Here is a 56350-nt window from a genome sequence, read left to right on the forward strand (position 1 = left end):
GAAACCTATCAGTTCAACTTAAAAAACACTATCATCATGGAAACTGGTGGTATGAAAGGGAGACGAAAAGAACTCATCCGAACCGAACTCCATAATAGATTAAAAAAAGGTTTTGGAGTAGATTATATTCATAGTGAATATGGCATGACCGAACTTTTAAGTCAAGCGTATTCCAAAGGAAACGGTGTATTCAATTGTCCACCTTGGATGCAAATTTTAATACGTGATACTGAGGATGCACTTACTATACAAACTTCAGGAAAAGCTGGTGGTTTAAATATTATAGATTTAGCCAATATAAACTCTTGCGCTTTTATAGCAACTCAGGATTTAGGTCGTCTAAATAGCAATGGTTCCTTTGAAGTCATTGGAAGGTTTGACAATTCAGATATTCGTGGTTGTAATCTTATGGTACTATAAATTGTAAGGTCTTCTTCATTTTTAGACTTATTGTAAAATATCTCTTTTTATGAAGCAACTTCTTATTTTATTACTCATTATTACACACTCAGTATCTGCTCAAACCATAGATTACAATTTAAAAAAAGGATACGTAGCTAACGGCTTTGATGTGGTTGCTTATTTTAACAATGAAGCCATTGAAGGCGATAAAAAATTCACAACTTCATTTGATGGTGTTAAATACAAATTTTCATCATCAGAAAATCTAGAAGTATTCAATAAAAATCCTGAAAAATACATCCCTCAATACGGTGGTTATTGTGCTTACGCTATTGCTCTTAAAAGTGACAAAGTATCCATAAACCCACAAACATTTCAAATTAAAGACGAGAAACTATACTTATTTTATAATGCTTGGGGCACAAATACTTTGAAGTTATGGAAAAAGGAAAATGAAATTGTGTTAAGAGAAAAAGCAGATAAAAATTGGATGAATATCAAGTTTAAAAAATAACCTCAACTTAAAGTAAGTTTTTAAAAAAGAATACGTCTAAAATAGGGCTAAGAAAAAGAAAAATTAGTTTTTAGTGATTGGTTAATGTTAAAGCCTGAGTGAGAACTCAGGCTTTTTTATTTTTATACTATTTGTAATACAAAGTAATTCTTTTTTCCCCTTTGTAATAACACAAACTTATTGTTTATTAAATCTTTTGAGGTAATACTGTAATCATCTTTTACCTTCTCTTTATTTACTGAAATAGAGTTTTCTTTAAGTGCTCTTCTAGCCTCTCCGTTAGATTTTAAAAAGCCTCCTTTTTCAGCTAAGGCTGCAATAATATCTAATCCATTATCCATTTCAGATTGTTCAATTTGAGTTTGCGGAACACCATCAAAAACATCTAAAAAAGTTTTTTCATCTAAAGCTTTTAAATCTTCACTTGTAGATTTTCCAAATAATATATTACTTGCTTTAATAGCATTGTCTAAATCATCTTGAGAATGGACCATTACAGTAATTTCCTCAGCTAAACGTTTTTGCAATACTCTTAAATGTGGTGCTTCTTTATGTTCAGATATCAAACCATTAATTTCATCTTCATTTAAAAAGGTAAATATCTTAATATACTTTTCTGCATCTTCATCACTTGAATTCAACCAATATTGGTAAAATTTATAAGGTGATGTTCTATTGGCGTCTAACCAAACATTTCCGCCTTCAGATTTACCAAATTTTGAACCATCCGATTTTGTGATTAATGGGCACGTAATAGCAAAACCTTTTCCGCTTGCTATTCTTCTAATAAGTTCTGTTCCTGTTGTAATATTACCCCATTGATCACTTCCTCCCATTTGAATAGAGCAATTATTCGCTTTATAAAGGTGAAGAAAATCGTAACCTTGCACTAATTGATACGTAAACTCTGTAAAACTCATCCCTTCCGATGATTCGGATGAAATTCTATTCTTTACAGAATCTTTAGCCATCATATAGTTTACTGTAATATGCTTACCAACATCACGAATAAATTCAAGAAATGAAAAGTCTTTCATCCAATCATAATTATTAACAAGTTCAGCAGCATTAGCCTCATTACTTTCAAAATCTAAAAAATGAGCCAACTGTGATTTTATAGCCTCTTGATTATGACGAAGTGTTTTTTCATCTAACAAATTACGCTCATTAGATTTCCCTGAAGGATCTCCAATCATACCTGTAGCACCACCAACCAAAGCTACTGGTTTATGCCCGCAACGTTGATAATGCGCCAAAAGCATAATAGGCACTAAGTTTCCAATATGTAAAGAATCAGCTGTAGGATCAAAACCCACATAAGCACTTCGCATGCTTTCCATCAAATGTTCTTCAGCTCCTGGCATAACAGTATGTATCATGCCTCTCCAAGTTAATTCTTCAACAAAATTCTTTATCATCTTTTTTTAATTTGTACAAAACTATGCAAAGATAAAAATACAGCCATAATTACTTATGTATTATGAATAATTCTTTAATTTCGTTACATGATTTTAGTAACAGGAGGAACTGGATTAGTTGGAGCACATTTGCTTTACAAACTTATTTCTAATAATGAAAAAGTAAAGGCGATATACAGAACTGAGCGTAAACTTGAAAATACTCAAAATGTATTTTCTTATTATACCGAAGACTACAATTCCTTATTCAACAAAATAGAATGGATAAAAGCCGACCTTCTTGATGTTCCTGCTCTTTCTGAGGCTTTTGTTGGAGTTACTCATGTATATCATTGCGCAGCATTTGTTTCATTTGAACCAGATAAGTATCAACTTTTACGAAAAACAAATATTGAAGGTACCGCTAATATTGTAAATCTTGGAATCTCTAACAGCATTGAAAAAATGTGTTATGTAAGTTCTATTGCAGCTTTAGGAAACACTTTAAACAACACACCAATTTCTGAAGATACTAATTGGAATCCTGAGGAAGACAATAGCGTTTATGCCATTACAAAATATGGAGCTGAAATGGAAGTTTGGAGAGGTACTCAAGAAGGGCTTGATGCTGTTGTTGTAAATCCAGGTGTTATTTTAGGCGCAGGTATATGGCATTATGGCTCTGGGAGTTTGTTTAAAAAAGCAAAAAAAAGTTTAAAGTATTACACCTCGGGAACTGTTGGGTTAGTTGCAGTTGATGACGTTATTTCTATTATGATTGCTTTAATGGAAAGCGAAATAAAAAACGATCGCTTTGTTTTAGTTGCTGAAAATTGGACATACAAAAATTTTCTTCAAGCTTTAGCCAAAGCTGTAAATTCTAAAATACCGAAAAAGCAAGCAAGTAAAAAACTTTTAAACATTGTATGGAGATTAGATTGGTTAAAACATAAACTAACAGGAAAGCGAAGGCAGTTAACCAAACATATTGCTAAATCTTTAACAACAGAAACGCATTATAGTAGCGATAAAATAAAAACAGCTTTAAATTATAAATTCAAAGCTATTGATGACACTATTGTTTCTATTGGGGCTAATTATCCGAAATAGGCTCAACTAATCCTTCTATCTCTTTAATGCTATCCTCCAAAAGTTCGTCGTCAATTTGTACTGAGTCTTTTATCATAGGAATTCCTAAAGCATCTTTTTTACCAGCTTTCAAACGTTCTTTTTCCTTTAGAACGTTCTCTATAGAGTCTGCTTCTCGTTTAGTTTGTTCTTTCCACTCTAAGGCTTCTTGCTTTTTTAAGCGCTTCTTTAATTTATCTAAACTATCAGCAAGCCTAGTATAAATTTCTTCATAGTCTTCAATATGAAATGCATAATAATTATTACTCAAAGCAAATTGCAAACTATCTATTTTGTGTTTTTCATAGATATAAGTCTTCATATTAAGACTACTATCTCTCATAATAATTTTGTTTTTGGAACTTGCAGATGTAATTAGTTTAGCATCAATCAAAATATCAACCATTTTATCCTTAGAAATCAAATTCTTTGGCTTATCTGGCCCTTTCAATTTACTGCACGCTGTGGCAATGAAAATAACACTAACCAATAATACAAGTCGTTTTAAAATCATCTGTTAAAAGTTAATCGTTTTGCAGATTTCACATCACTAAACTTAGCATTATGATAGACTAAGTTACCATTTAAAAATGTATGTGTAATTCTAGATTTAAAAGTAGATCCCTCAAAAGGAGACCATCCACATTTATATAAAATATTCTCTTTTGTAACCGTCCATGGGTTATTTAAATCCACCAATACTAAATCAGCATAATACCCTTCTTTTATATAACCACGTCTTGCCACTTGAAATAAAATGGCTGGATTGTGGCACATTTTCTCAACTATTTTTTCTAAAGAAATTTTTTCTTTGTGATACATTTCTAACATAGCAGGTAAAGCGTGTTGCACCAAAGGACCTCCTGATGGCGCACTTGTATAAACGTTTTCCTTTTCCTCTTTAGTGTGTGGCGCATGGTCTGTAGCAATCACGTCAATTCGATCATCCAATAAAGCTTCCCATAATTGATCTCTATCGGTTTTAGTTTTAACTGCTGGATTCCATTTTATATGAGTACCTTTTTCATCATAGTCTTCATCAGAAAACCATAAATGGTGCACACAAACTTCAGCGGTAATTTTCTTTTCTTTTAAAGGGATTTTATTTGTAAATAAATTAGTCTCCTTTCCTGTTGAAAGATGAAAAACATGCAATCTAGCTCCAGTTTTTTTAGCTAATTCTATGGCTTGAGATGATGATAAATAACATGCCTCCTCACTCCTAATGATTGGATGGTATTTAATAGGAATATCATCTCCAAATTCCTCTATATGCTTTTTTAAATTTTTCTTTACAGTGCCTTCATCTTCACAATGCACAGAAATAACCATATTAGTGCTTTTGAAAATCTTTTCTAAAACCTTCGGATCGTCAACCAACATATTTCCTGTTGAAGACCCTAAAAACAGTTTTAAACCGGCAACTTGATTTACATCTAGCTTTAAAATTTCATCTAAATTATCATTAGTTCCGCCAAACATAAACGAATAATTTGCAGATGATGTTTTAGCTGCTATTTCAAATTTTTCTTCTAATTTTTCAATAGTTGTAGTTTGCGGGTTTGTGTTTGGCATTTCAACAAAAGAGGTTATGCCTCCAGCAATAGCTGCTTTAGATTCTGTTGCAATATCAGCTTTGTGCGTTAAACCTGGTTCTCTAAAATGTACTTGATCATCAATAGCTCCAGGTAAAACATGTTTTCCTTCAGCATCAATAACCAAAACATCTGCAGATTTTGCACTAATAGATTCTGCTATCTCTTTAATACGTTCGCCTTCAATTAATATATCGCCACTAAAAATGGTGCCTTCATTAACTATTTTAGCATTTTTTATAAGTGTAATTTTCTTTTGCATGCACTTTACTTTTTAAATAAACTTTTCAACTTCATAGACATAACTCCAAAAATAGCTTCAGAAATAATTCCAGAGCTTAATTTAGATTCACCTCTTGTTCTATCAGTAAAAATAACTGGAACTTCAACAATTTTAAATTTTTTTAAATAGGCTTTAAACTTCATTTCTATTTGAAATGCATAGCCTATAAACTTAACAGCTTCTAAATCAATAGCTTCTAAAACATGTCTTTTATAACATACAAATCCAGCTGTGGTATCATGAATTTTCATACCTGTTATTAATCGCACATATTTTGATGCTAAATAAGACATTAAGACTCTAGCCATTGGCCAATTAACCACGTTAACACCTGTTACATATCTTGATCCTATAGACATATCTGCCCCTTCTTTAGAGCAAGCATCATATAACCTCAGAATGTCTTTTGGATTATGCGAAAAATCAGCATCCATTTCAAAAATATAGTCATAGCCTTTTGCTAAACTCCATTTAAATCCATGTATGTATGCTGTACCCAACCCAGATTTCTCTTTTCTAAGCTCTAAAAAAAGCTTTTTAGGAAATTCTTTTTGGAGTTCTTTAACTTTTAAAGCTGTTAAATCTGGAGAATTATCATCAACAATAAGTATGTTAATAGCATCTGATTGAGAAAATACTGCCCTTATTATAGGTTCAATGTTTTCAATTTCATTATATGTTGGTATAATTACAACCGTATCAGACATATTTCTATTAATATTGAAATCCTTTTTTTGTTTTAGCAAATGTACATTAATCAGCGTTTATTTAATTTAAATATTTCTTAATAATACATCCTATTCTTAAAAATTATAATAATTTTAGGGCATGCTTCGTCATATAATTTCAAACGAAATATTTACCATCTTATTAATTATAGGCTTAATTGTTGTTGCTATAGCAAAATTAATATCTCCAAAACGGTTTGACGATTTTATTTTAGTATTAGGAAATGACAAGTACCTTAAGATTTATTCAAGAGATCAGAAATTTTTTGACAAGTTTGATGCCTTGTTATTTGCCAACTTAGTATTATCAGTTTCTGTTTTTTGTTTTATTATTTATAGAGAACTTATAGAGACCCAAAATATTTCTGGAAACACTATGTTTAAATTAAGCTTTAGTATTGGTGTTTTTATTTTAATAAAAGTGCTTATTGAACGTTTAATTGGCAGTCTTTTTGAAATTGACAAACTCATAGACCAATATATTTTTCAAAAAACAAGTTTTAAAAATTATGTTGGTCTTTTATTATTACCAATAAACGCATTATTACTATATAGTTTCCAGCCAACATTGCCCATTATTTATGGTGTTATTGCCTTATTAATACTTGTTAATATTTTAGGCTTAATTAGTTCATTTAAAACACATCAAACTCTAATAAAAAACAACATATTCTATTTTATTTTGTATCTTTGCGCTCTCGAAATTGCACCCTATATCATTTTATATAAGGTGTTTATTGAAAATTAAAAGAAAAACGACTTGCGCTTATGAAAGTGAAAACCATTTTAGTATCTCAACCAGAACCTAAAATAGAGAACTCGCCCTACTTCGATTTACAAGAGAAGCAACGCGTTAAAATTGATTTCAGACCGTTTATTCATGTTGAAGGCGTGTCAGCTAAAGAAATCAGACATCAAAAAATTGATTTAAATGATTACACTGCAATTGTACTAACTAGTAGAAATGCTGTGGATCATTTTTTTAGAATTGCAGAAGAGATGCGATTTAAAGTTCCAGATTCAATGAAATATTTTTGTCAGTCTGAAGCTGTTGCATATTATCTTCAAAAATATGTGGTGTATAGAAAACGTAAAATTTATGTAGGTAAACGTACGTTCGCAGAATTATCACCTTTAATTAAGAAGTATAAAGATGAAAAATTCTTATTACCAAATACTGATAAAGTAAAACCTGCTGTACCTCAAATTCTTAATGATTTAGGAGTAGATTGGAAACAGGCAACGTTTTACAAAACAGTAGTAAGTGATTTATCTGATTTAGCTAATGTATACTATGATGTTTTAGTGTTTTTTAGCCCATCAGGAATTGAATCTTTATTTCAAAACTTTCCTGATTTCAAACAAAATGATACACGTATAGCTGTATTTGGAAATACAACTATTAAAGCTGTTGAAGAAAAAGGATTGCGTGTAGATATTGCTGCACCAACTCCTGAAACGCCATCAATGACTATGGCTTTACAGAAGTATATTGAAAAAGCTAATAAAGGAAAATAGAATTTATTTTATAATATATAAAAAGGGATGATTTTTTAAATCATCCCTTTTTTGTTTTTAAAATGCATATCGTTGAGGGCCTCCACGTCTGATTTCCTCAGTACAATGTTCCTCAAACTTTTTAAAGTTTTCCCTAAACGCATTAGTTAATTTAAAAGCCATTTTATAGTAAGCTTCATCATCATTCCAAGTTGCTCTCGGGCTTAAAACACTTGTTGGTACACCAGGGCAAGTTCTAGGTTGTGCTACTCCAAATACAGAGTGAATATGATAATCATCATAATTATACAATCCTAAATGTCCATCTAGAACAGCATTAATCATGGCACGAGTATACTTTAATTTCATTCGTGTTCCTACACCATAAGGACCACCTGTCCAACCTGTATTGACTAACCATACATTTACACCGGCATCAATCATTTTTTTACTTAACATTTCTGCATATTTAGCAGGATGTAATGGCATAAAAGGCGCACCAAAACATGCCGAAAAAGAAGGCACAGGCTCTTTTACACCAGCTTCAGTTCCAGCTACTTTAGCTGTATAGCCAGATATAAAATGATACGCTGCTTGACTTGGGGTTAATTTTGAAATTGGAGGAATAACCCCAAATGCATCAGCAGTTAAAAAGAATATATTTTTTGGATTTTTTCCAATAGATGGCTCTTGTATATTTTCAATATGATGGATAGGGTAACTAACTCTTGTATTTTGTGTAATGGATGTGTTTTCAAAATCAACATCTCCATTATCATTTAAAATCACATTTTCAAGAATAGCTCCTTTTTTAATAGCATCATAAATTTCAGGTTCATTATCTCTTGATAAGTTTATCACTTTAGCATAACAACCACCTTCAAAATTAAATACCGCATTTTCATTAGTCCAACCATGCTCATCATCACCAATTAAACTCCTGTTTGGATCTGTAGAAAGCGTTGTTTTTCCAGTTCCTGACAGCCCAAAAAAGATTGCTGTATCACCATCTTTACCAACATTGGCACTACAATGCATGGGCATTGTATTCTTAAACACTGGAAGGATAAAATTTAAAGCAGAAAAAATACCTTTTTTAATTTCTCCTGTATATCCTGTTCCACCAATTAATGCAATTTTTTTAGTGAAATTTAATATGGCAAAATTATGTTGACGTGTTCCATCTATTGCAGCATTAGCCATAAAACTAGGCGCATTAATGATAATCCACTCAGGATCAAAATTTTCTAATTCATCTTCTGTAGGACGCAAAAACATATTATATGCGAACTGATTACTCCAAGGATATTCATTAATTACTCGAATGTTTAGCTTATAATTTTCATCTGCACAAGCATAGCTATCTCTTACAAAAAGTTCCTTTTCAGATAGGTAATCAACTACCTTATTATATAATTTATCGAAGTTTTCAGGTCCGAAAGGAATATTAATATCACCCCACCAAACACGGTCTTTAGTAATATCATCTTTAACAATAAATCTATCTTTTGGAGAACGTCCCGTAAACTCACCTGTATTAACTGCCAATGCACCAGAAGAGGCCTCCACTCCAAGGCCTTTTTCTATTGAAATAGCATGAAGCTCATCAGGAGATAATTGATACTTTACTTTTGCATTTTTTATGCCATATTGCTCTAACGAAATCGTTTTCGTAACCTGACCGTAATTTTCCATAAATTGATGTAAAATTGTTTATCTGGCAAAATTAAAACAATTATTTTAAGTAATTAATAATTATACCACCTTTTTAGATGAAATCTTTAAGAAATCGACAAGAATAAAAACCCATGTTAAAATTAACAACAAACCACCAATTGGTGTTATAAAACCAATGGATTTAAAATTGAAAGACGTTAAGTCATTTGTAGCTAAGCCATAAATAGAACCTGAAAAAAACAAAAGTCCAATTACTACTAAATAGTAGGTTATTTTTTTTGTTTTATTTTTTACCAAAGACGTACTTCCAACAAATAACAATAAAAGTGCATGATACATTTGATAACGCACACCTGTTTCAAAAGTTTGTTGAGATTCAAAAGGGATGAGTTCTTTTAAGGCATGAGCACCAAAAGCACCTAAAATAATACTCAATACTCCTAATCCGATTGCAGTAACTAATATCGTTTTATTCATTTTTTATAAATTATTCGCAATAAATACATTTAATATTTATTAATTTCGTAAAATTGAAAGCTTTTTAAGCAATTCGTTAATTAAAAACAAAATTACTTAACAAAACTCAATATGCGAAAGGTTTTAGTTATTGGTTCTGGAAAATCAACATCATATTTATTAAAATATTTGTTAGATAAATCGTCTGAAGAACAATTATTCATAACAGTTGGAGATTTACATATTGAAAACGCAAAAAAACTAATTGGCAATCATGACAATGCTAAAGCCATTAAATTAGATGTTTTTGACGAAACATCAAGAACTCATGCTGTTAAAGAAGCAGATATAGTTGTTAGCATGCTACCTGCACGTTTCCATATAGAAGTTGCCAAAGATTGCATTATATATAAAAAACATATGGTTACCGCATCTTATGTGAGTAAAGAAATGCAAGCCTTAGATGATGATGCCAAAGCAAATAACCTCGTACTAATGAATGAAATTGGTGTAGATCCAGGAATAGATCACATGAGCGCAATGCAGGTTTTAGATAATATAAGAGACAAAGGCGGAAAAATTATTTTATTTGAATCCTTTACTGGCGGATTAGTAGCTCCTGAAAACGATGATAACCTTTGGAATTACAAGTTCACATGGAACCCCAGAAATGTGGTAACTGCAGGACAAGGAGGTGCTGCAAAATTTCTTCAAGAAGGCACTTATAAATACATTCCATATAACCGATTATTTAGACGTACAGAGTTTTTAGAAATTGATAATTTTGGACGTTTCGAGGTCTATGCTAACAGAGATTCTTTAAAATATCAAAACGTTTACGGATTAAGCAATATAAAAACACTTTATAGAGGTACCATGAGGCGCGTAGGTTTTAGTCGCGCATGGAATATTTTTGTTATGCTTGGTATGACAGACGATAGCTACACTATAGATGATAGCGAAAATATGAGTTATCGCGATTTTACTAATTCATTTCTACCCTACAGTCCAACAGATTCTGTAGAATTAAAACTTAGACATGAACTAAAAATCGATCAAGACGATGTGGTTTGGGATAAGCTCGTAGAAATAGATATTTTCAACCCAAACAAACCAGTAGAACTCAAAAAAGCAACGCCAGCACAAATTCTACAAAAGATTTTAATGGATAGCTGGACGCTTTCAAAAAACGACAAAGACATGATTGTTATGTATCATAAATTTGGGTACGAACTTCATGGAAAAAAACATCAAATAGATGCTAATATGGTGGTTCTTGGCGAAGATCAAACCTATACCGCTATGGCTAAAACCGTTGGCCTTCCTGTAGCCATCGCAACTTTAGCTATTTTAAATGGTAAAATCACAACACCTGGTGTTCAAATCCCTATCACTAAAGAAGTATACCAACCCATTTTAAAAGAGCTCGAAGCATTCGGTATCAAATTTCAAGAAAAAGAAGTGCCTTATCTAGGTTACAATCCTTTAAATAATTAATTTTTGGGCGTTACCACAAGGGTCGGGCTTTCCACTATATCTTTTGTTTTTTGTCATTCCTACAAAGGCAGAAATCCACAATCTAGTTATAGACAATCATAAAAAGCAGTTTATGCTTTCATAAAAAAAAACAAAAGGATGCCGTTTCAATCCCTAACGCAATTTATAGTTTCAATTTAAAATCAAATACTTACTTTTATGTTTTAGTTTGAAATTAAATGAAGCGTTTACTAGATATTATCTTATTAACTATTTTTTCAATTCATTTTTTAGGCAATGTTTTAATTAACATTATTGGTGTTCCTCTTGCCGCTTATCACTCTTATGAAGCATGGCAAGAAGCTGAAATAATCAACGATTCATTAAAAGGACAGAAAAAAATCACTAAAACAGAAAGAAAATCTGAACATAAAAAAGCAGACACAATACAAAGCATTAAAAACACTCATGAAACAAAAAAACAAAACCATAATCATTGATGGTATCGATAAAAAAATTCTTCGCGCTCTAACCACTGATGCCAGAACACCTATACTAGAAATTGCAAGAAACGTTGGTATTTCAGGAGCAGCAATCCATCAACGCCTACGTAAGCTAGAAAAATCTAAGCTTATCTCAGGCTCAAAATTTATCATCAATCCTGAAGTTTTAGGCTTTACAACCTTAGCCTTTGTTGGCATTTATCTTGACAAAGCTGCCAATACAGATGATGTAGTTAGAGCCTTAAAACGTATTCCTGAAGTTTTAGAGTGCCATTATACTACAGGTAATTATAGTCTATTTATAAAGCTACTAAGTAAAGATAATGCACATTTAATGCGATTACTTCACGAAAAAATTCAAACCATTACAGGAGTACAACGTACAGAATCACTTATTTCTTTAGACCAACAAATTGATAGACAAGTACATATATAATTTAGCGACATTTTTATTCAAAAAAGCAAATCAATTTTATACTCTCGGTATAATTATTGATTAATATTGCTTCAAACTATAAAAAAATAAAAAACTATGAAAAAATCTTACCTAGTATTACTTGCTACTGTATTATTTTCAATGTCTATGTTTTCTCAAGGAAATACAGATAGTAAAAACACTTCCTCTGAAAATTTTAATGAATTAAAGTTAAACGGTTTATACTTAGTGCTTGGAGCCTTTGATGTAACCTATGAACGTACTATTAACCAAGAATCTGCATTTGGTGTAAATGTGTTTTTACCTTTTGATGATGATATAAATGATGACATCAACTATTATATATCTCCATATTACCGTTTCTATTTTGGAAAAAAATATGCAGCTGGTTTTTTTGTAGAGGGGTTTGGGATGTTAAACTCCACAAATGATTATAGATTTTCTGGAGACTTTGATACCTCTATTAGGGAGGAAACTGTTACCGATTTTGCATTGGGTATAGGTCTTGGAGGAAAATGGATTACCGAAAGTGGCTTTATTGGTGAGCTAAATTTTGGTGTTGGTAGAAACCTTTTTGAAAATGATAGATATGATTACGAAATTGTAGCAAAAATAGGTATTACACTAGGATACAGATTTTAAAAAATTTTACAATAAAACAAAAAACCCAAGCTATGTGCTTGGGTTTTTTTATTAAATAAGATTCCTGTTTTTCGCAGAATTTTGTTATTTCATCTTCATTAACCAATTACGCACATCAACTTCTTTTTTGATAATCATGCGTAAATCTTCAATTTTAACACGCTGTTGTTCCATTGAATCTCTATGACGAATAGTAACCGTATTATCTTCTTTAGTATCATGATCTACAGTAATACAAAACGGTGTTCCATTAGCATCTTGCCTTCTATAACGTCTTCCAACCGCATCCTTTTCATCATAAATTACATTAAAATCCCATTTTAACGACTCAACTATTTCTTTTGCTATTTCTGGCAAACCATCTTTTTTAACTAATGGCAAAATTGCTGCTTTGGTAGGTGCTAAAACACTTGGTAATTTTAAAACAGTACGTGATTTTCCATCTCCTAAATCTTCTTCTTGTAAAGCGTTAGAGAAAACCGCAAGAAACATTCTATCTAAACCTATAGAGGTTTCCAAAACATAAGGCGTATAACTCGCATTATCCTCATGGTCAAAATATTGTAATTTCTTTCCAGAATACTCTTCATGCGCTTTTAAATCAAAATCTGTTCTAGAATGGATACCTTCTAATTCTTTAAATCCAAATGGAAATTTAAATTCAATATCAGCAGCAGCATCAGCATAGTGTGCTAATTTCTCATGGTCATGAAAACGGTAATTTTCAGCACCCATTCCTAGAGATAAATGCCACTTCATACGTGTTTCTTTCCAATACTCATACCATTCACCTTGAGTTCCTGGTTTTATAAAAAACTGCATTTCCATTTGTTCAAACTCACGCATTCTAAATATAAACTGTCTTGCAACAATTTCATTTCTAAACGCTTTACCAGTTTGTGCAATCCCAAAAGGAATTTTTTGCCTGCTTGTTTTCTGAACATTTAAAAAGTTTACAAAAATACCTTGAGCCGTTTCTGGGCGCAAATACAAATCCATTGCCGTATCAGCTGAAGCACCAAGTTTGGTTCCAAACATCAAATTAAATTGCTTAACATCTGTCCAGTTCTTACTTCCTGTTAAAGGATCTGCAATTTCTAACTCTTCAATCAATGCCTTTACATCAGCTAAATCTTCATTTTCTAAAGATTTTGCCATACGAGACAGCGTAGTATTTATTTTTTCTTGATAGCCTAAAACACGCCCGTTTGTAGATACAAATTCTTCTTTATTAAAAGAATCTCCAAAACGTTTCTCAGCTTTTTTTACTTCTTTATCTATTTTAGCTTCAATTTTAGCACAGTAGTCTTCAATTAAAACATCCGCTCTATAGCGTTTTTTTGAATCTTTATTATCAATTAATGGATCGTTAAATGCATCAACATGTCCTGAAGCTTTCCAAGTTGTTGGGTGCATAAAAATTGCCGCATCAATCCCTACTATATTTTCATTCATTTGAACCATGGCTTTCCACCAATAGTCACGAATATTTTTCTTTAATTCTGCTCCGTTTTGTGCATAGTCATAAACTGCACTTAAACCGTCATAAATTTCGCTACTTTGAAACACATATCCGTATTCCTTCGCATGCGAAATTACCTTCTTAAATTTATCATCTTGATTTGCCATAGGTGCAAAAATAAAAAACCGCTTAAAACAAACGTCTTTTTGTGAAAAATAATTAAGTTTACATGACTACATTTCTATACAATGCTTAAATCTATCGTTAATTTGTTCTTCCCTAAAGTATGTAATGCTTGTCATAACCAATTAAATGATAACGAAGACACCATTTGTTTAGATTGCAGACACGATTTACCTGTAACAAATTTTCATTTTGATGATAGTGATAATATAAAAAAAGTACTCTACGGTCGTGCAAAAATTGAACACGGAACCGCACTTTTTAGATTCGAAAAAAAAGGGAATGTGCAACGGCTAATTCATAACCTTAAATACAAAGGACATGAAAACATTGGTTTTATTTTGGGGAATTGGCTGGGTGGCGAATTAAAAACAATTGAAGCCTACCAAAATATTGATGCTATTATTCCTGTTCCGCTTCATGAAAACAAACTTAAAAAGCGAGGTTATAACCAAGTAGCTAAATTTGGTCAACAAATTGCTGAAGCCTTAAACGCTGAATATTTGGATGATGTTTTGATTAAAATTTCAAACACTAAATCTCAAACTAATAAAAAAAGATTTGCCAGATGGAGCAGTAGTGATGAACTTTTTGCACTAAAAAACATTACAAAAATTGAGAATAAGCACATTTTAGTTGTAGATGATATTATTACAACTGGCGCAACACTTGAAGCATGTATTTCTGTTTTAAGTGTTGCTGAAAATTCAAAAATAAGTATTGCCACTATGGCAATAGCTTAAGTTAAGAACCGTTATATTTTTTAGCAGAATTCATGTACTTTTGCTAAAATTTAAAATTGTTGATGAACAAGACCCTTTCAAATTTTATTTTTGCTTTTATTATTGGCTTCGTTTTTATAAACTGTGCAAATCGTGGTACCCCAGATGGTGGACCTAAAGATGAAACCCCTCCTACTATCATTAAATCTGATCCTGAAAATTATTCTACTAATTTTAAAGGAAACGAAATTAGAGTCTATTTTGATGAGTATATTAAAATAAAAGACTTACAAAAACAGCTTATCATTTCGCCACCAATGAAAACGCAACCAGATGTTATGCCTTTGGGTGGTGCAAGTAAGTATATTACAATAAAAATTTACGATACACTACAACCAAATACAACTTACGCTTTTAATTTTGGTAATAGTATAACGGATAACAATGAAGGAAATCCTTATCCTTATTATCGTTATGTACTTTCTACAGGTGATTATATTGACTCTCTTTCCGTAAATGGAAATATTGTTGATGCCTTAAAAAAAGAACCTGCAACATTTGTGAATGTAGCTTTATATGAAGTAGATTCTACATTTACAGATTCCATAATATATAAAGAAACGCCAAAATACATTACCAATACTTTAGATAGCGTTACCACATTTTCAATTGAAAACTTAAAACCTGGTAAGTACATGTTAATGGCTTTAAAAGATGGCAATGGAGATAATAAATTTCAACAAAAAACGGATCAAATAGGCGTCAATAAAAGTTTCATAGAAGTACCAACAGATTCATCATACACGCTTAGGTTATTTAAAGAAGATGTTGATTTTAAAGCTACACGACCACGATTACTCTCTGGCGAAAAAATTGCCTTTGGATATGAAGGTAACTACAAAGACATGAACATAGAAATTCTATCTGAAACACCTCCTGAATTTGAATATAGAGTTACCAAAGATCCAAAAACGGATACTTTAAACTATTGGTATAAACCTAGATTAAAAGAAGTTGACTCTTTAATATTTAAGGTTTCTAAAAAGGAATTTGAAAAAGAATTTACAGCTAGAATTAGTGAGCAAAAGCGAGATACTTTGATTATTAGTTCTGAACCCTCTGGAACTATTGCCTATAGTGAAGATTTTAAAATCTCTTCCACAACACCATTATTGAATTTTGACAATTCAAAAATAACCATGATGGATAAAGATTCAACTGCTGTTGATTTTACTACAGATTTTGACACCATATTAAATACTTATGCTATAAAATTTGATAAAGTTGAAGATAATAATTATCGTATTGAAATTCTACCTGAAGCTTTTGAAGATTTCTTCGGTGATAAAAACAAAGACACCTTAAATTACAGTTTAAGAACCCGTAAAGCATCTGATTTTGGTTATGCTCGATTTACTCTTATAAATGCTACTTATCCATTGATAGTTCAACTTACTGACAAAAAAGGTGATGTAAAAGTTGAGCAATTTGTTGATAAATCTGAACCTATTGACTTCCTTAATTTAGATGCTGGCATGTATTCCATAAGGATTATTCATGATACCAATGGGAATAAAAAGTTTGATACGGGAAACTATTTAAAAAAGATTCAGCCTGAAAAAGTAAGTCACTTCCAAGAAATTGAAATTAGGGCAGACTGGGGGATTGAAGAAACACTCACTTTTAGGTAATACTAAAAGTATCTCTATCATCTAAAAACTTTAGCTTATTTCTATACGCTTGAATATGTCGCTTCTCTAAGGTTATGATTTGAATATCTTCTTCATTGGGCTTGAAATTACTTATACGTTCTCCTAAAACATCGTAGACCGCTGAATGCCCTGAGTATTCACTTTTCAGACCATCAACTCCTACTCTATTTACACCAATGCAATAACTCATGTTTTCTATGGCTCGTGCTTTTAGCAAAGCATCCCAAGCTGAAACTCTGGGTTTTGGCCAATTGGCAACGTATAATAAAACATCATAATCTTCGGTATTTCTTGCCCAAACTGGAAAGCGTAAGTCGTAGCAAATTAAAGGTCTAATTTTCCAGCCTTTGTAATGCAAAACCACTTTTTCTTTTCCAGCTGTATAGGTTTTATCCTCTCCTACTAAAGTAAAAGTATGTCGCTTATCATAAGATGTTACATAACCTGAAGGTTCAACAAAAAGTAATCGGTTATAGAAGTTATTCTTTTCAGAAATTACAATACTACCAACAATAGCAGCATTAGCTTTTGATGCCAAATCTTTCATCCAAGAAACGGTTTTACCATCCATGGTTTCAGCAACAAACTTTGCGTTCATGGTAAATCCAGTTGTAAACATTTCTGGAAGCACAATAACATCTGCTTTGTCAAAAATATTTTCAATCTTTTTAGTAAAATTATCACGATTTTTGGTTGGGTTTTCCCAAACCAAATCAGATTGTATTAAAGCTATTTTAAGTTCATCTTGCATTTTTTATAAGCTATTTTATGCTGAACCTTAAAATAATGCTTTTATTGGTAAAAAAGTAAAAATTTATTTTAATTTTTTCTTCGCTTTAGCAGAAGCCTCTTTGTATTTGTTAATCTTTTCTAGCCATTTTTCCTCATCTTGAGGTGATAGTTTACCTTTCTTTTTGAGCTTCTCGTATTTTTTAATAGCGTCTTTATGCTTCTTGGTAGATTTATCAAAATTAGATTGTGCTTTCTCTTTTTTCTTTAATGCTTTTTCTGCCTTTTTTTGCTTCTTTTCGGCTCTTTTTTGGTCTTTTTCAGCCTTTTCTTGCTCTTTTTCGGCTTTTTCTATACGTTTTTTAGTTTCTTCAGATGCAGCAATTTGAGTCATTTTTTTATCAAAAGCTGCACGTATTTCGGCTTTTTCATCAACTGAAAGTACATCAGTAACATCAACACTATCTTTAAAAATTCTATCCTTTTTTATTTCATAAGTTACACCATTAAAACTCACGTCTTGCGCGTTAAGTAAAAAACCTAAGCTCATGAATAGTACTACTAATAATATTCTCATAATATTTTTTTTAAAATTTGACATCTCATATTGTTAGACACATTAATTTTAAAAAAGTAACTTAAATTTGGTTTAAAATTTCAGCAGCACGTTTTAAAGTATCATCCTTTTTTGCAAAACAAAAACGCAAGACCTTATTGTCTAAGTTATTTTCATTAAAAACCGACAAGGGAATAGATGCTAAACCAAAATCTATGGTTAGTCTTCTAGCAAAATCAACATCATATTCTTGTGTAATATTGGAATAATCTAACACTTGAAAATACGTCCCTTTTGAGGGAGTGAAATTAAATCTAGAATTTTTAATTAAACTTAAAAACAGATCCCGTTTCTTTTGATAAAATGCAGATAACTCCAAATAATGCTTTGGTTCTTGCATATAATCTGCAATCCCTTTTTGTGTTGGATGATGTACACAAAACACACTAAATTGGTGTACTTGAATAAATAACTCCATAAGCGCTTTTGGCGCACAACAATATCCAATGCGCCAACCTGTATTATGGAAGGTTTTACAAAACGATGCAACAACAAAAGTTCTAGATTTTAAATCCGGAAACAAACAGGCACTTTGGTGCTTCTCATCATCATAAATCATATGTTCATAAACCTCATCACTTAAAACAATAATATTGGTGTCTTTAGTAACCCTTTCCAAAGCCAGCATGTCATCTTTTGAAAATACAGTTCCTGAAGGGTTATGTGGTGTATTTATAATAATCATTTTTGTATGACTATTAATCTTAGATTTTACAAGGCCCCAATCCACACTAAAAGTTGGCGCCTGAAGTTGAATAGAAACCACTCTACCTCCATTTAATTTTACTCCTGGTTCATAACTGTCATAAGCAGGTTTAAAAACGATAACCTCATCATCCTGTCTTATAAAAGTTGATAATATTGTAGAAATAGCCTGGGTTGCTCCTGAGGTAATTGTAATTTCATTTTCAGGATGATAAGTAGAATTATATAAAACATCCATTTTTTTAGCAATAGCTTTGCGTAACTCTAGATTACCTGCCATTGGTGCATATTGGTTATGTCCAGAATTCATAGCATTACTAACCAAATCTATTAACTTTTGATCACTACCAAAATCTGGAAATCCTTGAGATAAATTTATAGCATTATGGGTTTTTGCTAATCCACTCATTATTGAAAAAATGGTAGTACCTACATTCGGAAGTTTAGAATTATGTTGCATGAAAGTAAAGATACTTACTTCTTTTAAAAGTTTAAACTCCTAATTTGTTCAATAAATCTTGCTTGTAGGTTCTACCAATTGGAATTTTGTTATCCTTGATAAAAATGGTATTTCCAGATATTTTATTTACAAAACTACTATTAATAATAAAAGATTTATGAACTTGTATAAATTGATTTTCTGGAAGTTTAGCATTCCAATTCTTTAGAGAATCTATATAAGATAATCTTTGATTTTTAGTAACAACGGTAATATAATTTCGTTCAGATTCAATAAATAGAATATCGTTTAATACAATTTTATGAAGCGTTTTATCAACGTTTAAAAAAATAGTTTCCTCGCTCTCATCATTTATAGCCTCAGGAATCTCTATCCTTTCTTTTGCTTTATTTATTGCTTTTAAAAATCTATCAAAAGAAAATGGTTTAACTAAATAATCTACAATAGTATCTAACTCAAAACTATTAACAGCGTATTCAGAGTAAGCTGTTGTCATTATTACAGCTGGTGGGTTTTTAATAGTTTTTATAAAATCAAGCCCAGACATATCTGGCAAATTAATATCCAGAAAAACAACATCCACAGATTCTTTATTTAAAAACGAATTGGCTTCAATAGCCGCTTGAAACGTTTCGACCAATTCCAAACTCGGGATTTTAGAGATAAAATTATTTAAAATCTTTTGCGCAGGAATTTCGTCTTCTATAATTACACACTTCATATTTTATGTTTTCAAATATGTCAGGTCGAGCGCAGTCAAGATCTATTTGTTTTTTGCAACCTCTCGACTGCGCTCGAGGAGACACAAAACTATTTTAAATTCAGTTTTAAGGTTACTTTAAAATCTCTATTCTTATCAATATTAAACTCATAATCATCTTTATAAATAAGCTCTAAACGTTTTTCAAGATTTTGCAATCCTATTTTCAAATCAGTAGTTGTTACTTTTTGGTCATCAAAATCATTTTCACAAGTAAAATTCAAGACACCTTCTTCTACATTAATTTTCACTTTTATCTCACTATTCAAAGTACTATGTTTAAAAGCATTTTCAATGATTGTAATTAGAAGCAAAGGCGCAATTTGATGACTTAAAGAATCAATAGTTTTACTATAATTAATCTGTTTAACACCTTCTGTTCTTATTTTTTGAAATTTGATATAATTATCTATAAAATGAACCTCTTTTTCTAATGAAATGGTCTTTTCATTACTTTCATATAACACATGTTTCAAATTATCTGAAAGCATCAAAATAAGTTCTGGTGTGTCTTCTGGTTTTTCAATAGAATATGAATAAATTGTATTCAAATTATTAAACAAAACATGTGGATTTATTTGAGATTTAAGGAATTTTAATTCCATTTCTGCATGCTCTTTTTTCACTGCTTCAACTTCTTCTTGCTTATCTATAAATCGATACAAAACCCAAACAAAAGAAAAGAAAATAAGAGGCACCAAAGTTTGCCATAAATAGTCACTTAAACATTTTGGTAAACTACATCCGCATTGCGCAAAAGCATAACAATACAATTGAGTAGCAAAAAAAGAAATAGCAGCAAAAACGAAAACATATAACACATACAGTTTCTTCTTAACAAAAAAAGGAAGTAACAAAAAGTTATTTATGTAAACGATAACCACTAAAAGTGATACATATTGTAAAAACGGGTTTTCTCTCCAATAATAATCAGAGAATAGAAACAAAGACACAAACACAAAGAGCATCCAAAATAATATATGGACTAAAACTTGAGAAGTATGTTTATTGATGAATGTCATTTTTTAAAAGTAATCAGAAAAGCCAAAACCATCAAACATTATGTACGAAAGTCAATTTTGTTATTGCAAACAACCAAAAATGACGTTTGTTAATTCAAGTCTGTTGTTTGTAAAAATTATTCGCTTCACTTATAAAGCTAGTTTAAATTTGGTTTATAAACAATCAAAAACATGAAACGAACAGCAATCTTACTCATTACTTTACTTAGCCTACAATTTGGTTTTTCTCAAACCCTAAATCATATAGAACTAGACCAAAAAGGAAACGAAGTTTTACTTGGAAAAATAAACAAAATCGGTTTAACACAAAATACATTTAACTCTTGGTTTTCTAAAAACCATGAAGATTATTTAGTAAATAAAGCTGTAGCAAAAAAGCTAAAAGACTCTTTAAAACAATATGAAATTAAAGTATTTTTAGGTACTTGGTGTGGCGATAGCAAAAAAGAAGTTCCTAGATTTTATAAGGTTATAGAAGCCGCAAAATTCCCCGAAAGCCAATTGCAAGTAATTGCTGTTAACCGAACTAAAGAGGCTTATAAACAAAGTCCTAACCATGAAGAAAAAGGATTAAATATTCATCGTGTCCCAACTTTTATTATCTATAAAGACGGAAAAGAAGTTAATAGAATTGTTGAACACCCCAAAGAAACTTTTGAGCGCGATTTGCTAAGTATAGTTACCGATAATAAATACAAATCAAATTATTTGATTGCCAATTACATGGATTATTTGCTTCAAAACAAATCTTTAGATAGTCTTAAAATAGACCAACCCAATTTAGTTTCTAGGTTTTCAGAATTTGTAAAAGGTAGTAGAGAATTAAACACATATGGCTATTCACTTTTACGCTCAAATCAAATAGAAAATGCTTTGTATATTTTTGATTTTAATTCAAAAATCTTCCCTTACAGAAGTAGTGTTTACGATAGTTTAGGAGAAGCCCAATTGGAAGCGGGAAACCTCAATGAAGCTTTAAAAAGCTATTATAAAGTATTAAGTTTAAAACCTGAAGATAAAAATGCTCTGGAAATGGTTGAGAAAATTAAATTGAATACTGCAAATAATGACAAAAAATAGTTTTCGAATCTTTATGATAGTAACCATCCTATCTTTTGGATGCCAAACTTCTAAAGAACTACAACAACATTACGAAAATCAAATTGGAGATACTCCTTTTGATGAAGCTATTGACAATCCTAATTTCAAATTCTGTGATTCAACCAAAGTGCTTCATAAACGCGCTTATATTCAATATACTGGCGGAGAAAAAGCGCTGGAAGAAGAACTAATAAAAAATTATACATTTCAATCGGCATTAAACAATTTTACCGGCTATTTTATAATACGTTTTGCTGTTAATTGTAATAATGAAACGGGGCGATTTAGAATTGAAGTTCTTGATTCTAACTTCAAAAAAGGGCATTGTTCAAAAGCATTAGAGAATCATATATTATCCATAGCTAAATCTTTAAAACAATGGAATCATGCCAATTACAGAGGGAAAGATTATGATGGGTATAGATTTATAAATATAAAAATGAAAAACGGCAACATCATAAAATCATGAAGAAATTAATTTTTATCGTTTTATTTTTAGTCCTAACCATTAAAAGTTACAGTCAAGTTAACTGCTATATTTTTCCAGAAGGAAGTCCTGAAAGACAAGCCTGCGAACTTTGTGATGAAGCCATAAAACACCCACAAGGCAGCAGAGAATCTCAATTATTATTTGATGAAGCTATAGCTGTAGGTCCAAAATTTGCTTGGGCTTATTATGAAAAATCTGTACCTTATTTTAAACGAGGCTATCTACTGGAAGGATTAGATATTTTAAATGAAGCTATAAAATTAAAACCTTTAGAATACTTGTGTTATAGAGCATATTGGTATTGGCAATACCGAAATTACACATTATGTATTCAAGACCTAGAAGCTTATTATGCATTACCAAAATCTTTCATTCAATTTACACCAGGTGGCGAAAAAGATATGCGCATTATTTTAGGACTTGCTTATGCTAGAACTGGTAATTATGCTAAAGGCATAAAAACTATAAAGGAATGTTTAAAAACTTATGATTCTGAAGACGACTATGGATTTGCAGACTACCATTCATTAGGCATGTTATATGTAAAAAGCAAACAGTTTGACCAAGCTATTGAAACATTGAAAAAACAATTAACAATCAATGAAGATATTGCCGATACTTACTATTATTTAGGTTTAGCTTATAAAGCAAAACAGAATACATCTGAAGCTAAAAATCAATTTGAAAAAGCGATTAATAAATTAAATGATGTAGGCAGATACCGTAACACTAATGCTGGTTATAATGTTTATTTATCTGATATTGAGGATGCATTGAAGACTTTATAGGTTATTTAACTAAACAATCTCCATTTTCTTCAATAAAAACGATGCATTCATATTTTGACAAATTCCTACCTTCAATTTATAATCAAAATGAAGTTCATCATTGATAATTTCAGCATCAAAATAATAATTTTTCACATCGTTAAGTTCTTTCGCAATATCACATAAACTTAAATCATGGGTTGCTATTATCCCTGTGGCATTTGAAGCCACCAGTTTTTCAACAAACTTTTTAGATCCAATAGCTTTATCAGTACTATTCGTTCCTTTTAAAATTTCATCTAAAACAATAAAATAAGGTTCTTTCTGAATAGCATCAACAATAAATTTGAGACGTGTTAATTCTGAAAAGAAATACGAACTATCATCAGTTAAAGAATCTGAAGTTCGCATGCTTGTAATTAATTTTACTGGCGAATACTCGCTCGATTTAGCACAAACTGGCAATCCGATATTAGCCATAACAATATGCAAAGAAACGGTTCTTAAAAACGTACTCTTTCCTGCCATATTAGCACCTGTAACTATAAAAAATTGCTCGTTATCAATAGTTAAATCACTATCAATACGCTTTTCTTTGTTTAATAATGGATGCCCTAAGTTTTCTGCTTTAATAACAGCCTTATCTTCTAAAATATTTGGATATATAAAGTCTGGATGGTTATATGCATAATTACCTAAAGAGTTATAAGCATCGAAAAACGAAACCACTTCAAACCAATCAGACACTTTATCTCTGTATTTAGAAATCCATTGGTCAATATTATAACTATTCTTAATATCTGTTAGAAAATAGCCATTCCCAAAAATAGCACCTATAATATTATTTCGATTATCTAAAGCATCCAAAGCCCTTGAGAAGGCTTTAAAAATATCTGAAGCTTTTTTATCTCCCGATTGAATTTGTTTTTGCTTTTCTTGCAATAACTGTGATGAAAAAGATTCATTTTCAATAAAATCTAGCAACAATGCATACTGCCTAAATGTATCTCTAACCTTATCTGTGTTGGAAGAAAGGCTGTTTATTTTTTTAAGATACTTTCCTGTAATAGCAAAACCTACAAATATCCAATACCCTATTAAAGCTTGATTTGTAATTATACCAAGAACCGTTAGAATTAAAATAGTTATTGTACTCAAGCCAAAAACCAATGGTAACCACGACATATATTTAGGCAAAAATGGTTTATGATTTTGTAACCAACTAATAATACTTTTCGCTGGCGTTTCAATTTCAACTAAATTAGAAGTAGCGGAGTAATATTGTCGCCATTTTGGTTTTACACTTAACTCTTTAATCGCTTCTTGACGCAATTTAATATTACTTACATCATTAGCTTTTAATGCATTGACCAATTGTTGTGTTCCTTCAAAAACGGTTGTTCTATTAATAAACTGAAAGAAAGAACCGCGTCCAAATAAATCAATATCTAAACTATAACAATGATTTGGGTCTTGGAATTCTGAACCATCATTTCTATCGTGAAAATCACCAGAAAAAACTTTAATTTCTTCTTCATTAATCTTTACCAAAGCTCTGTTAAAGTCGCGTTCACGTTTTATATCAGTATATCTTGAAAGCAAATAGATAAACACAATAATACCTAAAACAGCAATAGGAACTGCTATTTGCCATTGATTAAAAAAGAAATAAACACCAACACCAGTGACTGTGAATACCAATAAACGAAGCGTGCTTAAACCCGTCATTTGTTTGTACAAACTTTTAACCTCGGCTTGATATTTCTTTAGATGTTTTTTATAGTATTTTAATGGGGTTTTCATGATGCTTAAATCTGATATAAAGAAACAAAAAAGCCTCGAAATAAAATCGAGGCTTTACTTTTATTTTTTAATACTATTAATCTCTTCCAAAAACTTGAAGCGCCCAATACAACAGGTTTGCTAAAGCGCCAATGGCAGCAACTAAATATGTTCTAGCTGCCCATTTAAGTGCATCTTCAGATCCTTTATATTCTTCTGGAGTTACCATGTTTTTATTTTTTAACCAAGCTAAAGCTCTGTTACTTGCGTCGTATTCAACAGGTAAAGTAATAAAGCTAAATAAAGTAGCAGCTCCCATAAAAACTACACCTAAAACGGCAACCCACCAGCCTAAACCAAGTCCAGCTGCACCACCTAATACTAAACCTCCAATAATTAGCCATTGAGACATCCCAGAAGTCACACTAACCATAGGCACTAATGTTGAACGCATTTGCAACCAACTATATGCTTGCGCATGCTGTACGGCATGTCCGCATTCATGAGCAGCAACTGCCGCTGCAGCTGCATTACGCTGATTGTATACCGCTTCACTTAAATTAACCGTTTTATTTTTTGGGTTATAGTGGTCTGTTAAACGTCCTGGTGTTGAGATAACCTCAACATCACTTATTCCATGATCTGCTAACATTTTTTCAGCAATCTCAGCACCACTCATACCATTTCTTAGTTGTGTTTTAGAGTACTTAGCAAACTTTCGCTTTAAAGTATTACTAACTAACCAACTTACTAAAGCAACAGCTCCTATTAATATATAATATCCAAACATTTTTTTAGTTTTTAAATTCTAATTAAATATAGCAAAAATAACGCCAATATTATAAACTGAATATTTGTCATATATAATAGTAAAATAAAAAACGCCTAACTCTCAACAACAAGAATTAGACGTTTCTCTAACTAAACTACTAAATTAAACTCTTAAGCCATTTGCATATCAAATGCTTCGGCAATTTCTTTATATACTATTTTTCCTTTCACAATATTTAATCCTTTGGCTAAAGATGCATTGTTATCGCATGCTTTTTCCCAGCCATCATTTGCTAATTTAATAACATAAGGTAAGGTTACATTTGTTAATCCTACAGTAGATGTATAAGGTACAGCTCCAGGCATATTAGCTACAGAATAATGTACTACATCATCTATAATATACGTTGGTTCCTCATGTGTTGTAGGCTTAGTTGTTTCAAAACAACCACCTTGATCTACAGCAACATCAACAATTACAGTTCCAGGACGCATATCTTTAAGCATATCTTTTGTGATTAATTTAGGAGCTTTTGCTCCTTTAATTAATACACCTCCAATAATCAAATCTGTTTTTGGCAAATGTCTTCTGATATTATATTCACTAGAAAATTCTGTATTAACGTTGGCAGGCATAATATCTGCTATGTAACGTAATTGCTTCATGTTAATATCCATAATAGTAACATTAGCACCTAAACCAGCAGCCATTTTAGCAGCTTGAATACCTACTACGCCTCCACCTAAAACCATAACATGAGCTGGTGGTACACCAGGAATACCTCCTAGAAGAATACCGCGCCCTTTAATTGGTTTTTCCAAATATTTTGCACCTTGTTGCACAGACATTCTACCAGCAACTTCAGACATCGGAATTAATAAAGGGAGTGCGCCATCTTTATCTTCAACAGTTTCATAAGCAATACAAATGGCTTTACTATCAATCATTGCATTAGTTAACACCTCACTTGATGCAAAATGAAAATAAGTAAACACCACCTGATTTGGTTTAATCAACTTATATTCTGGCTCAATTGGTTCTTTAACCTTAACAATCATTTCAGCAGCATCATAAACCGCTTCAATAGAATCAACAATGGTTGCACCAGCACCAACATAATCTTCATCAAGAAAACCACTATTAAAACCAGCGTTTTTTTGTACGTAAACCGTATGGTTTCTTTTCGTTAACTCAAAAACTCCAGAGGGTGTCATGCCCACTCTGTTTTCATTGTTTTTAATCTCAATAGGAACTCCAATTTTCATAAATAAGATATTTTAAAGTGAAAACTGGCGCAAAATTATAACAATAATTTCAATATTATAATAAAAACCATGATTTAATTATGTTTTTTTCATCAAAAAACACGTTTAACTAATTAAACTATAATTTACATCAATTTAATAGGAATTCATTTATAGGCGAAGAAAAACCTATTTTTTAGTATACTTTACTTTAAAGTACATCAATAAAAACGAAGAAATAACAGTAATACTATTCGCAAAAATCATCGATGGGCTATTCTTTAAAATACCATACCACAACCACATTACAATACCAATAAAAAAAATCACTAACATGGGCAGCGACAAACTAGAAACATCCTTAGTACGCCACGTTTTATAAACCTGTGGAAGAAACGCAGCCGTAGTCAAAATAGCAGCTGCAAAACCAATAATTTCAGTATTATCCATAGGTTTTTTTTAAAAGTTTAATAATTTGGGCGTTACCACAAGGGTCGGGCTATCCGTTACAAGTCCTCGCACTTCTCCCGATAGCTATCGGGATCAGGCTGTGGGCTTTCCACTGCTATCCCTAACGCAACAAAACATTACCCAACAATATTCACAATCTTCCCAGGAACCACAATTACCTTTTTAGGCGTTCGTCCTGCTAATTGTTCTTGTGTTTTTTCGTTTGCTAAAACGGCTTCTTCAATAGCGTCTTTACTCATATCCAAAGGTAATTCCATAGTAAAACGCATTTTACCATTAAATGAGATTGGGTAATTCTTGCTACTTTCCACTAAATGACTGGCATCAAATTCTGGGAAAGACGCAGTAGAAATAGAGGCATTATTACCCAACTGGCTCCATAATTCCTCAGCAATATGTGGCGCATAAGGTGAAATTAAAACCAACAGAGGTTCTAAAATATCCTTGCTAGTACATTTTTGAGCGGTTAACTCATTAGCAGCAATCATAAAGGTAGAAACGGATGTATTAAACGAAAAGTTCTCAATATCTTCTTGAACTTTTTTAATGGTTTTATGTAGCGTTTTTAAATTGTCTTTAGTTGGTGTTGCGTCTGTAACTTTCAATCCGTTATCATCAGCATATAATTTCCAAAGCTTTTTCAAGAACGAATGTACACCTGTAATACCAGCGGTATTCCATGGCTTGTATTGTTCTAAAGGGCCTAAAAACATTTCGTATAAACGTAAACTGTCTGCTCCATAATCTTCAACAATGTTGTCTGGGTTAACCACATTGTATTTTGATTTAGACATTTTTTCAACTTCACGTTTACACACATATTTGTTATCCTTGTTTGTTATAAACTCAGCATTCTTGTATTGTTTATCTTCTAATTTCAGTCTTTCCCAATCTAACTCATTTTTAGTATTAACATAATCTACCGAAACATGAGTCTTAAAATAATTCATCATCATAGTGTTCACCATAACTTTGCCCTCCAAATTAAATTTAGATATATCTTCAAGAATTGGATTTAAAAGATGAGAAATTAAATTTTCTCTTAGTTGCATGTGTTCTAATTCTTCGTCATTTTCAGGCTTATTAAATGTTTTTCTAAGATAAGTTGTTACATCATTACTGAAATACATGTCTTTTATTATGGTATATTTATCTCTTAAATATGTGATGTTTTTCACATCTTCTTTAGAGATATCATTTTTGGAATCAACTACTTTTCCAAAGTTAAAACCGACCCTGTGAACGAAAGCAGATTCACCCAAAATCATCCCTTGATTAATCAGCTTTTTAGCATATTCATCCTTAGGCACAACACCTTTATCAAACAAGAATTTTTGCCAAAAACGAGAGTATAATAAATGTCCTGTAGCATGCTCGCTTCCACCTATATACAAATCAACATCTTGCCAATAGTCCATCGCTTCTTTTGAAGCTATTTCATTTTGGTTATCTGGATCCATATAACGCATAAAATAGAATGAGCTTCCTGCCCACCCTGGCATGGTATTCAATTCTAAAGGATGTATCGTTTCGTTATCAATCAAATCATTTGAAACCACTTCATTCTTCTCGGTATCCCAAGCCCAAACACTGGCATTCCCTAGTGGTGGTTCGCCTGTTTCGGTTGGCAAATACTTTTCAACTTCTGGAAGTTTAATGGGTAAATGCGCTACATCAATCATTTGTGGTAAACCATTAACATAATACACCGGAAATGGCTCTCCCCAATAACGCTGACGACTAAACACCGCATCACGCAAACGGTAATTGGTTTTACCTTCGCCTTGTCCTATTTGCTCCAACTCGTAAATAGCGCGTTTGGTGGCTTTTTTATAATTCATCCCGTTTAGGAAATCACTATTACCAATAACGGTTTTTGCTTTATCTGAAAACGCTTCTTCTGAAATATCAACCCCTTCAAAAATATTAGGAATCGGAATATTAAAATGTTTTGCAAACGCATAATCACGCTCATCGCCACATGGTACAGACATGACTGCTCCTGTACCGTAACCAGCCAAAACATAATCACCAATCCAAATCGGGATTAATTTTTCTGTAAATGGATGAATCGCGTAGGCCCCTGTAAATACTCCTGAAATGGTTTTTACATCGGCCATTCTATCGCGCTCGCTACGTTTTGCTGTAGCTTCAATATAGGCATCAACAGCTTCTTTTTGCTCAGGTGTTGTTATTTGTTGAACCAAATCGTGTTCTGGAGCCAAAGTCATAAAACTTACTCCAAAAATAGTATCAGGTCTTGTGGTAAACACTTCAATTTCATCAGCTTCTTTTACTTCATTTGAAACCACTTTAAACTTCACTTGTGCTCCAACTGATTTTCCTATCCAGTTACGCTGGCTTTCCTTTAAAGAATCTGTCCAATCAATAGTTTCAAGACCTTGTAGCAAACGTTCTGCATAAGCAGAAATACGCATGCTCCACTGGGTCATCTTTTTACGAACCACAGGATGCCCTCCACGTTCAGAAACACCATTTACAATTTCATCGTTCGCTAAAACCGTTCCTAAAGCAGGACACCAATTCACTTCAGTTTCTGCTAAATACGTTAATCTGTATTGTAATAATATTTTTTGTTGTTCTTCAACAGTAAATCCATTCCATTCTTCAGCAGTAAATGTCTCTGATTCATTTTCGCAAACCGCATTTATATTTGCATTTCCTGATTCTTCAAAAACATTAACCAAATCTTTAATAGCAAAAGCTTTTTCATGGTCTTTACAATACCACGATTCAAATAATTGAATAAAAATCCATTGCGTCCATTTATAATAATTCGGATCTGAAGTACGAACCTCACGAGACCAATCAAATGAAAATCCAATTTGGTCCAATTGACGACGATACGTTTTAATATTCTCAGCAGTTGTAACCGCAGGATGTTGCCCCGTTTGAATCGCATACTGTTCCGCAGGCAATCCAAAAGAATCATACCCTTGAGGGTGCAACACGTTAAACCCTTGATGCCTCTTGTAGCGTGCATAAATATCTGAAGCAATATATCCTAAAGGATGACCAACATGTAAACCCGCACCACTTGGGTAAGGAAACATATCCAAAACATAATATTTTGGTTTATTACTCTTATTCTCAGCTTTAAATGTTTGATTCTCCGCCCAATATTTTTGCCATTTGGCTTCTATCTCGTTGAAATTGTATGTCATTGTAATGAATTCCGCTTAATAAGGCGCAAATTTAAACTTATTATAACAATGTTGAAAGTTTAAACGTTGTAAAGAACAGCGAATTAGAATACTTTATTATTTTTACAGCATTAATCCAATTCCTTATATGAGTTCATCTTTTGAAAAGCACCAAAAACGCAGGCTTATCTCTTCATATTTCTCTGTAGTGTTAAGTATTGCTTTAGTATTGTTTTTGCTAGGACTTTTAGGAATGTTGATACTAAACGCTAAAAAAGTCTCAGACCACTTTAAAGAGCAAGTGGTTGTTACCATTTATTTAAAAGATTCTGCAAAAGAAGTTGAAACCAAACAACTTGAAAAAAGTTTGGCTATGGCAGATTATGTAAAATCTACCGAATATGTTTCAAAAGAACAGGCTGCCGAATTTATGAAAGCTGAAAACGGCGAGGATTTTATGGATTTTGTTGGCTACAATCCGCTTCAAAACTCTATCGACGTGCATTTAAAAGCAGATTTTGTAACCTCAGAACATCTTGAGAAAATTTCCGCTGAAGCAACAAGCAAAAACTTTGTTGAAGAAGTCACTTATGATAACGACCTCGTTAACCTCATGAATGACAACGTTAAGAAAATCAGTTTCTGGGTTCTTATTATTAGTGGCATTTTCACTTTAATAGCGGTTTTATTGATTAATAGTTCCATAAGATTAGCTGTGTATTCTAAACGATTTACTATAAAAACCATGCAAATGGTTGGTGCAACAAAACGTTTCATTAGACGTCCGTTTGTTTGGAAAAGTGTACGCTTAGGAATGATTGGTGCTGTTTTAGCATTAATTGGAATGGCAATAGTTTTATACTATTTAAATAAAACCTTCATTGAATTAGAACTATTAAGCAACCCTATTTTAGTAGGACTACTATTTGTTTTTATTTTCGCTTTAGGTATTATTATTACTTGGATAAGTACACATTTTGCAACACAACGTTTCTTGAATTTAAAGACGGATGAGTTGTATTATTAATTATTGATGCTATAAATTACAAAACCATTAACAACTTAGTTTTAAATAAATCGTTTAATTTGCAGTAAATTATTCTACGTAAAATAATCATGGGAGAAAAAAAACGTAAAGAAGCCTCTAAACCAACTTTTGTATTTGGTAAGAAAAACTACAAATTCATGTTTATTGGATTAGCTATTATTGCACTTGGCTTTATTTTAATGGCTGGTGGCGGTAGTGACGACCCAAATGTTTTTAATCCTGAAATTTTTCATTGGAGACGTATCCGACTTGCTCCAACTTTAATTCTTATAGGTTTTGGTATTCAGATTTATGCGATTTTATTAAATCCCTACAAGAAATAAAAATTCAAATTTAAACCTCGCTTTACTTTTTAATTACTCTATTTTAATACTTTTGCGCTATGGAGATTATAGATGCGATTATTTTAGGTATTATTCAAGGACTTACAGAGTTTCTTCCTGTATCATCTAGTGGACATTTAGAATTAGGGAAAGCTCTTCTTGGAGACAACTCTTTACCAGAAGAAAGTTTGTTGTTTACTGTAGTGCTTCATTTTGCTACAGCACTTAGTACTATTGTTGTTTTTAGAAAAGATATTTTAGACCTTATAAAAGGTGCATTAAAATTTAAATGGAATGAAGATTTACAATTTATTTCTAAAATTGCACTCTCCATGATTCCTGCAGCTTTTATAGGTTATACGTTTGAGTCTGAGTTTGCTGAATTATTCGGGAATAATATCAAACTAGTTGGTTTTATGCTAATTATTACAGCGCTTCTTCTTTACTTAGCTGATAAAGCAAAAAGTACTGAAAAAAAAGTGTCTTTTTCTAACGCATTAGTTATAGGCTTTGCACAAGCCATAGCTATGTTACCAGGAATTTCACGTTCTGGAGCTACCATTTCTACATCGGTTTTATTAGGTAATGACAAAACAAAAGCAGCACGTTTTTCTTTCTTAATGGTAGTGCCTTTAATTTTTGGAAAAATAGCTAAAGATGTTTTGAGTGGTGATTTATCCTATGACTCTGGAAACTTCACGGCATTATCTATTGGTTTTATTGCAGCATTTGTTTCTGGGATTTTTGCATGTACTTGGATGATTGCCCTTGTTAAGAAAAGCAAGCTTACCTATTTTGCCATTTATTGCGCTATTGTTGGTGTTATTGCCATAGTATTTTCATTATTAAACTAAAAAATGAAAACTGCCGAATATTATCAATCTGGACAGGTTTTACTAATAGACAAACCCCTTAATTGGACGTCATTTCAAGTGGTAAATAAATTGCGTTGGGAAATTCGTCAAGCCTTTAATATAAAAAAAATAAAAGTTGGTCATGCTGGCACATTAGACCCTTTAGCAACAGGTTTGTTAGTGATTTGTACTGGGAAAATGACCAAACAAATTGATACTTTTCAAGGACAAATAAAAGAATACACTGGCACTTTAGTTCTTGGAAGCACAACGCCATCTTTTGATTTAGAAACAGAAATTAATGAAACCTTCCCAACTGAACATATTTCTGAAGATTTAATTTATAAAGCCACAGCACAATTTATTGGTGAAATTCAACAATATCCGCCAGTATTTTCAGCACTAAAAAAAGACGGTAAACGATTATATGAATTTGCTAGAGCTGGCGAGACGGTAGAAATAAAACCGAGAACGGTAAGTATTTCAGAGTTTGAAATCACCAAAATAGTTGGACTTCATATCGATTTCAGAGTGGTTTGTAGCAAAGGTACTTATATACGTTCTTTAGCAAATGATTTTGGAAAAGCATTAAACTCTGGTGCGCATTTATCTGCTTTGAGGCGTACTAAAATTGGAGATTTTGATGTAAAAGACGCTTTATCGTTAGAAAGCTTTATAGAAAACTTGACTTCGGAATAATTGTTGATACTCTACTTGCTTCAAAACCTAACTGATAATGAAGCAAATTTGTCTTAGTATTTTTTTTATCTTTTGTACTACTAAAATTGTATTTTCTCAAACTGAGAAAGAAAAAATTAATGGTCTTTTTTATAAAGCATCCTTAGCTACTTCACTAAGAATTAATGAAGAATATCAAGCTTTTGATGATAGTGATGAGACTTTAATCAATCCGAGTGCACTTTACGTAAATAATACATTAGGGTATCAATTTGATATGCGTACCTCTATTGGGTTAAACTTAGGATATCAATGGCATTCTCAACAAGGTTTGCATTTTGCGCCAGTTTATTTAAGTATGCGTCATAATGTTATTGTAGATGATAGTAACATATTTGTTCGTGGTGGATATGGAACCCTTTTAGGTGTGAGTAAAGATTTTAAAAAAGGTAATATGTACACCTTGGGCTTGGGTACTCAAATCTATGGAGACAACTACCATAATTCTGTACTTATAGGAATCGATTTTACTAGAAAACGATTCGGTTATAGGACATTAGAAGGTCTATCAAGTGTCTCAATTTTCTTAGAATTAATGCTTTTTTAAACTTTTTAACGTATTTTGCCGTATATATTAATACGATTTGACATTTAAAAGAAACCGTATTGAGCCTCAATAATCAACATAAAGCCCTACTTATTACACTTCTAATTACTGGAACTGTAGTACTCTCTGTTTTTAACTTAAGCCTAAAAAAACAGAGCGATTTTGCGTCTGAAAGTTATTACGAAATTGAGCCGGAAAAAGAACTCACTGAAGAAGAAGTAAAAATTCTTGAAGCTTTAGAAAAACTTAATAATGCAAAAGCTGAAACTAACGATGCTTTTAATGAGAATCAACAAACCAAGCATTTTGCTCAAGCCTATAAAACGATAGCGCCTCCAGAAGATTATGTTCCAAAATCCTCTAATACTTCAGAAAACCAAATAGCAAGAAAGGCTTATGAAATACCTGAAGATTCAAAATTGAATCAAGAAGAACTTTCTAAGTTTAGTAAGGTTAATGATTTGTTGAAAAAACAACAATCTGAAGGCAATAATTCTAAAAGCTCAATCCGATTTTCATTAGCAAATAGAACAAAGGTTTTTATTCCAATTCCTGTCTACTTATGTGAAATTGATGGTAAAATTGTAGTGAATATTACTGTAAATTCTAACGGAAATGTAATTGATGCTTACGTAAACACCTCTTCAACTTCAAATAACGAATGTTTAATTGAACACGCTTTAGATTACGCTAAACAGTCTCAATTTAATCCGGATGCTTCAAAAGATAACCAGGTAGGTTCTATTACATTCTTTTTTATTGGCAAATAGGTTCTAATTCGCAAAGCATTTCAATAACATCTTCAATTATATTTTGTCCTTTATTTTTATTGTACCAATGCTGCAAATCTTCTTTAAATTCAGGTGTTAGTTTTCCATGTTTTGCTTTATATCTATTAACATAACTTGTAGCTTCACTTGGTCTTGGTCCATAGGTATTTAAAACCTCTCCCGTTTCATCATCAATCATTATAACTTTAGCAATAGCCCTTCCGCCATTAGTTAAAAACATATCCATTAATTCAGGATTTTCATCACGAAGCACCACTTTAATATCAATATTAGCATTCAAATCTGCTATTTTATTGAGAGCAGGCATAACATGTGCAGCATCACCACACCAACTTTCGGTTATAATCAACCAGGTCATTTTTCTATTAAATTCAACTATTTTTTGTTGAGCATATTCTGAAATTTTTATGGTTTTACCCCAACGCTTCATTCTTCTATCGTTTAACTTAGTATAATTCGCTAAAGCTTCCGTTTTTTCCAATCCTGAATTAGAGTTTTCTTCTGCTAATTGTTTTACTAAAGCTATATACTCTTGATAAGTGAAACTTTTTTCAATACTTTGTTTTATAATAGAATTCATAATAACCTTTTTTTGGAACAAATCTTCTGGCAAAAATAATATTCGGAGATTTTAATTAAGATGATATTTGTCATACTTTTACTTTAAACCTTACAAATGCTTATTTTGGACTTTTAAATAATTTAGTTAGAACATGAAAAAACACAGATGTGGTTGGTGTGAAGGCGATGATTTATATGAAAGTTATCATGATAATGAATGGGGAATACCTGTTTACGATGATGAAACTCTTTTTGAATTTTTAATTTTAGAAACCTTTCAAGCTGGTTTAAGTTGGATTACTGTTTTACGCAAACGTGAAAACTTCAGAAAAGCTTTTGATGATTTCGATTATAAAAAAATAGCCAATTACCAACAAGATAAAATTGATAACCTATTACTTGATGCTGGTATTATTAGAAATAAACTAAAAATAAATGCAACGGTTAGTAACGCCCAAGCTTTTATGAAAGTACAGGAAGAGTTTGGTAGTTTTAGTAAATACATTTGGGATTTTGTTGATGGAAAACCTATTAAAAATAGTTTAAAAAACTACAAAGATGCTCCAGCAAACACGCCACTTAGCGATACTATTAGTAAAGATTTAAAAAAAAGAGGGTTTAAGTTTGTAGGCTCAACAGTTGTTTATGCTCATATGCAGGCAACTGGAATGGTTAACGATCATGAGATTGGGTGTTTTAGATATAATGAGGTTTAAGGAGTTTGTTTTTCATTATAAATATTTCAAAAACTCATCCCTAGGTATTTCTTCTGCACCTAAGCTTTCCAAATGATTAGTATACACTTGGCAATCAATAAGCTTATAATTTGTGTTTTGAATAAATGATATAAAGCCAACCTTACTAGCATTACTTTCTTTAGTAAACATACTTTCACCACAAAATACACCATTACCTAAATCAACTCCATATAACCCTGCAACTAGATTATTCCCATTCCAAACCTCAACAGATTTAGCATAACCTAATTCGTAAAGGTTAATATAAGCTTCAATCATACTATTAGTAATCCATGTACTTTCTTGTCCATTCCTTTTTTTAAAGGCACATTCTGAAATAACTGCTCTAAAATCTTTATTTATTGTAACCTTATAATCTTTATTTCTTAAAACCTGCTTCATACTTTTCGATACTTTAAGTTTATTAGGAAATAAAACAAAACGTGGATCTGGAGACCACCATAAAATAGGCTCATCAATTTCAAACCAAGGAAAAATTCCTGTTTTATAGGCTAGCAACAAACGTTCAATAGATAAATCCCCTCCAACTGCTAATAACCCCTCAGGAGTAGCTCTATTTACATCAGGAAACCAAATATCTTCGTTTAAATACTGCATACTTTATAAATATAAAAAACCTCAATGTTTTAAAAACAAAGAGGTTAGAATTATAAGATTCCCGCTTCCGCGGGAATGACAAATCGTTTAATTAAAAAGGTAAATCGTCGTGATCTTCTTCTTTTAAATCTCCTGCTGGTTCAAAGGCATCTGCTGGAGGTACAGGCGGCACATTCCCTTCTGTAGCTTCATTTTGTAATGCTTCAATTCTCCATCCTTGAATAGAGTTGAAATATTTAGTTTCACCTTGAGGGTTTACCCACTCTCTACCACGTAAGTTAATATTTATTTTAACTTGCTGTCCCGCTTGGTAATTGTTTAATAAATCCGTTTTATCTTGAACAAACTCCACCATTATGTGCTGTGGGTATTGCTCTTCTGTTGTTACTACAATTTCTCTTTTTCTAAACCCATTACTTCCAAAAGTTTGAGTTTCTCCAATCATTTTAATTCTTCCTTGAACTTCCATTTTTATATATAATTATTAAATATTCGTCTAATTTATAATTGTTACGATAACAATATTTTCCAAGCACTTTCTACATCTCCAAAACTAAGATAGTTTTGTGCTAGTTTATGTTTTTCTCTGTGTGTTGCTGTTTTAATATTCGGATAACGCTCTCCAACTTCTTCCACAAAAGCATTAACACTTTCAGTAGATGGTAGCTCTTCAATATTACCTAGCACACCTAAATTATTCCCAGTTAAAATCATGCTGTTTTTAACGTGGTCTGGGAAACTATCTACACCAATACCTAATGTTGAAAGTGGTTTTGGTATTTCAAAAAATCCATCTTTAGCACGACTATAATAGCTTCCTCCAGCTCTAGCTACTAAATCTATTTTCTTTTGGTCTATAGCTTCATTTTCATCCAAAACATCTTCGTCAATATGCAATTTTACAACTTCACATATAATCAAATTTCCTGCACCACCTTCAGTTCCTAACTTAATAATATCGTTTACCTTACACTCAAATTGCACAGGAGCTTCTCCAACTCTAAATGGCTTTACAACATCAGATTTTAGCATCGTTAAGCCTGCTTTTTCAAACTCATTAACATCCTTAGGATATTCTGAACTACTTAATGACATTTGATGTACCATATCATAATTCACGACATTAATCACTACTTCTTTTGTTGCTTCAGCATTCTCCAAAGTATGTTTTGTAGTGTTATTTCTAACACGTCTAGCTGGAGAAAAAATCATGATTGGAGGGTTAGCACTAAACACATTAAAAAAACTAAATGGCGATAAATTTGGATTCCCATCAACATCAACAGTACTAGCAAAAGCTATTGGTCTTGGTGCCACAGCACTTAACAAATAACCATGTAATTTACTGGTTGGTAAGCTTTTTGGGTCAATTGACAGCATTTATTTTTTTAATTTCAACAAAACTAATCAAAAAAAAGCTTAAAACTTAAACTAGTTTTCAACATTAGTTTACCACTATCAACAATTTAATAATATTGACTATCAGAGGAGATGTAACTAATATGATGTTCAACTAAAAATGATTTACTAACAACTTGAGCAATAATATTAACAGATTTGCATTATATTACATGTTAATTAATTTTTTCAATGATTTTTACAAAACATAGCAATGCATTCCGTTGGATAATTATCATAGTATCGTTTGCTATAGTCTCTTTGATTTTATGGAAAACCTATGAGTTTTTTCAACATTTTAAAGTCGAAGAGCGTACCAAAATGGAAAATTGGTCTTTTGCTCAAACAGATTTGTTAAAAAACGATGATCTTACTGGTAATATTGGAGAACTACCGTTAAAAGTAATTACTAGTAACAGAACTACACCAATGATTAAGGTAAATACTGATGGTAGTTATGATTACAATAATATTAATGAAGAAAAAATTAAGGACTCTTTATATGTTCAGAAGTTAATTTTGCAATTTAAAAAAGAAAACACTCCAATAGAAGTTAAATTTAATGGAAAACTTTACTCAACTATATACTATGGCAACTCCCCTTTATTAAACAAATTAAAATATTATCCACTAGCACTAATACTCATAGTTGTGCTTTTTGGTGCCGTAATTTTCTTCTTCTATAGTAGTAACAAAAATGCGACTCAGAATAAATTATGGTCTGGTATGGCAAAAGAAACTGCGCATCAAATTGGTACGCCTTTGTCATCTTTAATTGGTTGGACAGAATTATTAAAAACCGAAAATGTAAACCCTGACTATATTTCTGAAATAGAAAAAGATGTTAACCGTTTAAACACCATTGCAGAACGTTTTAGTAAAATAGGATCTTTACCAACTCTTGAAAAAGCTGATATTATAAAGGAAACTATCAATTCTTATGATTACTTAAAAACCAGATCTTCAAAACTTATTGATTTTGATATTATAATCCCTAAAGGTGAAATTCCCGTAAATCTAAATAAGCAGTTGTATAGTTGGACTATTGAAAATTTAGTAAAAAATGCTATAGATGCCATGAAAGGGAGAGGTAAACTTACCGTTGAAATATCTCAACTTGAAAATGATGTTAAAGTTAATGTAACAGATACAGGAAAAGGAATTTCTAAAAAGAATTTCAATAAAATTTTCGAGCCTGGTTTCACAACAAAGAAACGAGGTTGGGGTTTAGGTTTATCTCTAACAAAACGTATAATTGAAGATTTTCATAACGGAAAAATTAAAGTTTTACAATCTGAAAAAGAAAAAGGTAGTACTATACAAATTAGTTTAAAACGCGCTAACTAAATATTAAAATTTATGGCTGAAAAATTAATTGATATTAAAGAGGTTACTCTAAATAACAATTGCCCTGAATGTTATAGTAAAGAAGGTTTGCGTTTAACTTTTAGGCAAAAAATTAAAGAAACAAAACTTTATAAATCCATTACCTCTGAAATAAGCCATGAAATTGTGTGTAATACCTGCGAATCAATAATTTATCCCGTACAATGGACCGATGATATAGATCGTGTTTTTGAATATCAGAAAAAAGCTTTTACACCAAAAAAACCTTCAACTTTCCTTAAAAAAACATCATGGATTATTATTTCTGGGGTAATCATTCTGGTAGCAATAATACTAAGCGCTGTATTCTATTTAAACCTATAAATACGATTTAATAGTTTCTGCTAAAACCTCAAAATCTTCAGAAGATAGTTTAGTTTTTTGTATAAATCGAGCATCATCCATAGACTGTAAGGGAATTAAATGCACATGAGCATGAGGCACTTCTAAACCAATAACACTTACTCCAATGCGCTTACAAGGCACAGCTTTTTTTAAAGCTAGAGCCACAGTTCTTGAAAACTGCATCAGTTTTACATAAGTAGTTTCATCTAAATCAAAAATTTTGTCAACTTCTTTTTTGGGAATACACAAAGTATGCCCTTTTGTATTAGGATTTACGTCAAGAAATGCTAGAAAATCTTCAGTTTCTGCAACCTTGTAACAGGATAATTCTCCGTTGACTATTTTTGTAAAAATGGACGCCATAATTATCTGGAAATTTCAATGATGTCAAATTTCATCACACCATTTGGCACTTGTATTTCTGCAACATCACCAACTGATTTACCAAGTAAACCTTTCCCTATAGGAGAATTTACAGAAATTTTACCTGAAGCTAAATCAGCCTCACCATCAGCAACCAAAGTATAATTCATTTCCATACCATTGGTTTGATTTTTTATTTTCACCTTAGAAAGCACTAATATCTTAGAATTATCTAATTGAGATTCGTCTATAACACGAGCACCAGCCAAAGCATCTTCTAATTTAGAAATGCGCATTTCTAACATCCCCTGAGCCTCTTTGGCTGCATCATATTCGGCATTTTCACTTAAATCTCCTTTATCTCTAGCTTCAGCTATAGCTCTTGAAGCCTTAACGCGCTCTACATCTTTAAGCTGTCTTAACTCAGCTCTTAGTTTTTTTAATCCTTCAGGTGTATAGTATGATACTTTACTCATAACTTCATCGTTTACTTATTAAAAAGATGCTGACTAAGTTCAGCAAATAAAAAAATCCCGCTTACACGAGATTGTACAACAAATATACAAAATATTTAAAACAGATAATCTATAATAAGCGTCTTTGTTAAACACAATTTGGTTTAATTTTTAAATACGCACTTTACTTTTTATTGTAAATTGCATTTCAATTTTTTTGGTCTATGAAATCTTTATTCAGCTTATTATTATTTATTCTTTTAGTGTCTTGTAGCGGCAATTCTAATAATGACGAAAACTGTCGCTTTTTACTTGATATTGGAGTAAATCGTCAAATAGACCTTAATTTATTTCCTTTCACAGAACTTCTATTTCCTGGCAACTCTGTTTATGTACCTAATGAAGGGAATGGTGGAATTATAATTGCTACAACCACTGGAAACGACTTTTATGCTTGGGATGCTGCAGACCCTAATCACCAACAAAGTAGTTGCTCTGTATTGGATCCAGAAGGGCTTTTTGCAACTTGCGGTTGTGAAGATGCTAATCAATATGAATTGGTTAACGGAACAGCAGTAGGAGAAAACGATTTAAGGTGCGCTTTAAAAAATTATCGTGTTCAGCAATCTGGAAATACGCTTTTAGTCTTTAATTAAATATAAATTATTTGGGCGTTACCCAAGGGTCGGGCTTTCACTACTCAATCCCTCCTTCGTCGGGGATTTCAAACATGTCGTTCAATCCCTAACGCGGGCAAGCCGGCAAAAGCCTGTATTCAACCCATGCTGTTTTTTATAAAAAACCTGTCAAGCTTAAAAACCTGACAGGTTTGAAAATGCTTAAAACTTCAGAGTTGCTCCAACCAAAAAGTTTGTTGTTGCTTGCGGGTAGTAACCAGCAAAATAACCTGTAGTGGTTCCAGTAGGGCTTGTGTTGTCATCAAAATCAAACGACCCAAAATAACCGTTAGATACATATTTCTTGTTAAAAATATTATTTACCAATCCAGATAACACAATAGATTTAAACAGTTTATTAGGTTTTATTTCATAATTAATATTAAAATCGTTTACAAAATAGCTTTCTAGTATTGATTCTTTGTTATCAGTATTTCCCATAAACTGTTCACCAACATACTTACTTAATAAAGACAATTGTAAACGCTCCGCAGGAAAGAAATTAAGGGCATTACCAATAACTAATTCAGGCGAAAATGAAATATTAGTATTTCCTAAATCAACAACTTCTCCATTTATTGAAGATGAGAAATCTTGATTTTTATTACTACTTAAAGCAATATTCGTTGATGTACTAAATACTTTTGAAAATTGAATATTAGCATCAATTTCTAAACCTAATCTATAACTCTTACCACTTGTAGCTCTTATTGGGCTTCCCACATCATCCAACTCACCTGTTAACACCAATTGGTTTTGGTAAAACATATAATAGATATTTGTATTTACGCTAGCTTTTTTACTATTGTAGCGCCAACCCAATTCAATATCATTAAGCGTTTCATTTTCGGTAACACCACCTTCAAAATCATCACGATTTGGCTCTCTATTTGCTCTAGCAAAAGAGGCATAAAAACTATTAAAATCGCAATGTTTATAGGTTAAACCAATTTTAGGGTTAAAAAAACTAAAGTTAGCATCTGTAACAAACTCTGTTAAATTAGAATTTATACCGTTAGTTTTATAGCTCACAAATCTACCTTGTAAATCAACAAACCCAGTAACTTTTTCAGCTAATTTAAACGTTGCTTTTGAAAATATACTAAAATCATTTTTCGTAGCATCTCCTTCATAATAACGGTCTCTAATGTTAGTATTTGGTGCTAAATCACTACCCCAAATAACTTCTCCAAAATGATCCCCATCATAAGAGCTATAAGACAACCCAGAGATAATCTCTAAAGTATTTTGCTTATAAGTTACGTTAGCATTAAGTACATAAAAATTGTTGTCTAACCATCGTCTAACTATAACATCAGAATCATCTTCAATTAAATTATCAAAATCTGCAGCTGATTCTTCTGGCTTGTACTGTTCAAAATAACCTTTTCCTTTTGTATAATTTAAACCTAAGTTAGTAGACCAATTATTATTTAAACGCTCATTCCAATGCAATTGATAATGGTCTTGCCAATAATTATCTGTTTCATTTTCATAAGTATATGGATTTTGACGACGATCTTCCTTTAATTGATCTGCCGTTAATCCAAACCAAGACTGATACGTTCTTTCAACATTACCAAACGTTAAAGCTTTAATTAATGTATTATCATCTTTATAAATTCCTTGAAGAAAATATGATTTTAAGTCTGTAAACGCTCTATCAACATAACCATCAGAATCAATTTTTGAAAAACGTCCTGAAATTTCAAAATGGTCGTTTAACAATCCTGTACTTAATTTTACAGTATGCTTTCTTGTTCCGAAACTACCAAAGCTGTTTGCAATTTCTCCTGAAGCCTCTTCAGAAAAAGCATCAGTTAATAAATTCAAACTAGCACCAAAAGCACCCGAGCCATTGGTTGATGTCCCAACACCACGTTGTAATTGTAAGCTTTCAGTTGAGGAAGCAAAATCTCCTAAATTCACCCAAAATGTCCCTTGACTTTCGGGGTCGTTATACGGAATTCCGTTGATAGTAACATTTACTCGTGTAGCATCTGTACCACGAACTCTAATCCCTGTATAACCAACTCCTGCACCAGCATCACTAGTTGTAACGACAGATGGTAAAAAGTTTAACAATACTGGAATGTCTTGCCCTAAATTACGTTTAGCTAATTCTTCTTTAGAAACGTTTGAGTGTGTAATTGGAGAATCGGCATCTACACGAACCGCTTTAACTAAAACTTCGTCTAGTTTTTCTGTTTTAGTTGAATCTTGTACTTTTTGATTTTGTTGTGCATGAGCACTGACTGACAACACTAAGAGTGTTAAAAAAAGAAAAATGTTTTTCATTACGATTATGCTTATAATCGAATAAAAAGAGGTAATTATTCTTAGTTATTAATAAATTAAATTTTGAGCGTTCAACTTGTACAAAATCATATTGTTAACTTTAATATTCATTAAATCTTTAATATTAAACAAATTAAGATTTAGAAATAAAAACCAACATTGATGACCTTATCGCACTCGCTAAAAATGTCCAGTGGACATTTTCTTTACGCTCGCTTCCTAAACAGCATTACCTGTTCTAGGTTCAATGGGTATGATCTCAGCCGATAATAGGCACCCCTTTTTTGAGAACGCTGCAAATGTAAGAACGAATTACTAAACACGAATTATAAATCTTAGATTTTTTTAATCTATATCTGGTTTTTTTCTGTTTGCCTTTTTATCAGAATGTATACGTTTGTTTTTTAGCCGTTTTCTAATAACAGCTTTTGGTACTTTAGTTGGCTTTCTCTTTTTTGGAACAATCAAAGATGCTTTTATCAACTCCAAAAATCGATCAATTATAATTACTTTGTTTTTATGTTGACTTCTACTTTCTCCGCATTGTAAAATCAATACACCATCTTTTGTTAATCTAGTTTGAAGCTTCTCTAGAAGGCGTTCTCTTTGTTCATCATCAAACACTAAAGATTGTCTCAAATTAAAAGTGAGTTCAACTTTTGAAGAGACTTTATTAACATGCTGTCCGCCACTACCAGAACTTCTAATAGCTTTAAAAGATAATTCTTGTAATATGGCCTCTTCATCAAACATTAAGAAACTTGATGTACAGGTTTTAGTAAGTCGTTTACTGTTTTAACAGGATTAAAAGTATCTAGTGGTACTTCAACAAAAATAGAGTTCCAATACGCCATACTACCATTCCATAAACCAGGAAGTTCAAGAGCTTGAATATCTACTCCATTTTGAGTTTTTGTAGTTATAAAAGCTGCTTCAGGATCAACAAACTGGGTTAAATCAAACTTCTCTCCTTTATAATTTTTAACACCACAAACTAAGTCTGTTGGATTAAAATGTGTTGCTTTATAAACAATGCCTTGTTGATCTCTTTTACCAAAATTAATTTGAGCAAATTCTACAATCTGAAGTGATATATTCCCATCATTGTCTTTAACCCAAAATGGTCCTCCTCCAGGTTCTCCTTGGTTTTTAACCATTCCGCAAACACGAATAGGTCTGTTAAGCTTTTGTTTTAAATATTCTGTTTTTTCTTCAAACGAAAATCCTTCAAAGTCAACACTAATAGGAACATTTAATCTGTAACGTAAAAACAAAGCCATCACTTTAAAGTCAGTATCGTCTAAATTACCTTCGTCTAACTTTTTCAAATATAAAAAGACTTTTTCTTGAGCTTCAATCAGAACACCTGCTAATAATTTTTTGTAATTAGAAACGGCAATGTTTCTGTCAGAAACCACAATATTATCTATGTTTTTTATGAAGATTATATCGTTATTTAAATCATTTAAATTCTCTAAAAGCGCACCATGTCCTGCGGGTCTGAATAAAATTGAACCATCTTCATTTCTAAACACTTTGTCTTTCAATGTTAAAGCAACCGTTTCAGTAGCTTCTTTTTGATAGGAATAGGATACATTAAACTTTGTATTAGTACTGCTTTCTAATTCCTCTCTTACAGCACTTAATTCCTTTTTAAAATACAAATGGTGCTTTTCTGAAACTGTAAAATGCAGATTTGATTTACCATTTGAAGAGGCATATAATGTTGATTCAAATAAATGCTCTTCATAAGCTGTTTTTACTTGTTCAGTATATTTGTGAAATGGTAATAATCCTTTTGGTAGAAAACTATAATTTAAACCATTTTGATCGAGCATTGTTTTTACAAACTGCACTTGTTTTTCTCCTTCGGGTAAATTTTCAAAATCTGGGTTGCTCTTTTGAATGGTTGATATAACAGCATCATAAAAAGGGAACTGCTCTAAGTTATTAAAAAAGATTTCTATTAAATTATCATTCTTTCGTTCTGCATATTTTTTAATACTTTCTTTTAAAGGTTTAAAGTTTTGTAAAAATTGAAATAGAAACTTAAACATTCGAGTTGCTGCACCCGAAGCTGGTACAAATTTAACTATAGATAATCCGTTTTGTCTGGTATCATATAAATCTATAAATTCTTGTGCCTCTTTATCATCATATTGCTCAATACCTTTCCCTTTGGTAGCTGCCGCCACCAAATCTGAGAAAGACATACCGTTTTTCAATCTTGATACTTGGGCGTTAACATCTGCTAAATCAATGCCTTTATTTTTAATTTGTTCTATATCTTTATCTGAAAACATCCTCTTTATTCTTTAGAATTTAATAGTTTATCAATATACTTTACCGCAGTTTCTAAACGAGTTTTTTTATCACCTTTTAATAGTACAAAAGGTCTTTTATATTTTATAAGTGCATCTTGAAAAGCATCAAACATTTCTTGTCTGTGCTCTGGTTTATCACGCAAATCATCAGCTTCCCAAGGCGTATCAATATAGGTCAAAAAATACAAATCGTATGTATTTTCTATAGCATACTTTTCAAGAATTGGGTCGCAACTTCCTAAATAATAAGCTTCAGAATATACTTTGGTTTCCAACAAATCCGTATCACAAATTAACACCGTATCTGTCTTTTGTGCTAATTCATTTTCTATTTTCATTTGACCCTCAGCTATAGGAAGTAAATCATCTGGCTCGCAAGTTTTACGTTCATTATTCCATTTATCTTGAAGATACTCACGCGCATACTCTGGCACCCAAACAGAATTATAATAACGTGCCAATTGTCTTGACAAGGTTGTTTTTCCAGTAGATTCGGGACCGAACAAAACTACTTTTAAGCAGTTTGCAGGTTGTTGCTTATATTTTTCTTCCATGCTAAATAGCCAAAAACGGCAATAAATGTAAATCCTAAATATTGTAAACTTGTAAATGTAAATCCTTTATAAAAGTATAGAGGTACAGAAATAATGTTTCCTATAATCCAGAAAATCCAATTTTCAAGTTTTCGTCTTGCCATAAGCCACATACCTACAAAAAATATAGCTGTAGTTATGGTATCTACATAAGCAACCCAACTCGTCCATTTATCAAAACTTTGGTAAACTAAGTAAACAAATAATAGTGTTACTAAAAATATGGCTATACTTATCCTTTTTTCGTTGAATGTTGTTGTTGAAATTGGTGTAACCTGGAAATTGTCAACTTTTTTCGTCCAAATATACCATCCGTAAATACTCATTATAAAGTAATACCCATTAATCATCATATCACCTAACAACTCCCATTTAAGCAATAAGTACACAAAAATAATTGTACTTACCATACCCGTTGGAAATACTAGCACTTTATTTTGTTTTGAAAACCAAACCGATAGAAAACCAAAAATCACAGCAACTATCTCTAGAATAATATCTGTGGTTTCATATGCGGCATATTGCCCAAAGAAAAAATCAAAAATGGGGTTCATAATTGCTTCTATTTGTTTTTACAAGCTTCATTGTTAATACACAAATCTCTTGATTTTCAAATGAATTTTTAATTGTTTCATTCAGAAAAGGCATCAACTCATCATAATTACCAAAAATTTGAGTACTCAAAGGGTTTTCTAAAACAGTAAATTTAGAATCTCGTAATGCTTTAATAAAATCTATAACATGTTTTTCAAAATCATCCTGTAGAGGAGAAAGGGTTAAATCTACTGATATTTCCATTTTTTTATCTTTAATTCATAAATTTAATGAGATACTGAAATACATTCAGCATGACAAATTACTCTCGCAAATTGTCAAAAAATGATTCATCTTCTTCAAAAGCAGTACCTATTACAACTAAATCTGCGCCAGCATTATAAGCATTATCTAATTCAACCTTACTTCTAATACCGCCGCCAACTATCAAAGGTATATCCAATTCTTGCTTAACGTAACTAATGATTTTTTGAGTTAATGGCGTTTTAGCACCACTTCCAGCCTCCAAATATATAAGCTTCATACCTAATAACTGTCCTGCTTTTGCTGTATCAACTATAATCTGAATATTTTTTCTAGACAAAGGCTTAGTGTTTGTAACTTTCTCCACTGCAGTTATATTACCACTTTCAATTAAAACATAACCTGTAGGAAGTATTTCAAGTTGCGTTTTAGTAAGTTTAGATACAGCTTCAACGTGCTTCCCAATTAAATAATCTGGATGCCTCCCAGACAACAATGACAAAAATAATAGCGCATCTGCTTCACCAGTAATTTGAGTAATATCTCCAGGGAATAAAACAATAGGCAAATTTGTATGTTTCTTTATTTCAGACACAACATTATCTGTTGTACCTTCATCAACAATACTGCCTCCAACAAAAATATGAGTGACAATAGATTTGTTTACTTTATCTATAAAACGATGAGTGTTTTCAATTGAAAACTTATCAGGATCAATTAATACTGCTAATAACTTTTCGCCTTTACCAATGGTATCTTGTATGTTTTTATAAATAGAACCCATTTAAGCTATAGCGTAAGCACATGTAAATCCTTCAAACTGTAAAAAATGAATATTGTATCTAAATTTTTTCTCTTCATAATCAATCCAAGCTACGGTTTCTTCATCAGAAATTTCAAAAGGAATCACCAAACAATGCTGTTTAAAACTTAATCCTGGAGTTGCAAAAAGTTTATACAACGATTCTTTAACACACCAAATGGTGGTTAGTTTTTTCACATAATCTTTTGCAGCTTCATTTAAATAATCAAACTCATAATCAATAAATTTATGAGCTATAATAGAAATTTTATCTCGTTGCTTTTCAATATCAATTCCAACAATCAAATCACTTACAATTATCGAAGAGAAGTTGAAAGAATGAGTAATAGAAATGTGCTTCCCATCTTTTAAATGTGGCTTCCCGTTTTCATCATAAAATAAATCAGCATCAGTATATCCAAATTCATGTAGCAAATGACGAACGCTTAAAAATCCACGTTTGTGCAATTCACTTTTCATTCCTAAAACACGCTCTAAAGCAACCGGTTTCAAATCAACTTTAGCCATTAAATCATCGTAAGATTCTGTAATCTTCCAGATTTTAACAGTAGTTTGTGAATTTGGAGTAATAGTTTTATATAAAGGCATTTAGTATTCTAAAAGTTAATAGTTATCTTTGCACCGCCTAAGGCAAATTAAAGAATTTGATTAGCGAATTTAACCAAATTAAGTACTAATCACAATCAAGTTTAGGTTTTAAATAAAAAGAAAAATTACTATGAGTACAAAAACAATTCCTTACGTAGCTAGCAAAGTAAAAGACATCTCTCTTGCAGATTGGGGGCGAAAAGAAATAGAATTAGCCGAAGCTGAAATGCCAGGTTTAATGAGTCTTCGTGAAGAATATAAAAACGAGCAACCTTTAAAAGGGGCACGTATTGCAGGATGTTTACACATGACTATCCAAACTGCTGTGTTAATTGAAACATTACAAGCTTTAGGTGCAGAAGTAACTTGGAGTTCTTGTAATATATTCTCAACACAAGATCAAGCTGCTGCTGCAATAGCTGCTGCTGGAACGTCTGTTTACGCTTGGAAAGACATGACTGAAGAAGAATTTGATTGGTGTATTGAACAAACTCTATTTTTTGGAGAAGACAGACAACCATTAAATATGATTCTTGATGATGGTGGAGATTTAACCAACATGGTTTTAGACAAATACCCAGAATTAGCTGCAGGAATTAACGGTTTATCTGAAGAAACAACAACAGGTGTTCACAGATTATATGAGCGTGTAAAAAACGGAACATTACCAATGCCTGCTATTAACGTTAACGATTCTGTAACAAAATCTAAATTCGATAATAAATACGGATGTAAAGAATCAGCTGTTGATGCAATCAGAAGAGCTACAGATATTATGTTAGCCGGTAAACGCGTAACTGTTTGTGGTTATGGCGATGTTGGAAAAGGTACTGCAGCTTCTTTCAAGGGTGCTGGAAGTATTGTAACTGTTACAGAAATCGATCCTATTTGTGCGCTTCAAGCTGCAATGGATGGTTTTGAAGTTAAAAAACTAGAAACTGTTATTGGCAACACAGATATTGTAATTACAACTACAGGAAATAAAGATATCGTACAAGGACGTCATTTTGAAGCTTTAAAAGACAAAGCTATTGTTTGTAATATTGGGCATTTTGATAACGAAATTGATATGGCTTGGTTAAACAAAAATCACGGGCATACAAAAAACACTATCAAGCCTCAAGTAGATAAATACACAGTAAATGGTAAAGATATCATTATACTTGCCGAAGGGCGTTTAGTAAACTTAGGTTGTGCAACAGGTCACCCAAGTTTTGTAATGAGTAACTCGTTTACAAACCAAACTTTAGCACAAATAGAGCTTTGGAATAATGCAGATGCTTACAAAAACGAAGTGTACATGCTTCCAAAAGCATTAGATGAAAAGGTAGCAAAATTACACTTAGCTAAAATTGGTGTAGAACTTACAGAGCTTCGAGAGGATCAAGCAAGTTACATTGGTGTAACTGTTAATGGACCTTATAAGCCAGAGCACTACAGATATTAATAATTTTCATTCCTGAGAAGACAGGAATCTCATAAATTAAAACTAAAAAATAAGATCCCAAGCAGTAATGTTTGGGATTTTTCATTAAATTTAACAAGCTATTAATTTAAATCTCTAACTAATGCTTCTTAATTCCAAAAGAAGAGTTTTGTCTATTTTACTCTTTGTCTTAATTCAACTTAATATCAATTCAATTTTTTGTCAATCCAAAGATTGCTCAGATTATTTGAAATGGTTTAAGACAGTCGAAAATGAATTTGATAATAATATTCCTAACAAATTTATTTATAACGACCGTTTGAAACGAAGAATAATTTCGAATATGTTCTCTGATAAATTTTTTATGGCAGTTTCTGATAAGACTTTTGACGAACTAACTCCAAAAAAACGTATAGCTTATAACAAAAGACTTAATAAGTGTATTTCCAAGGATCCAAATAATCCAAGCTACACTAAATTAGGAAAATTTGCATCTGGAACTTTTATGAATAAATATTATAGTTTAGGGAAAAATGGAGCTCGTGATTTAAGAAATATAAGAATTCAATATTCTAAAGATTTAAATGAATATAAAAACAACCATCAGTTATCACTCCAAGAAGTATACAATATCAACGGTCGTAAAAAAAAGGATTATATTAAACTGACATCAAGTGAATACTCAGAAATCGAAAAAGAATTTAAAATTGCTCATAAAAGAGCTGCCGAAAAAGAATTGAACAAAAAGCTAGATGTGATATTAGCCATGAATAACTCAATGAATACATTGTCTAAAGCAGATTACTTTCTTCGGTCTAATAGCAATATTTCCTCTAAGGTTGATTATCGTGTTAAAGGCGAGATACAAAATAAATTAAACCAGAAAAAGGAAACCGTTTTAAAAGTACTTTTGGATGAGGAACGAGCGGATTACAACAATAATGTAAGTTTGCAATCCGATCCTTTAGCCTTTAAAAATTATATAAAGCAAAAGGAACAAAAGTATAATAATTATGCAAATTCTACTAGTGTTCGGGCTTTCATGGATAATCTAGGAGAATATAGATATAACTACCTTATTAAGCATAAGGATAACTTTATATCTGAGGTAGAGGCAACCAAAAACAAGAATGAAATAAAAATTGTAGAAGAGAAATATTTATATGGCACAGACAGAAGAGACACCAAATTATTTTTCAACTTAATAAAAAATCAAGAAGCCCGTTTAGCCTTATTAAAAAAACAAGCCGAAGAACTTCAAAAACAAAAAGAGGCCGAAGAACTAAGAGCTATGATGTCTGAAACTACAGAAACTGGAGAACCTACAAGTCTACAAATGCTATGGGCTTTACAGTATCAGGTATCCCTAAAAAATAGAAAATTTGAAAAAAATGATAAGAATACAGAGTATAACGAAACTGATAATATTCTTTCAATGATAGTTAAACTTCAAAATAATGTCAATAAAGGAGCAAGATTAAAAATCACCTATTTCAAAAAATTTTCGTGCTCTAAATCCAACAAACCAGGTTTTATATGTGACTATGCTATTGACAGAAAAGTATCAGGTGGCATATTAGAAAATGATTTTTATAAGACATTATTGAATAATTCAGAAGATAATGACTATGCGGATATAGAAACTTCTAGATTTTCAAAAGTTGGAGATATATGGAAGTTGGTTGAAAAATTATGAGAGCATATTTTTATATAATCAAAAATTTAATTCTTTTAATCAATCCACCAAATCCTCTTCAAAATACCACCACAAACTAGAATCTATAGACTGTTTCATTTTATTAATATCTGCATCATCCTTTAGAAACACGGTTATATTTTCTTTAACTCGGTTCTGACCTATACTTTCCCTAATCTCTATCTCTTCAATTTCATTAAAGTGCTCCAAATGCTTTTTAATCCTGGCATCTAACGACTCATCACTTAAAAAAATCTTAATAGTTGGTTGCGTTGGGGAGTTTCTAATTTCAGATCTAAATGGTAGCATAATTAATCAATTTTAAGTAAAACAAAACATTAATTACAAAACGTAACAGCTTAAAGTTAAGAATTTAATTAATATCTTTTAAAATAATTTTAAAAAATGGAACATCACCGTATAGAAATCCTGAACAATCTTTTATCTCAAATAGAAGAAAATATACCTAATAAGGCACTTAAAAATGATGCCATCTCAAAAGCTACAATTGGTTGGCAGTTAGATCATAGTTTAAAAGTAATAAATAGTGTTGTAAAAACAATGCAAACTTCAAACCCATCAAGTTATAAAAATAACTTCAAGTTTTTAGGACATATATTTTTAGGGCTTGGTTATTTCCCAAGAGGAAAAGCTAGAGCTCCAAAATATGTAAAACCTCCAGAAAATATTATAAGAGAAGATTTAGTAAAACAACTTAACGAGGCAAAAAATAATATAAAAATTATTGAAAGCTTAGATCAAAACGCTTATTTCAAACATCCGCTTTTTGGTAATATTAATAAATCTAGGGTAATCAAGTTTTTAAAAACGCATACCCATCATCATTTAAAAATAGTGAATGATATTTTGAAGCAATAAAAAAACCCTTTCTGTTTCCAGAAAGGGTTTTAAAATTTTAAGAAAATTATTTCTTAAGCCTCAAAAGGCTCAATAGAAACGTAAGATCTGTTATCTTTTTTCTTAGTAAATTTCACAAGACCATCAACTTTAGCGTGTAAAGTATGATCTTTTCCTTGGTATACGTTTTCACCTGGGTGATGTGTATTACCACGTTGTCTTAATATAATGTTTCCAGCAATAGCAGCTTGTCCACCAAAAATCTTAACACCTAAGCGTTTCGATTCTGATTCTCTACCATTCTTAGAACTACCTACTCCTTTTTTATGAGCCATTGTCTTAAGTTTTTATATTGTTAAACTTAGCGGTTAGCAATTAAGCTTTCCCACCATCTAATTCGTCTTGCCATTTTTTAAGCTCATCCCACTTACCATCAGCAGCTAATTTAGCTTGTGCTGGCCAAGTATCAGTAACGTGATTTCCACGAACACCTGCGATGATTTCAGATATTGCAGCTGGTTTAGCTTTAGCTAAATCTGCGAAAGTTGCGATTCCTGCTTCTACTAAAGTTGATGCTATTTTTGGTCCAATACCTTCGATTTTCTTTAAATCATCAGCTTTTCCTGTTGCTTTTTTAGCAGCTGGTTTAGCTTCGGCTTTTGGTGCAGCAGCTTTTGCTTTTGGTTCTGCTTTTTTAGTTTCCTTCTTTGGAGCTGCTTTTTCAGCCTTAGCTGGTTTTGCTCCTTTTGCTACAATGCTCTCAATTACAATTTCAGTTAAAGATTGTCTGTGTCCATTCTTAACACGGTAACCTTTACGTCTTTTCTTCTTGAAAACTATAACTTTATCACCTTTAAGGTGCTTTAAGACTTTTGCACTTACTTGTGCTCCGCCTATAGCTGGGGCGCCTACAGTTACTTTGTCACCATCACCTAAAAGAAGTACATTATCGAAAGAAACTTTCTTACCTTCTTCAGTTTGTAAACGGTTAACAAAAACTTTTTGGTCTTTTTCAACTTTAAATTGATGCCCTGCTATCTCTACAATTGCGTACATAGCGTAACGTTTTTATTAATTAATTTGTTTAAAATTACCTTGCCAATTTTGGTAAGGCGGGTGCAAATATACTGCTAATTAATTAATTTACAAACGTTTTATTTGTTTTGAGTAAGATTATTACTCTTTTTAAAAAGTTGCATTACCGTAAGTGATGAGACAACTGCTGTAGCAAGCCCCATTACTGAAACTACAAAGATTACCATACCAATATCAGCATTAAAACCGCCTTTCATTTTTTGCAGTAATTCTGGTAAAAATTCAGCATTTATTTCCGTAGCATAAAATAAAAAGAAAATAGTGAATAGCATGGTTGCTACAAAACCTGTTATTATTCCTGTTTTAAAACCTTCACCATAAGAAAAGCTATCAGGATTCTCAAATTTCCTTAAACGAATAGCTTCATAAATTCCAAAACCTGTTATTAGTGCATTTACAAAACTAAATGCAGGATTTGTATGCTTATCCACCAATGATAATACTAGAAAATAGGCTATTAATACGGCGCTGGTTACTATTCCAAAACGAATGGGAAGTGATAAATTTTTCATATTTGGTTAGGATTAATTCACTTAAATTTCGTGAAAATTCCTGAATAAAAATAATTTTACAATGAAAAATTGTGTTTTAACCTACTGAATTTCAATACTATTAATTAAACTTCAGTTTTCTTTTTATGAGATAAATAAACGCCAAGTAAAATAATTATACTCGCTACACCTTGTAACCAACTAAACGTTTCACCATCTAAAAATCCCCACATTAAAGCCACTATAGGCATCAAATAAGTAACTGATGATGCGAAAACTGGAGTAGAAATATGCACCAACTTATTAAATAAAATTTTAGCTAGTGCTGTTCCAAAAAACGATAAAATAGTAATGTAAACCATGGCCATTTTAAAATCTGGTTTACTAAAAGTTTCTTCAGAAAAGAAATCTGTAAAAAGCAAAACTATAATAGCTGGAATAAAAATACCTACAAAATTACCCGTAGCAATGGTTAACGGTTTTACATGTTGTAAATACTTTTTTATAATATTTACGTTGGTAGCGTACATTAACGTTGATAGGATCACGAAAACAGCATACCAATAATTTTGATTTGGGTTTAAATCTGCGCCTTTTAAAATTAGCATTGCTGTACCTACAAATCCAATAATAACACCTACTATTTGTCTCTTGGTTGATGCTATTTTAAAAACAGCAAAGCCTAACAAAATAGCATTTAAAGGCACTAATGAATTTAATACTGAAACCACAGCACTATCAATTTCAGTTTCTGCAATAGCAAAGAAAAATGATGGTATAAACGATCCAAGAACTCCAGATATGATAAGCCATTTCCAATCAGTAGATTTTATGGTTTTAATAGTTTTAAAACCCATAGCAAACAAAAAGAGTCCAGTTATAACAACCCTTAAAGCTCCTAATTGATATGGTGTTAATCCTAAAAGCGCCTTCTTAATTAAAATGAAGGAGCTCCCCCAAATTAACGACAGAACAAAAAGATAGAACCATTTAGAATTTACGCCACCCATCAAATGAATTTAGAAACACAAAATTCAGCTTTTTAACACAATAAACCGCATTATTTGTTAGTTTTGTGGTAGAAACTTTTTAAAGATTATTTAAATGAAAACAATAAAACATATTTTACTAATTACACTCATTACAACTTTTGCTTTTAGTTGTAAGAACGAGAAAAACCCAGAAGTAAAAACGGTTGAAGTTGAAACCGAAGTTGCTAAAGAAATAGATCCAAACGCAACTTTTGCTAAAGCAGAATTTACTATTGACGGTATGACATGCCAAATAGGTTGTGCTGCTACTATTCAAAAGAAAATTTCAAAAATGGATGGTGTAAAATCTGCAACAGTAGATTTTGACAAGAAACTAGCAATGGTTGAATACAATGAAGCTAAAGTAACACCAACCACACTTGAGGAAGCTGTTGCTAAAGTTTCTGAAACTTACAAAGTAAGTGATATGAAAACAGTTGAAAATTTTTCAACTAAAAAAGCATGTTCAGCAGATTGTGAGAAAGCATGTTGTGCAAACAAAGACAAAAAAACTTGCAAACCTGGATGCGAGAAAGCATGTTGTAAAGATGGTGCTAAAACTGATGAGAAAGTAGCTTGTAAAGCAGACTGT

At 31.7% G+C, this 56350-nt stretch carries 64 protein-coding genes (2 of these 64 running past the window's edge); 28 read left to right on the forward strand and 36 right to left on the reverse strand.

Annotated elements, in window-relative coordinates; translation table 11 throughout:
* Both DIS18_RS03295 and DIS18_RS03300 read left to right on the forward strand, forming a co-directional pair.
* Positions 1-420, forward strand: the 3' end of a protein-coding gene (locus DIS18_RS03295; RefSeq protein WP_109351602.1) for a LuxE/PaaK family acyltransferase. 561 nt of this gene lie to the left of the window's left edge; 420 of the gene's 981 nt are visible here — the last part of the coding sequence; its start codon lies beyond the left edge, outside the window; the stop codon is at positions 418-420.
* A 49-nt stretch (positions 421-469) separates the two neighbouring features.
* Positions 470-916, forward strand: coding sequence for a YHS domain-containing (seleno)protein (locus DIS18_RS03300; protein ID WP_109351603.1), 447 nt, complete (start codon positions 470-472; stop codon positions 914-916).
* A gap of 122 nt (positions 917-1038) precedes the next feature.
* Here DIS18_RS03300 and tyrS read toward each other — a convergent pair whose 3' ends face one another.
* Positions 1039-2334: a tyrosine--tRNA ligase gene (gene tyrS / locus DIS18_RS03305; protein WP_109351604.1), complete on the reverse strand. Its 1296-nt coding sequence runs from the start codon at positions 2332-2334 to the stop codon at positions 1039-1041.
* An 87-nt stretch (positions 2335-2421) separates the two neighbouring features.
* On the opposite strand from tyrS, the gene DIS18_RS03310 reads away from it, so the two are divergent.
* Positions 2422-3423: an NAD-dependent epimerase/dehydratase family protein gene (locus DIS18_RS03310; protein ID WP_109351605.1), complete on the forward strand. Its 1002-nt coding sequence runs from the start codon at positions 2422-2424 to the stop codon at positions 3421-3423.
* On the opposite strand, the gene DIS18_RS03315 is transcribed toward DIS18_RS03310, so the two are convergent.
* The 3 genes from DIS18_RS03315 to DIS18_RS03325 are packed head-to-tail and all read right to left on the reverse strand — an operon-like array spanning position 3407 to position 6026.
* Positions 3407-3955, reverse strand: coding sequence for a DUF4296 domain-containing protein (locus DIS18_RS03315; RefSeq protein WP_109351606.1), 549 nt, complete (start codon positions 3953-3955; stop codon positions 3407-3409). The two genes, DIS18_RS03310 and DIS18_RS03315, sit on opposite strands and share 17 nt — an antisense overlap.
* The gene (locus DIS18_RS03320; RefSeq protein ID WP_109351607.1) at positions 3952-5298 is read right to left on the reverse strand and encodes a dihydroorotase; all 1347 of its coding nucleotides are present in this window, start codon (positions 5296-5298) and stop codon (positions 3952-3954) included. The genes DIS18_RS03315 and DIS18_RS03320 overlap by 4 nt, the downstream gene beginning before the upstream one ends.
* A gap of 5 nt (positions 5299-5303) precedes the next feature.
* A complete protein-coding gene (locus DIS18_RS03325) occupies positions 5304-6026 on the reverse strand; it encodes a polyprenol monophosphomannose synthase (protein WP_109352570.1) in 723 nt (240 codons plus the stop codon).
* 121 nt (positions 6027-6147) lie between these two features.
* Between DIS18_RS03325 and DIS18_RS03330 the strand changes: the two genes are divergently transcribed.
* Together DIS18_RS03330 and DIS18_RS03335 are read left to right on the forward strand one after the other, a co-directional pair.
* Entirely contained in the window at positions 6148-6795 is a 648-nt protein-coding gene (locus tag DIS18_RS03330) for a DUF4271 domain-containing protein (protein WP_109351608.1), read from the forward strand.
* Positions 6796-6815: 20 nt separating this feature from the next.
* Positions 6816-7565 carry a uroporphyrinogen-III synthase gene (locus tag DIS18_RS03335; RefSeq protein WP_109351609.1) on the forward strand — a complete coding sequence of 250 codons (750 nt, stop codon included), beginning with the start codon at positions 6816-6818 and terminating at the stop codon, positions 7563-7565.
* Between the two features lie 57 nt (positions 7566-7622).
* On the opposite strand, the gene pckA is transcribed toward DIS18_RS03335, so the two are convergent.
* The gene (pckA, locus tag DIS18_RS03340; RefSeq protein ID WP_109351610.1) at positions 7623-9239 is read right to left on the reverse strand and encodes a phosphoenolpyruvate carboxykinase (ATP); all 1617 of its coding nucleotides are present in this window, start codon (positions 9237-9239) and stop codon (positions 7623-7625) included.
* Between the two features lie 60 nt (positions 9240-9299).
* Positions 9300-9698, reverse strand: a complete 399-nt coding sequence (locus DIS18_RS03345) for a DUF423 domain-containing protein (protein WP_109351611.1) — start codon at positions 9696-9698, stop codon at positions 9300-9302.
* A 111-nt stretch (positions 9699-9809) separates the two neighbouring features.
* Between DIS18_RS03345 and DIS18_RS03350 the strand changes: the two genes are divergently transcribed.
* The 4 genes from DIS18_RS03350 (at position 9810) to DIS18_RS03365 (ending at position 12734) form a co-directional block, all read left to right on the forward strand.
* Complete coding sequence (locus DIS18_RS03350) at positions 9810-11174, forward strand: saccharopine dehydrogenase family protein (protein WP_109351612.1); 1365 nt, start codon at positions 9810-9812, stop codon at positions 11172-11174.
* A 218-nt stretch (positions 11175-11392) separates the two neighbouring features.
* Positions 11393-11653: a hypothetical protein gene (locus tag DIS18_RS03355; RefSeq protein ID WP_109351613.1), complete on the forward strand. Its 261-nt coding sequence runs from the start codon at positions 11393-11395 to the stop codon at positions 11651-11653.
* A complete protein-coding gene (locus DIS18_RS03360) occupies positions 11622-12092 on the forward strand; it encodes an Lrp/AsnC family transcriptional regulator (protein WP_109351614.1) in 471 nt (156 codons plus the stop codon). Before DIS18_RS03355 ends, DIS18_RS03360 begins: the two co-directional genes overlap by 32 nt.
* Positions 12093-12188: 96 nt before the next feature.
* A complete protein-coding gene (locus DIS18_RS03365) occupies positions 12189-12734 on the forward strand; it encodes a DUF3575 domain-containing protein (protein WP_245925564.1) in 546 nt (181 codons plus the stop codon).
* A gap of 84 nt (positions 12735-12818) precedes the next feature.
* On the opposite strand, the gene DIS18_RS03370 is transcribed toward DIS18_RS03365, so the two are convergent.
* The gene (locus tag DIS18_RS03370) at positions 12819-14363 is read right to left on the reverse strand and encodes a glycine--tRNA ligase (protein ID WP_109351615.1); all 1545 of its coding nucleotides are present in this window, start codon (positions 14361-14363) and stop codon (positions 12819-12821) included.
* 81 nt (positions 14364-14444) lie between these two features.
* Between DIS18_RS03370 and DIS18_RS03375 the strand changes: the two genes are divergently transcribed.
* Together DIS18_RS03375 and DIS18_RS03380 are read left to right on the forward strand one after the other, a co-directional pair.
* Positions 14445-15122, forward strand: coding sequence for a ComF family protein (locus DIS18_RS03375; RefSeq protein ID WP_109351616.1), 678 nt, complete (start codon positions 14445-14447; stop codon positions 15120-15122).
* A gap of 62 nt (positions 15123-15184) precedes the next feature.
* Positions 15185-16792, forward strand: a complete 1608-nt coding sequence (locus DIS18_RS03380) for an Ig-like domain-containing protein (RefSeq protein ID WP_109351617.1) — start codon at positions 15185-15187, stop codon at positions 16790-16792.
* On the opposite strand, the gene DIS18_RS03385 is transcribed toward DIS18_RS03380, so the two are convergent.
* The 5 genes from DIS18_RS03385 to DIS18_RS03405 all read right to left on the reverse strand — a co-directional run bounded on the left by DIS18_RS03385 (position 16785) and on the right by DIS18_RS03405 (position 21105).
* Positions 16785-17564, reverse strand: a complete 780-nt coding sequence (locus tag DIS18_RS03385; protein ID WP_109351618.1) for an amidohydrolase — start codon at positions 17562-17564, stop codon at positions 16785-16787. The two genes, DIS18_RS03380 and DIS18_RS03385, sit on opposite strands and share 8 nt — an antisense overlap.
* Positions 17565-17627: 63 nt before the next feature.
* Positions 17628-18119 carry a hypothetical protein gene (locus DIS18_RS03390; RefSeq protein ID WP_146191790.1) on the reverse strand — a complete coding sequence of 164 codons (492 nt, stop codon included), beginning with the start codon at positions 18117-18119 and terminating at the stop codon, positions 17628-17630.
* Between the two features lie 61 nt (positions 18120-18180).
* Positions 18181-19323, reverse strand: coding sequence for a methionine aminotransferase (locus tag DIS18_RS03395; RefSeq protein WP_109351620.1), 1143 nt, complete (start codon positions 19321-19323; stop codon positions 18181-18183).
* Positions 19324-19354: 31 nt separating this feature from the next.
* Positions 19355-20044 (reverse strand): LytR/AlgR family response regulator transcription factor, encoded by a 690-nt coding sequence (locus DIS18_RS03400; protein ID WP_109351621.1) that lies wholly within the window; start codon positions 20042-20044, stop codon positions 19355-19357.
* An 89-nt stretch (positions 20045-20133) separates the two neighbouring features.
* Entirely contained in the window at positions 20134-21105 is a 972-nt protein-coding gene (locus tag DIS18_RS03405) for a sensor histidine kinase (protein WP_245925565.1), read from the reverse strand.
* A 171-nt stretch (positions 21106-21276) separates the two neighbouring features.
* Here DIS18_RS03405 and DIS18_RS03410 point away from each other — a divergent pair, with 171 nt between their 5' ends.
* Genes DIS18_RS03410 through DIS18_RS03420 form a run of 3 tightly spaced genes read left to right on the forward strand, consistent with a single transcriptional unit; the run spans position 21277 to position 23484 of the window.
* Entirely contained in the window at positions 21277-22185 is a 909-nt protein-coding gene (locus DIS18_RS03410) for a TlpA family protein disulfide reductase (RefSeq protein ID WP_109351623.1), read from the forward strand.
* 13 nt (positions 22186-22198) lie between these two features.
* The gene (locus DIS18_RS03415) at positions 22199-22675 is read left to right on the forward strand and encodes a hypothetical protein (RefSeq protein ID WP_109351624.1); all 477 of its coding nucleotides are present in this window, start codon (positions 22199-22201) and stop codon (positions 22673-22675) included.
* On the forward strand, positions 22672-23484 hold the full coding sequence (locus DIS18_RS03420; RefSeq protein WP_109351625.1) for a tetratricopeptide repeat protein: 813 nt from the start codon (positions 22672-22674) through the stop codon (positions 23482-23484). The genes DIS18_RS03415 and DIS18_RS03420 overlap by 4 nt, the downstream gene beginning before the upstream one ends.
* Before the next feature lie 9 nt (positions 23485-23493).
* On the opposite strand, the gene DIS18_RS03425 is transcribed toward DIS18_RS03420, so the two are convergent.
* The 5 genes from DIS18_RS03425 to DIS18_RS03445 form a co-directional block, all read right to left on the reverse strand.
* Positions 23494-25266, reverse strand: a complete 1773-nt coding sequence (locus DIS18_RS03425; protein WP_109351626.1) for a MutS-related protein — start codon at positions 25264-25266, stop codon at positions 23494-23496.
* A 76-nt stretch (positions 25267-25342) separates the two neighbouring features.
* Positions 25343-26035 (reverse strand): zinc metallopeptidase, encoded by a 693-nt coding sequence (locus tag DIS18_RS03430; protein WP_109351627.1) that lies wholly within the window; start codon positions 26033-26035, stop codon positions 25343-25345.
* A gap of 152 nt (positions 26036-26187) precedes the next feature.
* Entirely contained in the window at positions 26188-27282 is a 1095-nt protein-coding gene (ald, locus tag DIS18_RS03435; RefSeq protein WP_109351628.1) for an alanine dehydrogenase, read from the reverse strand.
* A 168-nt stretch (positions 27283-27450) separates the two neighbouring features.
* Positions 27451-27711, reverse strand: a complete 261-nt coding sequence (locus tag DIS18_RS03440) for a SemiSWEET family sugar transporter (protein ID WP_109351629.1) — start codon at positions 27709-27711, stop codon at positions 27451-27453.
* A gap of 137 nt (positions 27712-27848) precedes the next feature.
* On the reverse strand, positions 27849-30917 hold the full coding sequence (locus tag DIS18_RS03445; RefSeq protein WP_109351630.1) for a leucine--tRNA ligase: 3069 nt from the start codon (positions 30915-30917) through the stop codon (positions 27849-27851).
* 127 nt (positions 30918-31044) lie between these two features.
* Here DIS18_RS03445 and DIS18_RS03450 point away from each other — a divergent pair, with 127 nt between their 5' ends.
* The 6 genes from DIS18_RS03450 to DIS18_RS03475 all read left to right on the forward strand — a co-directional run bounded on the left by DIS18_RS03450 (position 31045) and on the right by DIS18_RS03475 (position 35176).
* Positions 31045-31923 (forward strand): cell division protein FtsX, encoded by an 879-nt coding sequence (locus DIS18_RS03450; RefSeq protein WP_109351631.1) that lies wholly within the window; start codon positions 31045-31047, stop codon positions 31921-31923.
* 89 nt (positions 31924-32012) lie between these two features.
* Positions 32013-32267, forward strand: a complete 255-nt coding sequence (locus DIS18_RS03455) for a DUF3098 domain-containing protein (protein ID WP_109351632.1) — start codon at positions 32013-32015, stop codon at positions 32265-32267.
* A 59-nt stretch (positions 32268-32326) separates the two neighbouring features.
* Positions 32327-33121, forward strand: a complete 795-nt coding sequence (locus tag DIS18_RS03460; protein ID WP_109351633.1) for an undecaprenyl-diphosphate phosphatase — start codon at positions 32327-32329, stop codon at positions 33119-33121.
* A gap of 3 nt (positions 33122-33124) precedes the next feature.
* Positions 33125-33820, forward strand: a complete 696-nt coding sequence (gene truB / locus DIS18_RS03465; protein WP_109351634.1) for a tRNA pseudouridine(55) synthase TruB — start codon at positions 33125-33127, stop codon at positions 33818-33820.
* 37 nt (positions 33821-33857) lie between these two features.
* On the forward strand, positions 33858-34406 hold the full coding sequence (locus DIS18_RS03470) for a hypothetical protein (RefSeq protein WP_109351635.1): 549 nt from the start codon (positions 33858-33860) through the stop codon (positions 34404-34406).
* A 59-nt stretch (positions 34407-34465) separates the two neighbouring features.
* Positions 34466-35176, forward strand: coding sequence for a TonB family protein (locus DIS18_RS03475; protein ID WP_245925566.1), 711 nt, complete (start codon positions 34466-34468; stop codon positions 35174-35176).
* On the opposite strand, the gene DIS18_RS03480 is transcribed toward DIS18_RS03475, so the two are convergent.
* Positions 35163-35777, reverse strand: a complete 615-nt coding sequence (locus DIS18_RS03480) for a thioredoxin family protein (RefSeq protein WP_109351636.1) — start codon at positions 35775-35777, stop codon at positions 35163-35165. The two genes, DIS18_RS03475 and DIS18_RS03480, sit on opposite strands and share 14 nt — an antisense overlap.
* A gap of 133 nt (positions 35778-35910) precedes the next feature.
* Between DIS18_RS03480 and DIS18_RS03485 the strand changes: the two genes are divergently transcribed.
* A complete protein-coding gene (locus tag DIS18_RS03485) occupies positions 35911-36474 on the forward strand; it encodes a DNA-3-methyladenine glycosylase I (protein WP_109351637.1) in 564 nt (187 codons plus the stop codon).
* A gap of 15 nt (positions 36475-36489) precedes the next feature.
* On the opposite strand, the gene aat is transcribed toward DIS18_RS03485, so the two are convergent.
* The 3 genes from aat to DIS18_RS03500 form a co-directional block, all read right to left on the reverse strand.
* Positions 36490-37113 (reverse strand): leucyl/phenylalanyl-tRNA--protein transferase, encoded by a 624-nt coding sequence (gene aat / locus DIS18_RS03490; protein ID WP_109351638.1) that lies wholly within the window; start codon positions 37111-37113, stop codon positions 36490-36492.
* A gap of 91 nt (positions 37114-37204) precedes the next feature.
* Entirely contained in the window at positions 37205-37582 is a 378-nt protein-coding gene (locus DIS18_RS03495) for a DUF3127 domain-containing protein (protein ID WP_109351639.1), read from the reverse strand.
* Between the two features lie 41 nt (positions 37583-37623).
* Positions 37624-38493 carry a flavin reductase family protein gene (locus DIS18_RS03500; RefSeq protein WP_109351640.1) on the reverse strand — a complete coding sequence of 290 codons (870 nt, stop codon included), beginning with the start codon at positions 38491-38493 and terminating at the stop codon, positions 37624-37626.
* A 210-nt stretch (positions 38494-38703) separates the two neighbouring features.
* Between DIS18_RS03500 and DIS18_RS03505 the strand changes: the two genes are divergently transcribed.
* Positions 38704-39858, forward strand: a complete 1155-nt coding sequence (locus DIS18_RS03505; protein WP_109351641.1) for a sensor histidine kinase — start codon at positions 38704-38706, stop codon at positions 39856-39858.
* A 12-nt stretch (positions 39859-39870) separates the two neighbouring features.
* Positions 39871-40221 carry a hypothetical protein gene (locus DIS18_RS03510; RefSeq protein ID WP_109351642.1) on the forward strand — a complete coding sequence of 117 codons (351 nt, stop codon included), beginning with the start codon at positions 39871-39873 and terminating at the stop codon, positions 40219-40221.
* On the opposite strand, the gene DIS18_RS03515 is transcribed toward DIS18_RS03510, so the two are convergent.
* Positions 40216-40605 (reverse strand): HIT family protein, encoded by a 390-nt coding sequence (locus tag DIS18_RS03515; protein ID WP_109351643.1) that lies wholly within the window; start codon positions 40603-40605, stop codon positions 40216-40218. The genes DIS18_RS03510 and DIS18_RS03515 overlap by 6 nt on opposite strands.
* Before the next feature lie 2 nt (positions 40606-40607).
* Positions 40608-41081, reverse strand: a complete 474-nt coding sequence (gene greA, locus DIS18_RS03520) for a transcription elongation factor GreA (protein WP_109351644.1) — start codon at positions 41079-41081, stop codon at positions 40608-40610.
* Between the two features lie 203 nt (positions 41082-41284).
* On the opposite strand from greA, the gene DIS18_RS03525 reads away from it, so the two are divergent.
* A complete protein-coding gene (locus DIS18_RS03525) occupies positions 41285-41716 on the forward strand; it encodes a Rieske (2Fe-2S) protein (RefSeq protein ID WP_109351645.1) in 432 nt (143 codons plus the stop codon).
* A gap of 183 nt (positions 41717-41899) precedes the next feature.
* On the opposite strand, the gene DIS18_RS03530 is transcribed toward DIS18_RS03525, so the two are convergent.
* The 8 genes from DIS18_RS03530 to DIS18_RS03565 all read right to left on the reverse strand — a co-directional run bounded on the left by DIS18_RS03530 (position 41900) and on the right by DIS18_RS03565 (position 49161).
* A complete protein-coding gene (locus DIS18_RS03530; protein ID WP_109351646.1) occupies positions 41900-44035 on the reverse strand; it encodes a TonB-dependent receptor in 2136 nt (711 codons plus the stop codon).
* A gap of 345 nt (positions 44036-44380) precedes the next feature.
* A complete protein-coding gene (gene arfB, locus DIS18_RS03535; RefSeq protein ID WP_109351647.1) occupies positions 44381-44788 on the reverse strand; it encodes an alternative ribosome rescue aminoacyl-tRNA hydrolase ArfB in 408 nt (135 codons plus the stop codon).
* Positions 44788-46338, reverse strand: a complete 1551-nt coding sequence (locus DIS18_RS03540; RefSeq protein ID WP_109351648.1) for a DUF4301 family protein — start codon at positions 46336-46338, stop codon at positions 44788-44790. The genes arfB and DIS18_RS03540 overlap by 1 nt, the downstream gene beginning before the upstream one ends.
* Positions 46339-46343: 5 nt before the next feature.
* Entirely contained in the window at positions 46344-46913 is a 570-nt protein-coding gene (locus DIS18_RS03545) for an AAA family ATPase (protein ID WP_109351649.1), read from the reverse strand.
* Positions 46874-47506: a nicotinamide riboside transporter PnuC gene (pnuC, locus tag DIS18_RS03550; protein WP_109351650.1), complete on the reverse strand. Its 633-nt coding sequence runs from the start codon at positions 47504-47506 to the stop codon at positions 46874-46876. Before pnuC ends, DIS18_RS03545 begins: the two co-directional genes overlap by 40 nt.
* On the reverse strand, positions 47490-47750 hold the full coding sequence (locus DIS18_RS03555) for a hypothetical protein (protein ID WP_109351651.1): 261 nt from the start codon (positions 47748-47750) through the stop codon (positions 47490-47492). The genes pnuC and DIS18_RS03555 overlap by 17 nt, the downstream gene beginning before the upstream one ends.
* Positions 47751-47808: 58 nt before the next feature.
* Positions 47809-48534, reverse strand: a complete 726-nt coding sequence (locus DIS18_RS03560) for a phosphoglycerol geranylgeranyltransferase (RefSeq protein WP_109351652.1) — start codon at positions 48532-48534, stop codon at positions 47809-47811.
* A complete protein-coding gene (locus DIS18_RS03565; RefSeq protein WP_109351653.1) occupies positions 48535-49161 on the reverse strand; it encodes a 4'-phosphopantetheinyl transferase family protein in 627 nt (208 codons plus the stop codon).
* 130 nt (positions 49162-49291) lie between these two features.
* Between DIS18_RS03565 and ahcY the strand changes: the two genes are divergently transcribed.
* Together ahcY and DIS18_RS03575 are read left to right on the forward strand one after the other, a co-directional pair.
* A complete protein-coding gene (gene ahcY / locus DIS18_RS03570) occupies positions 49292-50608 on the forward strand; it encodes an adenosylhomocysteinase (RefSeq protein WP_109351654.1) in 1317 nt (438 codons plus the stop codon).
* Between the two features lie 226 nt (positions 50609-50834).
* Positions 50835-52283, forward strand: a complete 1449-nt coding sequence (locus DIS18_RS03575; protein WP_109351655.1) for a hypothetical protein — start codon at positions 50835-50837, stop codon at positions 52281-52283.
* Positions 52284-52322: 39 nt separating this feature from the next.
* Here DIS18_RS03575 and DIS18_RS03580 read toward each other — a convergent pair whose 3' ends face one another.
* Positions 52323-52592 (reverse strand): hypothetical protein, encoded by a 270-nt coding sequence (locus tag DIS18_RS03580; protein ID WP_109351656.1) that lies wholly within the window; start codon positions 52590-52592, stop codon positions 52323-52325.
* 96 nt (positions 52593-52688) lie between these two features.
* Here DIS18_RS03580 and DIS18_RS03585 point away from each other — a divergent pair, with 96 nt between their 5' ends.
* Positions 52689-53162 (forward strand): DUF1569 domain-containing protein, encoded by a 474-nt coding sequence (locus tag DIS18_RS03585; protein WP_109351657.1) that lies wholly within the window; start codon positions 52689-52691, stop codon positions 53160-53162.
* Positions 53163-53215: 53 nt separating this feature from the next.
* Here DIS18_RS03585 and rpmA read toward each other — a convergent pair whose 3' ends face one another.
* The 4 genes from rpmA to DIS18_RS03605 all read right to left on the reverse strand — a co-directional run bounded on the left by rpmA (position 53216) and on the right by DIS18_RS03605 (position 55737).
* Entirely contained in the window at positions 53216-53476 is a 261-nt protein-coding gene (gene rpmA / locus DIS18_RS03590) for a 50S ribosomal protein L27 (protein WP_087492431.1), read from the reverse strand.
* 40 nt (positions 53477-53516) lie between these two features.
* Positions 53517-54197 (reverse strand): 50S ribosomal protein L21, encoded by a 681-nt coding sequence (rplU, locus tag DIS18_RS03595; protein ID WP_109351658.1) that lies wholly within the window; start codon positions 54195-54197, stop codon positions 53517-53519.
* Positions 54198-54295: 98 nt separating this feature from the next.
* Positions 54296-54748, reverse strand: a complete 453-nt coding sequence (locus tag DIS18_RS03600) for a DUF4199 domain-containing protein (RefSeq protein ID WP_109351659.1) — start codon at positions 54746-54748, stop codon at positions 54296-54298.
* 104 nt (positions 54749-54852) lie between these two features.
* Positions 54853-55737: a DMT family transporter gene (locus DIS18_RS03605; RefSeq protein WP_109351660.1), complete on the reverse strand. Its 885-nt coding sequence runs from the start codon at positions 55735-55737 to the stop codon at positions 54853-54855.
* A 94-nt stretch (positions 55738-55831) separates the two neighbouring features.
* Between DIS18_RS03605 and DIS18_RS03610 the strand changes: the two genes are divergently transcribed.
* Positions 55832-56350, forward strand: the 5' portion of a protein-coding gene (locus DIS18_RS03610) for a heavy-metal-associated domain-containing protein (RefSeq protein ID WP_109351661.1). The gene runs 33 nt beyond the window's last position; 519 of the gene's 552 nt are visible here — the first part of the coding sequence; its start codon is at positions 55832-55834; its stop codon lies off the right edge, out of view.

The sequence above is a fragment of the Algibacter marinivivus genome, from assembly GCF_003143755.1.
GTDB lineage: Bacteria > Bacteroidota > Bacteroidia > Flavobacteriales > Flavobacteriaceae > Algibacter_B > Algibacter_B marinivivus.

What these genes read in the sequence shown, in the direction of transcription:
- DIS18_RS03345 (WP_109351611.1), bottom strand. Translation starts at nt 9,698, where the DNA reads ATGAATAAAACGATATTAGTTACTGCAATCGGATTAGGAGTATTGAGT.
- greA (WP_109351644.1), bottom strand. Translation starts at nt 41,081, where the DNA reads ATGAGTAAAGTATCATACTATACACCTGAAGGATTAAAAAAACTAAGA.
- pnuC (WP_109351650.1), bottom strand. Translation starts at nt 47,506, where the DNA reads ATGAACCCCATTTTTGATTTTTTCTTTGGGCAATATGCCGCATATGAA.
- DIS18_RS03350 (WP_109351612.1), top strand. Translation starts at nt 9,810, where the DNA reads ATGCGAAAGGTTTTAGTTATTGGTTCTGGAAAATCAACATCATATTTA.
- DIS18_RS03425 (WP_109351626.1), bottom strand. Translation starts at nt 25,266, where the DNA reads ATGAAAACCCCATTAAAATACTATAAAAAACATCTAAAGAAATATCAA.
- pckA (WP_109351610.1), bottom strand. Translation starts at nt 9,239, where the DNA reads ATGGAAAATTACGGTCAGGTTACGAAAACGATTTCGTTAGAGCAATAT.
- DIS18_RS03315 (WP_109351606.1), bottom strand. Translation starts at nt 3,955, where the DNA reads ATGATTTTAAAACGACTTGTATTATTGGTTAGTGTTATTTTCATTGCC.
- DIS18_RS03365 (WP_245925564.1), top strand. Translation starts at nt 12,189, where the DNA reads ATGAAAAAATCTTACCTAGTATTACTTGCTACTGTATTATTTTCAATG.
- aat (WP_109351638.1), bottom strand. Translation starts at nt 37,113, where the DNA reads ATGCAGTATTTAAACGAAGATATTTGGTTTCCTGATGTAAATAGAGCT.
- DIS18_RS03440 (WP_109351629.1), bottom strand. Translation starts at nt 27,711, where the DNA reads ATGGATAATACTGAAATTATTGGTTTTGCAGCTGCTATTTTGACTACG.
- DIS18_RS03480 (WP_109351636.1), bottom strand. Translation starts at nt 35,777, where the DNA reads ATGAATTCTATTATAAAACAAAGTATTGAAAAAAGTTTCACTTATCAA.
- rpmA (WP_087492431.1), bottom strand. Translation starts at nt 53,476, where the DNA reads ATGGCTCATAAAAAAGGAGTAGGTAGTTCTAAGAATGGTAGAGAATCA.
- DIS18_RS03600 (WP_109351659.1), bottom strand. Translation starts at nt 54,748, where the DNA reads ATGAAAAATTTATCACTTCCCATTCGTTTTGGAATAGTAACCAGCGCC.
- DIS18_RS03300 (WP_109351603.1), top strand. Translation starts at nt 470, where the DNA reads ATGAAGCAACTTCTTATTTTATTACTCATTATTACACACTCAGTATCT.
- DIS18_RS03560 (WP_109351652.1), bottom strand. Translation starts at nt 48,534, where the DNA reads ATGGGTTCTATTTATAAAAACATACAAGATACCATTGGTAAAGGCGAA.
- ald (WP_109351628.1), bottom strand. Translation starts at nt 27,282, where the DNA reads ATGAAAATTGGAGTTCCTATTGAGATTAAAAACAATGAAAACAGAGTG.
- DIS18_RS03555 (WP_109351651.1), bottom strand. Translation starts at nt 47,750, where the DNA reads ATGGAAATATCAGTAGATTTAACCCTTTCTCCTCTACAGGATGATTTT.
- DIS18_RS03580 (WP_109351656.1), bottom strand. Translation starts at nt 52,592, where the DNA reads ATGCTACCATTTAGATCTGAAATTAGAAACTCCCCAACGCAACCAACT.
- DIS18_RS03355 (WP_109351613.1), top strand. Translation starts at nt 11,393, where the DNA reads ATGAAGCGTTTACTAGATATTATCTTATTAACTATTTTTTCAATTCAT.
- ahcY (WP_109351654.1), top strand. Translation starts at nt 49,292, where the DNA reads ATGAGTACAAAAACAATTCCTTACGTAGCTAGCAAAGTAAAAGACATC.
- DIS18_RS03430 (WP_109351627.1), bottom strand. Translation starts at nt 26,035, where the DNA reads ATGTTTGGATATTATATATTAATAGGAGCTGTTGCTTTAGTAAGTTGG.
- DIS18_RS03450 (WP_109351631.1), top strand. Translation starts at nt 31,045, where the DNA reads ATGAGTTCATCTTTTGAAAAGCACCAAAAACGCAGGCTTATCTCTTCA.
- DIS18_RS03410 (WP_109351623.1), top strand. Translation starts at nt 21,277, where the DNA reads ATGAAACGAACAGCAATCTTACTCATTACTTTACTTAGCCTACAATTT.
- DIS18_RS03400 (WP_109351621.1), bottom strand. Translation starts at nt 20,044, where the DNA reads ATGAAGTGTGTAATTATAGAAGACGAAATTCCTGCGCAAAAGATTTTA.
- rplU (WP_109351658.1), bottom strand. Translation starts at nt 54,197, where the DNA reads ATGTACGCAATTGTAGAGATAGCAGGGCATCAATTTAAAGTTGAAAAA.
- DIS18_RS03545 (WP_109351649.1), bottom strand. Translation starts at nt 46,913, where the DNA reads ATGGAAGAAAAATATAAGCAACAACCTGCAAACTGCTTAAAAGTAGTT.
- truB (WP_109351634.1), top strand. Translation starts at nt 33,125, where the DNA reads ATGAAAACTGCCGAATATTATCAATCTGGACAGGTTTTACTAATAGAC.
- DIS18_RS03390 (WP_146191790.1), bottom strand. Translation starts at nt 18,119, where the DNA reads ATGAGAATATTATTAGTAGTACTATTCATGAGCTTAGGTTTTTTACTT.
- tyrS (WP_109351604.1), bottom strand. Translation starts at nt 2,334, where the DNA reads ATGATAAAGAATTTTGTTGAAGAATTAACTTGGAGAGGCATGATACAT.
- arfB (WP_109351647.1), bottom strand. Translation starts at nt 44,788, where the DNA reads ATGTTTGATGAAGAGGCCATATTACAAGAATTATCTTTTAAAGCTATT.
- DIS18_RS03605 (WP_109351660.1), bottom strand. Translation starts at nt 55,737, where the DNA reads ATGGGTGGCGTAAATTCTAAATGGTTCTATCTTTTTGTTCTGTCGTTA.
- DIS18_RS03380 (WP_109351617.1), top strand. Translation starts at nt 15,185, where the DNA reads ATGAACAAGACCCTTTCAAATTTTATTTTTGCTTTTATTATTGGCTTC.
- DIS18_RS03585 (WP_109351657.1), top strand. Translation starts at nt 52,689, where the DNA reads ATGGAACATCACCGTATAGAAATCCTGAACAATCTTTTATCTCAAATA.
- DIS18_RS03360 (WP_109351614.1), top strand. Translation starts at nt 11,622, where the DNA reads ATGAAACAAAAAAACAAAACCATAATCATTGATGGTATCGATAAAAAA.
- DIS18_RS03540 (WP_109351648.1), bottom strand. Translation starts at nt 46,338, where the DNA reads ATGTTTTCAGATAAAGATATAGAACAAATTAAAAATAAAGGCATTGAT.
- DIS18_RS03325 (WP_109352570.1), bottom strand. Translation starts at nt 6,026, where the DNA reads ATGTCTGATACGGTTGTAATTATACCAACATATAATGAAATTGAAAAC.
- DIS18_RS03505 (WP_109351641.1), top strand. Translation starts at nt 38,704, where the DNA reads ATGATTTTTACAAAACATAGCAATGCATTCCGTTGGATAATTATCATA.
- DIS18_RS03420 (WP_109351625.1), top strand. Translation starts at nt 22,672, where the DNA reads ATGAAGAAATTAATTTTTATCGTTTTATTTTTAGTCCTAACCATTAAA.
- DIS18_RS03565 (WP_109351653.1), bottom strand. Translation starts at nt 49,161, where the DNA reads ATGCCTTTATATAAAACTATTACTCCAAATTCACAAACTACTGTTAAA.
- DIS18_RS03455 (WP_109351632.1), top strand. Translation starts at nt 32,013, where the DNA reads ATGGGAGAAAAAAAACGTAAAGAAGCCTCTAAACCAACTTTTGTATTT.
- DIS18_RS03375 (WP_109351616.1), top strand. Translation starts at nt 14,445, where the DNA reads ATGCTTAAATCTATCGTTAATTTGTTCTTCCCTAAAGTATGTAATGCT.
- DIS18_RS03495 (WP_109351639.1), bottom strand. Translation starts at nt 37,582, where the DNA reads ATGGAAGTTCAAGGAAGAATTAAAATGATTGGAGAAACTCAAACTTTT.
- DIS18_RS03330 (WP_109351608.1), top strand. Translation starts at nt 6,148, where the DNA reads ATGCTTCGTCATATAATTTCAAACGAAATATTTACCATCTTATTAATT.
- DIS18_RS03460 (WP_109351633.1), top strand. Translation starts at nt 32,327, where the DNA reads ATGGAGATTATAGATGCGATTATTTTAGGTATTATTCAAGGACTTACA.
- DIS18_RS03310 (WP_109351605.1), top strand. Translation starts at nt 2,422, where the DNA reads ATGATTTTAGTAACAGGAGGAACTGGATTAGTTGGAGCACATTTGCTT.
- DIS18_RS03510 (WP_109351642.1), top strand. Translation starts at nt 39,871, where the DNA reads ATGGCTGAAAAATTAATTGATATTAAAGAGGTTACTCTAAATAACAAT.
- DIS18_RS03335 (WP_109351609.1), top strand. Translation starts at nt 6,816, where the DNA reads ATGAAAGTGAAAACCATTTTAGTATCTCAACCAGAACCTAAAATAGAG.
- DIS18_RS03405 (WP_245925565.1), bottom strand. Translation starts at nt 21,105, where the DNA reads ATGACATTCATCAATAAACATACTTCTCAAGTTTTAGTCCATATATTA.
- DIS18_RS03515 (WP_109351643.1), bottom strand. Translation starts at nt 40,605, where the DNA reads ATGGCGTCCATTTTTACAAAAATAGTCAACGGAGAATTATCCTGTTAC.
- DIS18_RS03370 (WP_109351615.1), bottom strand. Translation starts at nt 14,363, where the DNA reads ATGGCAAATCAAGATGATAAATTTAAGAAGGTAATTTCGCATGCGAAG.
- DIS18_RS03525 (WP_109351645.1), top strand. Translation starts at nt 41,285, where the DNA reads ATGAAATCTTTATTCAGCTTATTATTATTTATTCTTTTAGTGTCTTGT.
- DIS18_RS03320 (WP_109351607.1), bottom strand. Translation starts at nt 5,298, where the DNA reads ATGCAAAAGAAAATTACACTTATAAAAAATGCTAAAATAGTTAATGAA.
- DIS18_RS03415 (WP_109351624.1), top strand. Translation starts at nt 22,199, where the DNA reads ATGATAGTAACCATCCTATCTTTTGGATGCCAAACTTCTAAAGAACTA.
- DIS18_RS03445 (WP_109351630.1), bottom strand. Translation starts at nt 30,917, where the DNA reads ATGACATACAATTTCAACGAGATAGAAGCCAAATGGCAAAAATATTGG.
- DIS18_RS03485 (WP_109351637.1), top strand. Translation starts at nt 35,911, where the DNA reads ATGAAAAAACACAGATGTGGTTGGTGTGAAGGCGATGATTTATATGAA.
- DIS18_RS03385 (WP_109351618.1), bottom strand. Translation starts at nt 17,564, where the DNA reads ATGCAAGATGAACTTAAAATAGCTTTAATACAATCTGATTTGGTTTGG.
- DIS18_RS03530 (WP_109351646.1), bottom strand. Translation starts at nt 44,035, where the DNA reads ATGAAAAACATTTTTCTTTTTTTAACACTCTTAGTGTTGTCAGTCAGT.
- DIS18_RS03500 (WP_109351640.1), bottom strand. Translation starts at nt 38,493, where the DNA reads ATGCTGTCAATTGACCCAAAAAGCTTACCAACCAGTAAATTACATGGT.
- DIS18_RS03395 (WP_109351620.1), bottom strand. Translation starts at nt 19,323, where the DNA reads ATGCAACATAATTCTAAACTTCCGAATGTAGGTACTACCATTTTTTCA.
- DIS18_RS03470 (WP_109351635.1), top strand. Translation starts at nt 33,858, where the DNA reads ATGAAGCAAATTTGTCTTAGTATTTTTTTTATCTTTTGTACTACTAAA.